The organism is Nonomuraea sp. KM90 (genome assembly GCF_052246675.1).
Lineage (GTDB): Bacteria > Actinomycetota > Actinomycetes > Streptosporangiales > Streptosporangiaceae > Nonomuraea.
Window position 1 is genome coordinate 376,336 of the sequence record NZ_JBQQCB010000001.1, and the last position, 55,383, is coordinate 431,718.

Below are 55,383 nucleotides of genomic sequence, written 5' to 3' on the forward strand. Positions count from 1 at the left end.
GCCCGCTTGCGGGCGCTGATCGACGACGGGGTGCTGCCCCCGGGCCAGCCGCTGCCGCCCGACCGGGTGCTGGCCCGGCGGCTGGCGGTGGGCCGGGGCACGGTGGTGGCCGCGTACGACCTGCTCCAGCAGGAGAGCCGCGTGGTGCGCCGGCAGGGCAGCGGCACCAGGGTGGCCGAGCTCCACCTGCCCGCCACGAGGACGGCCGACGGCGTGCCGGCCAACCCGCTGCTGCAGCACATCCTGCACCCGCCGGACGACGTGGCCCTGCTGACCTGCGCCGCCCCGCAGGACCCGCCGCCCGCGATGTTCGAGGCGTACGCCGAGGCCGGGGAACGCCTGGCCAGGGTGCGCGACCTGGGCTACCAGCCGGCGGGGAACCCGGCGCTGCGGGCGGCGCTGGCCGCGTACTACACGGGGCGGGGCGTGCCGACGGCGCCGGAGGAGATCGTCGTGACGACGGGCGCCCAGGGGGCGCTGACCCTGCTCGCCGGGCTGCTGGTGTCGCCGGGCGACACGGTGATGACGCAGACGCCGACGTACCCGGGCTCGCTGGAGGTGTTCCGGCACGCGGCGGCGGTCGTCCGATCCGCGGCGAGCATCGAGGACCTGCGCGAACGTCCCGCGCTGGCCTACTTCGTCCCGACGGCCCGCAACCCGGACGGCGCCGTCATGGACCACCCCTCCCGCAGGCGGCTGGCCGAGCTGGCGGTCAGGCACGACGTGCCGCTGATCGACGACGAGGTGTGCGCCGAGCTGTGCTTCTCGGGCGAGACGCCGCCGCCGCTGGCCGCGTTCGCGCGGGGCGAGCAGGTGATCACGGTCGGCTCGCTGAGCAAGCTGGTCTGGGGCGGGCTGCGGGTCGGCTGGATCCGCGCGGCGGCGCCGCTGGCCTCGCGCCTGGCCCGGCTGCGCGCGGTGCACGACCTCGGCGGCGAGATCTTCAGCCAGTACGCGGCCGTCGCGCTGCTGCGCCGCCTGGACGAGGTACGCGCCTGGCGCGTCGGCAAGCTGCGCGCCCGGCACGACCACCTCTGCGCCGAGCTGCGGGCCCGACTGCCGTCCTGGACGTTCGAGCCCGCGCTCGGGGGGCAGACCATCTGGGTGCGCATCCCGCGCGGCGACGTCGACTCCTTCTCCCAGGTGGCGCTCAGGCACGGGGTCGCGGTGCCGCCCGGCAGGTCGTTCGATCCGGTGGGCGGGCACGCCGACCACATGCGGCTGCACTTCCTGTTCCCGGAGGAGGAGCTTTCGCGAGCGGTGAACAACCTGGCCGTGGCCTGGGCTTCCTTCGACGGGGCGGGGCGCACGGTCTCCCGTCACACCTTGGTCGTCTGAAAGGGTGGGTCACATGCAGACGACGTTCGTACTCGTGCACAGCCCCTCCGTCGGGCCCTCGACGTGGGGTCCCGTGGCCGAGTCGCTTGAGCGCCGGGGACACGCGGCGGTGGTGCCCGACCTGACCGGGGTCGCGACGGGCGGGGCGCCCTACTGGCCGCGGATCGTGGAGACGGTGCGCGCCGCCACCCCCGACACCCCGGTCGTGCTGGCCGCGCACAGCAACGCCGGGTTCTTCCTGCCCGCGATCAAGGAGGGGCTGGGCGAGCGGGTGGTGGCCTGCGTGTTCGCCGACGCGCACATCCCGCCGCGCGAGGGCCTGGTCAGGACGGCCGAGGAGGGGTTCCTGCCGTTCCTGCACGACCTGGCCGGCCCCGACGGGGTGCTGCCCCGCTGGACCGACTGGTGGGACGAGGAGGACGTGGTGGCCATGCTGCCCGATCCCGCCGTGCGCATCCGGGTGGCGGCCGAGCAGCCGCGGCTGCCGCTCGACTACTACACGCAGGCGATCCCCGTGCCGGCCGGGTGGGACGACGTCAGGTGCTCGTGCCTGTGGTTCGGCCCGCCGTACGACGGGGTCGCCGAGGAGGCCGCCCGCCGGGGCTGGCCGGTCACCCGGGTGCCCGGCATGCACCTGCACCAGATCGTCGATCCCGAGGGCGTCACGGACGCGCTGCTCAAACTCTCCCGGAAGTCCTGAACACCGCACCGGCCCGGCCCGCGGAGACCCGGCCCGCGGAGACCCGGCCGCGGAGACCCGGCCACAGAGACCGCCCCGCCTTCACCCGGCCCCCGGCCCGGTACGCGACCACCCGACCGGGGCGATCGCGGATCAGATGTCGGTGATGCGCAGCCCGGCGTGCGCCTTGTAGCGGCGGTTCACCGAGATGATGTTGGCGGTCAGCGCCTCGATCTGGTGGGCGTTGCGCAGCCGCCCGCCGTAGACCCCGCGCACCCCCGGGATGACCTCGGCCAGCGCCTGCACCGTGTCGGTGGCCTCGCGGTCGTCGCCCAGCACCAGCACGTCCAGGTCGACCTTGTCCACCGCCGGGTCCATCAGCACCACGGCCGACACGTGGTGGAAGGCCGCCACCACCCGGCTGTCCGGCAGCACGGCCGCGGCCTGCTGCGCGGCGCTGCCCTCCTCGACCGGCAGCGCGTACGCCCCCTGCTTGTCGAAGCCGAGCGGGTTGACGCAGTCGACCACGATCTTCCCGGCCAGCTCGCCCCGCAGGGACTCCAGCAACGCCTTGTGCCCTTCGTACGGCACCGCGACGATCACGATGTCGGCCCGCGCCGCCACGGCGGCGTTCTCGTCACCGGACGCGCCCGCCCCGATGGAGTCGGCCGCCTCCTGGGCACGCTGGGCGCTGCGCGACCCGATGAGCACCGGATGCCCGGCCAGCGCGAACCGCCGCGCCAGCCCCTTCCCCTGGTCGCCGGTGCCGCCGAGGATGCCGATGGAAAGCCCGTTCACCTCTGTCATAGCCAGATCATGTCAGGCCCGCCCGGTCCGGCGACCGGGCGGGCCCGGTGTTCCCCTCTAACAGTTACCGAAGGCGGGCAGCCCCAGGATCCGCAGCGCCAGCCACTCGATGGCCAGCGGGCCGCCCTCGATGGCGCCCGTGACGTGGTCCGGCGCGGGCAGCGCGGCCCAGCGCACGTTCACGCCGGCCCGGCAGTACTCCGAGCGCAGCGTGGACCCGACCGCGAGCGGGATGATCTGGTCGCCCCGCGCGTGGTACAGGAACATCGGCACCCGCGGCGCCGTGGCCCCCAGCCGGTTCTCGGCCAGGCGCACCAGCCACTTGGGCTGGTTGAGCAGGTCGATCGGGCTCAGGTCGGCGAAGCGGAGCCCGGCGAGCTTGCCGAGGTCGCCCACGCAGTCGTCGGCGGCGTCGGCGAGCAGCGCCCGGCCCCGGTCGTTGAGGTCGGCCTCGAGGTCGAGCTCGGGGTAGGCGGCGTCGAGCCCCACCCCGGCCGCCGCGCCCAGGCCGAAGTCGGGGCTGCCGTCCAGGTGGATCGCGACCGCGTGCAGGTCGGCCGGCACCCCGCCGGCCGCCACGCCGCGCAGCCGGAGCTCGGGTGCGTACGACGGCTGGAGCTGCGCGGCCCACCCGGCGGACGCGCCGCCCTGCGAGTACCCCATGACGCCGACGGGCGCCCGGCCGGACAGGCCGGCCCCGGACACGCGGGTGGCGGCCCTGATCGCGTCGAGCACGGCGTGCCCCTGCGAGATCCCGGCCATGTACGTGTGCTGACCGGGCGTGCCGAGCCCCTCGTAGTCGGTCATCGCGACCGCGAACCCCTTGAGCAGGAACAGGCTCACCAGCGCCAGCTCGGCCTCCCTGCCCTGGCTCATGCTGACCGAGGGGGCGCACTGGTCGCCGAGTCCGTGGGTGCCGAACGCGTACCCGATGATCGGGCGCGCGCCGAGCGGGTAGCCGGACTTCGGCACGAGCAGGGTGCCGGAGACCGTGTTGGGCGAGCCGGTGGCGGAGGTGGAGGTGTAGCGGAGGTGCCAGGCGTTGACCGGGACCTCGAGCAGCTTGCCCGGCAGCAGGTAGACGGTGGTGGGCTGGGCGGAGACGACGTCTCCGGGGGCCGCGGCGCGGGCCGGCGCCGCGGTGAGCGACATGATCGATAACAGGATCATGGACATGCTGACGCGCACACGTAAGGTCATGTGCCGCCCCTCTCCGTGAGGACCACTTTGGGACGGCGGCGCCGCGAGCCGATCGTTACCCGAGGGTAACTCAATGTCAAGGCCCGAAATGACCGGTGAACACACCTCGTGTCAATACATCACTCGCGAATCAACCACCCCCCGGATGCCCGTCGGGCACCATGGAGCCATGGACTCAGGATCGGTGGCCCTCCTGCGCGAACTCCTGGCCGAGACCGGCTGGCTCGAACGCGCCCGTGAGCTGGGCCTGGCCCTGCGCGCCACCCGCTCGCCCGGCGGCCTGCTGGTGGTGGGCAGCCCCGACGACGAGCCCTGGCACGTGACCGCACACCTGAGCGACGAGGCAAGGCTCTCCGGCCTGCCCCAGCTCACCCCCACCCTGGTGCGCTGGGCACCGCCCGCCGGCGCGCCCGCCCACCTGGCGGTCGGGCTCGACCGCCTGGAGCGGGCGGCCCGCGGGGAGACGCTGTTCGTGCTGACGGAGCAGCAGGCACCGGTCCCGCTGCTCGAACGCGTCGACGACGCGCGGCGCACGGGGGCGACCATCCTGGCGATCGAGGGCGGCGACCCGGAGCTGGCCGGGCTGGCGCACGACGCGATCGCGGTGCCGCGCGCCGGGCCGGTGACGTTCGACGGGGCACAACACCTGGTGAGCGCGGCGGCCGGCGAGGTGGAGCAGCGGCCGGGCCTGCGCGAGCGCCTGGCCCGCCTCCTGGAGAAGGTCAGCGGCCCCAGGATCACCGACTAGAGCCCCGCCCGGCGGCGGTTCAGGGAACCGGCTCTCCGAGCCGTCCGCGCAGCGACGCCTCCAGCGCCGCGGTCGCCTCCTCGATCGCCCCGATCACGACGGCCTGCACGGGGTCCGGCTCCCCCGACCGCGTACGGCTGACCCTGGTGACGGCGTCCAGCCGGCGCGCCCCCACGTCGCGTACGTCGCTCACCCGCACCTCCCCCTCCGGCACGTCCAGCAGCGCCAGCGCCGGCACGATCGCCACCCCGTGCCCGGCCGCCACCAGCGCCAGCGTCGGCCCGAACTCGGTGATGACGTGCACCTTGCGCGCCTCGAACCCGTGCAGCCCCGCCAGCCGCTCCAGCGCCTGCCCGCACGCCTGGCTCGGCTCGCTCGCCACCCAGGGCCGCCGCATGAGGTCGGCGACCGTGGACGGCGGGTCGGGCCAGCCCGGGGGCACCACGATGCGGTATTCGTCCACGTAGAGCAGCCGGGTGTTCAGCGACGGCTGCGACAGGACGGGCAGGCTCATGTCCTGCTCGGTGATGAGCACGTCCACCGCCCCCAGCCGTAACTCCTGCAGCGCCGGCTGCCCGTAGATCTCGTGGATGACCGGCGTGATCTTGGGATGGCGTACGGCCAGCTCGCGCATCGCGGGCACCAGCACGTGCTTGATCACGGTGGGGAAGGCGGCGATGCGCACGGGCCCGGCCAGCCGCTCGGTGAACCGGGTGAGCTCCCGCTTGGCCTCGATCAGCTCCTCCTCCACCCGCTCGGCGTACCCCGCCAGCACCCGCCCCGCCGGGGTGAGCGAGACGCTGCGCTGGGAGCGGTCGATGAGCGCGAGCCCGACCTCGCGTTCGAGCTGGGCGAGCTGCTGGGAGACGGCGGAGGGCGTCAGGAAGAGCGCCTCGGCGGCCCGCATCACACCACCGCGCCGGGCGACCTCGTGCAGGACGCGCAGCCGCCGAGGGTCGATGTCCATGCAGGTCAGCTTACGCTGGACTTCAGATTTCGTTATTTGTGCTAATCGCCGCGGCTCCCGACAATATCGGCCATGGATCTCCTGCTCGCCGCCGTCGGCTGGATCGGCGCCGCCCTGCTGCTGGCCGGCTACGCCCTCGTCTCGTCATCCCGCCTGTCGGGGGACGGGGTGGCGTACCAGCTCGTCAACCTCGCCGGCTCGCTCGGTCTCATGGTCAACAGCGCCTACAGCGCCGCCTGGCCGTCGGCCGGGCTCAACCTGGTGTGGGCCGCCATCGGCGTCGTCGCCCTGGTCAAGCTCGCGCGGATGGGGGTGGCGGCCAAGTGATCGTCGAGCTCAGCCACCGCATCACCGACGGCATGATCACCTACCCCGGCATTCCGGGACCCCGGCTGGGGGTGCACCTGAGCAGGGAGGACTCCCGCGAGGTGTACGCGCCGGGCACGGAGTTCCACATCGGAACGATCTTCCTGGCCGCCAACACCGGCACCTACCTGGACACGCCCCACCACCGCTACGCCGACGGCCCGGACCTGTCGCAGGTGCCGCTGTCGAAGCTCGCCGACCTGCCCGGCCTGGTCGTGCGCGCCCAAGGGCAGGGCCGCGCGGTGCACGTGGACCGGGGGCTGGACGTACGGGGACGGGCCGTGCTGATCCACACCGGCTGGGACCGCCACTTCGGCACGGACGCGTACTTCCACGACCACCCCTACCTCGCCCCCGAATCGGCCGCCTGGCTGGCGGAGCAGGGCGCGGCGCTGGTCGGGATCGACTCCCTGAACATCGACGACACCCCGCCGCACGGCGAACGCCCCGCGCACACCATCCTGCTCGCGGCGGGGATCCCCCTGGTGGAGCACATGACCGGCCTGGCGGCGCTGCCCGGCGAGGGCTTCCGTTTCCACGCCGCGCCACCGATGGTCGCCGGCATGGGCACGTTCCCCGTCAGGGCGTACGCCGTCGTGCCCTGACCGTCGGGCCCTACCGCGTCGCACCCCAGCCGTCATCCAGCCGTCACTCGGCCGTCACTCGTCGTCCTGGTCGGCCTCGTCCCATGCCTTGTTGCGGTCGGCGGCGCGCTGCAGCGCCCCGGCAGCCTCCTGCTCCGACGCGTAGGGACCCATCCGGTCCTTGTTGGGGCAGCCCTGGTCGGGCTCGACCCGCATGTGCTTGAGACAGAACCACCATTGGCCTTCGCTCACGAGGTCAATTCTGCCCCGTAGACTCGTGTTTCATGACGACACTGCTCCAGCCAGGGCGAGTCTCGCCCATGCGAAAGGTCCCCGCGCACATCGAGCGGCCGGAGTACGTCGGCAAGAAGCGCCCCAAGACCGGCGAGTCCGACGTGAAGAACCCCGAGACGATCGAGCGCATGCGGGTCGCGGGCCGGATCGCCGCCCAGGCCCTCGAGGAGGTCGGCAAGCACGTCCGGCCGGGCGTCACGACCGACGAGCTCGACCGGATCGGCCACGAGTTCCTCATCGACCACAACGCCTACCCGAGCACGCTGGGCTACAAGAGCTATCCGAAGTCGCTGTGCACCTCGATCAACGAGGTCATCTGCCACGGCATCCCCGACGACACCGTGCTGCGCGACGGCGACATCGTCAACGTCGACATCACCGCCTTCATCGGCGGCGTCCACGGCGACACCGACGCCACCTACCTGGTGGGCGAGGTGGACGAGGAGTCGCGGCTGCTGGTGGAGCGCACGCGCGAGGCGATGATGCGCGCCATCAGGGCGGTCGCGCCCGGCCGCCAGCTCAACGTGGTGGGCCGCGTCATCGAGGCGTACGCCAAGCGCTTCGGCTACGGCGTGGTGCGCGACTTCACCGGCCACGGGATCGGCACGAGCTTCCACTCCGGCCTCATGGTGCCTCACTACGACGACCCGTCGTTGCGGGTGGAGCTGGTGCCCGGGATGACGTTCACGATCGAGCCGATGCTGACGCTGGGCACGATCGAGTACGAGATCTGGCCGGACAAGTGGACGGCGGTGACCAAGGACCGCAAGCGCACGGCCCAGTTCGAGCACACGATCGTGGTCACGGACAGCGGCAGCGAAATCCTCACCCTCCCCTGACGGCCCGAGGTGCGGCACCACGCGCCGGCCGCCCCTCGCCACACCCGTCCGGCCAGGCCAGGCATGCGAGGCCGGCAGGACGGTGAGGCGGTCACTTGTGCCGGGGCACCACCCCGGTCACCGTGGTGCCCTCGCCATGCACGCTGTTCACCGAAAGGCTCCCGCCGATCTCCGCGAAAGCCGCCCGCATCCGGGCGATCCCCCGCCCGGCCCCCGTCGCGGGAAACCCCTGACCGTTGTCGCTGACGGTCATGCGCAGCCCGCTCCTGCCCGCCGTCACGGCGATGGACACGGTCCGGGCCCTGCTGTGCAGCTCCACGTTGGACAGCGCCTCACGCATGACCGCCATGACGCCTTCCGAGACGCGCGAGGGCACGTCGGTCGTGGGCAGCGCCCACGTCTCGACCGCGATTCCGGTGCGCTCCGACCACTCGGCGAGATAGCTCTCGAGCGCCTCGGCCAGACTCTGCCCCCCGCGCATCCGCGTCTCTTCCGACAATTGGTTCTCGCCTTCCTTGGCACCCCGGGCCCACGCCGGTCCCCACTCCGGCGCTCCCAACCTCGCGGTGCGCATCCCCCCTCAAGGCCTGCGCACGCTAGCTGATGAGGTTATGCCCGTCTCCCCTGAAAGAAAGGCTACCTGGCGGTCCTGAGACTTGTTGTCGGAAGGTAGCAGGCCATGGCCGAACGGCTACTCGCCCTTGTCAGCACGGTTGAGACGGGCGAGATAGGCGTTGTAGGAGTCGAGTTCGGGGTCCCCTGCGCCGGCCCGGTCGACCCGGCGGTCAGTGCGCCGGGCCTGCCTGTCATCGTCCTTGTACCACTGCACGGCGATGGCCAGCAGCACGATGAGCGTCGGGATCTCGCCGAACCCCCACGCGATGGCCCCGCCGTCCTGCTGCGTCTGCAGCAGGCTGTCGCCCCACGTCCGCCCGAGCTGCTCGTACCAGCCCGAGGCGATCACCGAGCCCATCATCATCAGCGCGATGCCGAAGAAGGCGTGGAACGGCATCGTGACGAAGAGCATCAGCAGCCGCCACACGTACGGGAGCTTGTTGGGCCCGGGATCGACCCCGATGATCATCCAGAAGAACAGGCTCCCGCTGATCAGGAAATGCAGGGTCATCCAGATGTGCCCGAGGTGCTCGTTCATGGCCGACTCGAACAGCGGCGTGAAGTAGAGCGCGTACGTCGAGGCGATGAAGATCGACGTGGCCACCACCGGATGCGTGATGACCTTGGTGAACCGGCTGTGCAGGATCGTGGTGACCCACTCCCGCGGCCCCCGGTCGCCCCTCCTGGCCGCCGGCTTGAGCGCGCGCAGGGCCAGCGTGACGGGCCCGCCGAGGACGAGGAAGATCGGCACGATCATGGACAGCGTCATGTGCTCGATCATGTGCACGTCGAACATGACCTTGGCGTAGCGCGCCAGGCCGCTCTGCGTGGCGATCACGAGCAGGGCCACGCCCACGTACCAGGAGGCGGTGCGGCCCCATGACCAGCTGTCACCGCGCCGGAGCAGCCGCAGCACGCCGGCCCCGTAGAGCCCGGCCAGCACGCCCGCCACCACGGCGAAGAACAGGTCGAACCACCACAGGGAGGCGAGGTTGCCCAGGGTGAGCTCGGGCGGGAGCGGGAAACCGAGCAGCTCGAAGGCCCGGTCGGCGGGGACGCTGTATTCGGGCGGCGGCGTGCGCGACAGCGCCACGGCCACGCCGACGGTGGCGAACATCAGCAGCATCTCGCCGCCGGCCAGCCGGGTGAACGCCCGCGGCTTCCCGGCCTGGAGGTCCACGAGCGTGCGCTGGCGGTGCCAGTAGCCCACGTAGCCGAGCAGCACGAACGCCACGATCTTGACCACGGCGAGCAGGCCGTACTCGGAGGTCCACAGGTCGGAGACCGCGCCCAGCCGGGCCACCAGGCTGAACACGCCGGACAACCCCACCCCGGCGTAGCACCACAGCGCCATCCGGGAGAACCGCGCCGCGGCCACGTCGAGCTGCGGCTGCTTGCGCAGCGCGTGCAGCGCCAGGACGCCGAGCCCGCCCACCCACAGGGCGAGCGCGAGCAGGTGGAGCGACACCGACGAGGTGGCCAGGTCGTGGTTGGGCGAGGAGGAGGTGTGCCCGGTGAGCGGCGCGGGCAGCAGCGTCACCAGCGCGAACACCAGCAGCCCGGCGGCGGCCCCGGCGGTGATGGCGCCCCGCGAGAACAGCGCGATCGCCACCCCGAACAGCACCACGAGCGTCAGCGCGACGCCCTGCGTGGTCTGGGTGGCGTAGCTGGTCAGGATGGTGCGCTCGAGGATCTGGGGCACGGTCCTGCCGATGGACTCGGCGGCGCCGAACACGATGGCGAGGAACGCCGACCCGGCCCACACTAGCGCCGCCCACGACGCGGCCTTGACGTAGTCGAGCGCGCTCTTGCCGAGCACGCCCTTGTCGTTGGGCAGCAGCGCGGCGGCCATGAGCAGCAGGCCGACGGTGACCACGCCGGCCGCGTCCATGAGCAGCTTGGACAGCGGCAGGCCCCACCTGACGACCGCGCCGGAGTCGGGCAGCCCGGGAATGATCCTGGGGAACGCCCTGCCTCCGGCGATCATGCCGATGACCAGGGCGACGATCGCGGCCGCCGTGGCCGCGAGCGCGAGGCGCGCCGCCCGGCTCATGGCTTCTTTCTCCGGCCGCTGAGCAGGAAGCCGATGCCGATGCCGACGAGGGCGCCGATCACGATGATCAGCCAGACCGGGAAGGAGACGTCCTGGGCGGCGGAGGCCTGCTCGGCCGCCGCGGCGGAACTCCCGGCCGGGCTCCCGGCGGGGGACGGCGGGCTCGCGCTCGGGGCCGTCTCGGCGGCCGGAGCGCTGCTCTGCGCCTCAGGAGCGGTGGCAGCGGCGCTGGGGCTGGGGGACGGTGGCTCCGCCCCCTCCACCCGGAACGGGATCTCCCCCTCGATCGGGTGCCCGTCGGAGGACACGACCCGGTAGGCGATCGTGTATTTCCCGTCGGGCAGCGGCCCGTCGACGGCCTGTGTCACCACCGCGCCGTCCAGCTCGGGCTTGCCGCGCTGGTGCTCGGCGTCACCGTCGCCGCGCACGATGACGAACGGCATGCGCACCTTGGCGGTGAACTCGAGCCTGACCTCCTCCAGCGACTTGACCTTGGCGCCCTTGGCCGGGGAGCTGCTCTTGAGCGCGTCGTGGGCCAGCGCGGGCGCGGCGGAGCCGAACACGAGCAGGGCGGCGGCGAGAATCGCGGTGAGGGCCGCGAGTGGGGTTCTCTTCATGGCATCCCCAAGGCTACCGACGCCGCCGCCCGGTCCGGACTTCGCTCCGCGAACCGGTGCCCTACAGCCCGGCGCAGGCCAGTGCCCGCTGGTATGCCTCCACGGCCCCGTCGGAGTCGCCGAGCTGCTCCATGGTCTCGGCCGTGGCGTACCACATGGCGGCGGGACGGCGGGAGTGCGGCAGCGGGGTGAGCCAGTCGCGCACCGACGCCACGTGCCCGGACGCCTCGCCCTCGCGGCCGACGGCGCCGTAGATCCGGCCCAGCAGGAGGTTGGCCTCGGCGCCGAGCACGTGACCGAACTCGGGCACCAGGCTCCTGCCGGTCACGGCGTGCTCGACGGCCTTGTCGTAGTTGCCGGCCATGTATTCGGCGAAGGCCAGCTCGACGTGGCAGCGGGCCCGGTCGGTCCGGCTGGTCGAGGTCTGCTCGTGCTCGACGACCGCCGCGCGCAGCCCGTCGCGTACGGACTCCACCTCGGCCGGGCGGGCCCTGAGCCGGCGCTGCAGGAGCGTGATCCGCAGCCTCGCGATGCTGCGCGGCTGGCCGGTCTCCACCTGGACCGCCATGGCGCGCTCGGCGAAGGAGAGCGCCTCCTCGTTGTGGCCGGTGGCGTAGGCGACGGTCGAGGCGTTCCAGTTGGCCGCCACGATCGAGCGCGGGGTGCCGAGCGCGTCGGCCGCGTTGAGCAGCTCGGCCGCGAACTGGCGGGCCCGCAGCAGGTCGCCGCGCAGCACGTAGGCCGCCAGGAGGGTGGCGGCCAGCTCGACGAGCTGGTCGGTCCAGGGCTGGCGGGTGTTGCCGGCCAGCATCTGCTCGCCCACCTCGACGGCCTCGGTCATCCGCTCGCTCTCCTTGTAGCAGCGGCAGAGCACCATGGCGATCTCGATGCGACGCTCGGGCGACTGGTCCTCCTCGCGCAGCCTGAGCAGGATGGAGATCGCCTCGTCGAGCTCGCCGCAGGCCTCGGTGGCCAGGGCCAGCCCGAACTCCGTTTCTTGACGAAGGCCGGTGAGCCCTGTCAGGTTATTGTTCGCCAGCAGCTCGGCGAAGCGGGTGCGGGCCTCCTGGACCTCGCCGTTCTCGAGCGCCAGCCGCGCATAGCCGAGGGCCAGCTCTATGTCCTCCATCTGCTCCGCGGTCACGCCGTTGATCAGATAGGACAGCGAGCAGTCCAGTTTCTGGGCCAGCAGCTCCAGAACCGCAGGGGTCGGGGTACGCTTGCCACTCTCGATCAACGAGACGTAACTGTCCGACAACTCGGGGTGCGCCAGCTGCGCCTGTGACAGGCCGCGTTGTCGCCGAACCGTCTTAATACGGAGTCCGACCAGGTCAGATGTGGTCACAGTCGTCGCTCCCTGAGAAAATAATGTCCGAGCAACCCCACACAGGCGAGGGAGAAGAACCCCATGCGAATGCGTCTTGCCCTGTCCGCTCTAGTCGCCGCGCTAGCGGTCGCGGTGACCGTTGGAGGTAATGCTACGGCCGCGAGCGCCGCTACGTCTTCCCTCTACGGGAGCATGGACGACAGCACCTGCTGCTGACGTGAGGTCCGGGTGAGGGGGGATGCGTCCGCCTGCCGTCGGCCGACACCGCACCGTGCCCCGGCAGGCCGGGCCTCCCCATACGGAAGACCGGCACCGCACCGCGATGCATCCCCTCTTCCCCGCGAGATCTTCTCCCCGTCCCCAAACGCTGCCGCCAGTCTAACGCGGGGGCTCTACATTCGATCTACATCACATCGTTGCCTGGACGACCGCGGGAGAGCGATTACGCTGCCTGCTTGACAACGGGTTCGGACCGGCAGCGGAGGGCGGCGTGAGCGAGGAGATCTTCATCCGCGTCCTGGGCGCGGTGACGGCCACCCGCGGCTCCCTGTCCCTCGACATCGGCCCGCCCCGTCAGCAGACCGTCCTGGCCGTCCTCGCCACATCGGCGGCCCGGCCCGTCCCGATGGACCGCCTGGTCGCCGGGATCTGGGGCGACGGTGCCCCGCGCAACGCCGAGCAGAGCGTCTACACCTACATCGCGGGCCTGCGCCGCGCCTTCGAGCCCGACCGCGGCCACCGCGAGCCGTCACGGGTGCTGGCCGGGACCACGGCCGGTTACGTCTTACGCCTGGAGCCCGCGCAGGTGGACGCGCTGCTCTTCGCCGACCTGGTCAGGCGGTCCCGGCTGGCGCAGGGCGAGGGCGACGACCGTCAGGCGGTGCGGCAGCTCGACGAGGCCCTGGCGATGTGGCGCGGCACCGCGCTGAGCGGCCTGTCGGGTCCCTTCTCCGAGACCGAGCGGGCCCGCCTGGACGACCTGCGGCTGGCCGCCCTCGAGCGCCGCGCCGAGAGCCTGTTACGGCTGGGCCGCCACCAGGAGGTCACCGACGACCTGCGGGACCTGACCCGGCGCCATCCCCTGCGCGAGCGGGTGCGCGAGCTGCTCATGACGGCCCTGTTCCACTCGGGCCTGCGGGCGGAGGCGCTGGAGGTCTACGAGCGGGGCCGGGTGCTGCTCGCCGAGGAGCTGGGCCTGTCACCGGGTGAGGGGCTGCGCCGCTGCCACGAGATGGTGCTGCGCGCCGACACCGTCTCCCCCGCGACGCCGGAGGCGACTTACGAGACGGCGACCGGAGCGACGACCGCGGGGACCCGAGCGACAACGTCCGGTGAGACGTCCGCCGGCTCCGCCACGGAAACGCCGGCCGGAACCTCTGGAGTGCCGCACCAGCTCCCCCGCCCGCTCACCGAGTTCGTGGGCAGGACACGGGAGTGCGTACGGCTCAAGGTGCGCCTGGCCCCCTGGGACGCCGCCCCGCCGGGACCCCTGGTGATCGTCTCCGGGCCCCCGGGCGTCGGCAAGTCGGCGCTGGCCGCGCAGGCCGCCCATCAGGTCAAGGACTACTTCCCCGACGGCCAGCTGTACGTCAACTGCCACGGCGCCACCCCGGAGCTGTCCGCCCTGACCGCGCTCGACGTGCTCGGCCGCTTCCTGCGGGGCCTCGGTGTGCCGGCCGAGGCGGTGCCCGCCGACCTCGACGAGGCCGCGGCCATGTGGCGCACCCGGCTGCACGGCCGGCGGGTGCTGGCGCTCCTGGACGACGCCGCTGACCTGGCGCAGATCCGGCCGCTGCTGTCGGTGCCGTCCGGCAGCACCCTGCTGGTGACCAGCCGCGAGAGCATGATCTGGGGCGAGGACGCCGTCGAGGTGGAGCTGCGCAGGATGTCCGACGCCGAGTCGGCGACGATGCTGGCCAAGCTCGCCGGCGCGGGCCGGGTCGCGGCCGACCAGGCGGAGACGGCCAGGCTCGTACGCCTGTGCGACGGCCTCCCGCTGGCCCTGCGCATCGCCGGGGCCCGCCTGGCCAGCCGCCCGGACTGGAGCGTGTCGGCGCTGGCGAGGCGGCTGAGCGACGAGCGGCGGCGCCTGCACGAGCTCTCGGTGGGCGACCTGGCCGTCCGCTCCAGCCTGGCGGCCAGCCTCAACGCGTTGGAGCGCGGCTCGCGCCCGGTGGACCGGCTGGCCGCGCGCACCCTGGCGCTGCTGGGCGTCCTGCACGTGCCCGAGGTGACCGCCGAGCCGGCGGCGGCGCTGCTCGGGGCCCCGGTGCCGGAGGCCGAGGCGGCCCTGGAGCGGCTGGTGGACGCCCATCTGCTCGAACGCGGCGCCCCGGGCCGCTACCGGCTGCACGACCTCGTCCGGCTCTTCGCCGTCGAGCTGCGCCCGGACGACGCCCGGGAGCCGCTGATCCGCGCGCTGTCCTACTACGCCGCCTCGACCCGCCTGGCCAGTCACGTCAGCGAGCCGCACCGCACGAAGATGTCGGCCCCGGTCGACGCGGTGCCGCACGCGGTGGCCGACCGCGAGGAGGCGGTCGCGTGGCTGTTCGAGGAGGAGACCGTCCTGTTCGCCGCGGCCTCACAGGCGCTGAGGTCCCCCGACGACGCGGTCGCCGCGCTCGGCGCCAACATCGCTCTCGGCCTGCACTGGCACCTGGAGCGGGCCTACCACATGACCGAGGCGCTGGAGCTGGACACCCAGCTGCTGCGGGTCGCCCTGCGGCTCGAGGACCACGCGAGCGTGCTGCTCGCGCACGACAACCTCGCCAACTCCCTGCGCATGCTGAGACGCATCGACGAGGCCGTCGAGCACCTCCACGCCGAGCTGGAGCTGGCCAGGCGGCTCGGCGACGCCTTCAGCGAGATGCGCACGCTCGGCAACCTGGCCACCACCTACAACACGGCCGAGCGCCACGCGGAGGCGCTGCCCTGGGCCGAGCTCCAGCTCCCGCTGGCCAGGAGCATCGGGGCCCGCGTGGGCGTGCGGTACGCGATGATGGCCATGGGCAACGCCCTGCGGGGGGCGGGCCGCGCCGGGGAGGCGCTCAAGCCGCTGTACGAAGGGCTGGCCGACGCCGACGACGTGGGCGACGCCGGGCACAAGGGGCAGATCCAGCTGGCGATCGGCGAGTGCCACCTCGACCTGGACGACCCCGAGCAAGCCCTGCCCCATCTGCTGGACGCCCATGAGCTGCTCAAGCTCACGGGCTACCGGATCGCGCTCGTCCGCTGCCTGATCAGGCTGTCGCGGGCCTACCGGACCCTGGGTGACCTGGCCCAGGCGCAGTCGTGGCTGTCCGAGGCCGCCTTCGGCGGCGGGGGGCACGGTCACGTCCGCTGGGAGCAGGAGCTCAGGGAGGAGCAGGCGGCCGTGCGGGCGGCCCGCGAGCGCGCGGCCAGGGCGTGACGGCTAGCGGGGCGTCCCGGTGTCCCTCAGGGCCAGGAAGAAGTCGACCCGGTCGGCCATCGTGGCCAGGTTCCTGCCGGTCAGCTCCTCGATCCGGCGGATGCGGTAGCGCACGGTGTTGACGTGCACGTGGAGCTGCTCGGCGCAGGCGTTCCACGAGCCGGCGCAGTCGAGGAAGATGCCGAGCGTGCGCACCAGGTCGGACTGGTGCCGGCGGTCGTAGTCGAGCAGCGGCGACAGCAGCCGGGCGGCGAACGAGCGGCGCACGTCGCCCGGCACCGTGGCCAGCAGCAGCGCGTGGGTGTAGATCTCGTCGCTGGTCACCACCCCGCCGCCGCGGGCCTCGGCCAGCCGGCGGGCGTGCCCGGCCTCCTCCACGCCGCCCTTGACGGCGGCGGCGCCGGTCAGCGCGCCGCTCAGGCCGACGCAGAGGCGGGTGTCGGGCAGCGCGGCGAGCACCCCGGCGCCGGCGCGCAGGAGGCCGGCCAGCTCGGCGGTGGTGCGCTCGCGCAGCGGCACCACGCCCACCGCGCCGTCGGCGCCGGCCGCCGCCACGACCTCGCGGCCGAGCAGCTCCTCCACGATCTGGCCGCCCAGCGTGGCGGGGTCGGGCCCGCGGGTGGCGCCCGGCCTGGGGGCGGTGACGTTCACGATCGCGTACGGCTCCGCCGCGTCGATCCCGCACGTGCGCAGCCGGGCGTTGAGCTCGGCGGCGCCGGCCTCGGCCAGCGCGCCCATGATGAGCTGCTCGGTCAGGCGGCGCTCGACCCGGCGTCCCTCCTCCATGCGGCTGCGTTCGAGACCCACGCAGGCGGCCAGCTCGTAGCCGAGGTCGGCGCGGCCCATCAGGTCGCCGTCGCAGGCCAGCGCCCAGCCGGCGGCGCGGTGCCCGCGCCCGACCGCGAAGATCGTGTGCTCGCCGACCAGGACCGGCAGCCGCGGGGCCGTCAGGTACGCCTTCGCCAGGCGTACCGGATCCTCGGCCGCGCCGACCACCACCTCGCCCGACGCGGACAGGACGGCGCCGGTGACGCCCAGCTCGGCGGCGGTCAGCTCGAACAGCTCGTGCAGATCGACGCCCTCGGCGATGGCCGCGACCAGCCTGCGGTGGCGGCCGAGCGCGTCGCGCACGTCGCCGGCCAGCCGGGGCAGGACCAGCTCCGCCACCGTGCGGAACGACACCTCGACCGGCACCTCCACCAGCGGCAGGTCGGCGGCCCGGCACGCGTCCACCAGGTCGGGGGGCACGTGGCCGAGCCACGCCTGCCCGGCGCCCAGCGCGGCGACCCCGGCCTCGGCCAGCGCGGCCACGAAGCGCGCGGAGTCCTCCGGCCCGTGCCACCACATCAGCCCGGTCAGCACCAGCTCGCCACCGCCCAGGTAGCGGCCCGGCTCGGGCAGGTCGGTGATGTGCACCGTGCCGAACTCGCGCGTGGGATCGCCGGTGAGCAGCGTCAGGCGCAGATCGTCGATGGCCAGCAGGTCAGATATGCGCACTTGGAGGAATATACAAGCCCGATATGACAACCGCTGACCTGGATTTCACGTCGGGCGCATAGGAGCGGCCGGGGTCGCGGTGCTCTACTCGGAAGATGACGGAGACGGCTGACGCGACCCGGTACGGGGTCGGAGAGAGCGCCCGGCGGCCCGACGCCACGCTGAAGGTCACCGGCGAGTTCGCCTATTCCTCCGACCTGTGGCTGGACGGCATGGTGTGGGGCGTGACGCTGCGCAGCCCGCACCCGTCGGCGTGGATCCGCTCGATCGACGTGGGCCCGGCGCTGCGGATGCCGGGCGTGCTGACCGTGCTGACGCACGAGGACGTGCCGGGCGCGAAGTTCTACGGCCTGGAGCACAAGGACCAGCCGGTGCTGGCCATCGACCAGGTCCGCCACCAGGGCGAGCCGGTGGCGCTGGTGGCGGCCGACCATCCGGAGACGGCCCGCAGGGCGGCCGCGGCCATCGTGGTCGAGTACGAGCCCCGCGAGGCCATCACCGACCCCCGCCTGTCGCAACACTTCGTCCGCCACCAGCCGGTGCGGCGCGGGGACACGTTCGAGGCCGAGGTCGTCGTCACCGGCGAGTACGAGGTCGGCATGCAGGACCAGGCCTTCCTCGGCCCGGAGTCCGGCCTGGCGGTGCCCGCCGAGGACGGCGGCGTCGACCTGTACATCGCCACCCAGTGGCTGCACGTGGACCGCGACCAGCTCGCGCCCTGCCTGGGCCTGCCGGAGGACAAGGTACGCCTGACGCTGTCGGGCGTCGGCGGCGCGTTCGGCGCCCGCGAGGACCTGTCGATGCAGATCCACGCCTGCATGCTGGCCCTGCGGCTGGACCGCCCGGTCAAGATCGTGTACGGCCGGGAGGAGTCGTTCTTCGGGCACGTGCACCGCCACCCGGCCCGGATGCGCTACGAGCACGGCGCCACCCGCGACGGCAAGCTGGTCTACGTCAAGGCCGACATCCTGCTGGACGGCGGCGCGTACTGCTCCTCCTCCCCCGCCGTCGTGGGCAACGCGGCGTCGCTGGGCGTGGGCCCGTACGAGGTGCCGAACGTGCGGGTGGACGCCATCGGCGTCTACACCAACAACCCGCCGTGCGGGGCGATGCGCGGCTTCGGCGCGGTGCAGGCGTGTTACGCCTACGAGTCGCAGATGGACCGCCTGGCCGAGGCGTGCGGGCTGTCGCCGGTCGAGATCCGCGTGCGCAACGCCGTCTCCCAGGGCTCCCACCTGATCACCGGCCAGGTGATCGACTCGCCGGCCCCGCTCGCCGGCATGCTGCGCGAGCTGGAGGCGATGCCGATGCCTCCGGGGCGGGCGGGGCGGGACCTGCGGGCGCTGCCCGGCGGCGTCTCGCAGACCACGCACGGCGAGTCCGTGCGCCGGGGCGTCGGCTACGGCGTGGGGATCAAGAACATCTGCTTCTCCGAGGGCTTCGACGACTATTCGACGGCCCGGGTGCGGGCCGAGCTGGTCGGCGGGGAGCCGCACGTCACCGTGCACACGGCGGCGGCCGAGGTGGGCCAGGGCCTGGTGACGATCCAGGCCCAGATCGCCCGCACCGAGCTGGGCGTCGAGCACGTCACCGTGGCCACCGCCGACACCTCGGTCGGCTCGGCGGGCTCCTCGTCGGCCTCCCGCCAGTCGTACGTCACCGGCGGCGCGGTCAAGGCCGCCTGCGAGGCCGTGCGGGAGCGGTTCAAGGGGCTGCCCGCCAGGGACGCGCTGGCACGGTTCGGGCCGATCGAGGAGACGCGCGAGTTCCGGCACCGGCCCACGTACCCGCTGGACCCGCACACCGGCCAGGGCGACTCGCACACGCAGCTCGCCCTGTGCGTGCACCGGGCCGTCGTGGACGTGGACGTGGAGCTGGGCCTGGTGAAGGTGGTCGAGCTGGCGGCGGTGCAGGACGTCGGGCGGATCCTGAACCCGCAGGCGCTGGAGGGCCAGATCCACGGCGGGTCCGCCCAGGGCCTCGGCCTGGCGCTGATGGAGGAGGTCCAGGTCCGCGACGGCCAGGTGCTGAACCCGTCGTTCACGGACTACCTCATCCCCACCATCCTCGACATGCCGCCCATGACGCTGAAGATCCTGGAAAATCCGGACCCGGCGGCCCCGTACGGGCTGCGCGGCGCCGGCGAGCCGCCGACGCTCTCCTCCACCCCCGCCATCGCCGCCGCCGTCAGAGCGGCTACCGGACTTCGGTTGACTCGCGTTCCGATTAGGCCGGAAGATATCGCCTTGTTCGACAGGCTCGACTAGGGGGCATTCATGGCAACCGCGCGTGAGGCGGCTGAGGCGGAGTTCAGGCGCTTCGACACGGACGGCGACGGCCTGCTGACGGCCGACGAGATCAGGCAGGCCAACGACGCGCTGGGCGGGCAGGGCGCGTCGGAGAGCGAGATCGAGGCGTTCATCAAGGCCGCCGACAGCGACGGCGACGGCACCGTCAAGCTGGAGGAGTTCGTCGCCCTGGTGGGCCACGGCCGCCACGAGAAGGCTTGATCCCCTCGGCGACGGGGTAGGCACCCGGCACTCCCCCTGATCAAGAGGGGGGATTGCCGGTGCTCGACAGATTCTTCGAGCTGACCGGGCGGGGGAGCACCGTCGGCCGCGAGGTGCGTGGCGGGCTGACCACGTTCGTGGCGATGGCCTACATCATCCTGCTCAACCCGATCATCCTGGCCGGCGCCAAGGACGTCACCGGCGCCCGGCTCTCGATCGCCGAGCTGACCACCTCCACCGCGCTGGCCGCCGCGATCTCGACGCTGCTCATGGCCGTCGTCGGCAACGCCCCCTTCGGGCTGGCCGCCGGGCTCGGCCTGAACGCGGTGGTCGCCTACCAGGCCGCCCCGCACATGACGTGGGCCCAGGCGATGGGCCTGGTGGTGCTCGAAGGTCTGGTCATCATCGTGCTGGCCGTGACCGGCCTGCGCACGCTGATCATGAACGCGATCCCGCTGGCGCTCAAACACGCGATCAGCGTGGGGATCGGCCTGTTCATCGCGCTGATCGGGCTGGTGGACGCCGGCTTCGTCGCGGCCGGCTCGGGGACGCCGGTGCAGCTCGGCGCCACCGGGCACCTCACGGGCTGGCCGGTCGCGGTGTTCTGCTTCGGCCTGCTCCTGATGATCCTCCTGTACGTGCGCAGGATCCCGGCCGCCATCCTCATCAGCATCGCCGCGACCGCGGTCCTGGCCATCCTGGTGAACTCGCTGGCCACGGTCGCTCCCGGTAGCTGGGGAGTGGTCACGCCGCGCGTGCCCGAGTCGCTGGTCTCCGCGCCGCACTTCGGGCTGGTGGGCGAGTTCGACCTGTTCGGCGGGTTCGCCAGGGCGGGGGCGCTGACGGCGACCGTGGTGCTGTTCACGCTGGTGCTGTCGGGGTTCTTCGACGCGATGGGCACGATCATCGGCGTGAGCGACGAGGCCGGGCTGGTGGACCAGCAGGGCCGGGTGCCCCGGCTGGGCCGGGTCCTGACCGTGGACGGCGTGGCCGGGGTGGTGGGCGGCTCGGTGAGCTCCTCGGCCAACACCGTGTTCGTGGAGTCGGCCGCGGGTGTCGGTGAGGGCGCGCGTACCGGGCTGGCCAGCGTGGTGACCGGGGCGCTGCTGGGGCTGACGCTGCTGTTCACGCCGCTGGCCGCCGTGGTGCCGGCCGCCGCGGCGGCGCCCGCGCTGGTGCTGGTCGGGGCGCTGATGATGATGCAGTGCAAGAACGTGCCGTGGGACGACCTGGAGCTGGCCGTCCCGGCGTTCCTGACGATCGCGCTGATGCCGTTCACGTACTCGATCACGAACGGGGTGGGCGCCGGCGTGATCGTCTACACGCTGATCAAGGCGGTCAGGGGGCGGTTCTCGGAGATCCCCTGGCTGCTCTGGATCGTCTCGCTGATCTTCCTGGCGTACTTCGCCATCGACTGGCTGGAGGAACTGTTCGGCTAGGGCGTGTATTTGGTTGTGATCAATCTGCGGGATCCGCCCTCGTTTCGGGGTCCGATCCGGTAGATCGTTTTGCGTGACGCGAGTGCAATTGACGGATGTGGAGTGGGAGTTCATCGAGCCCTACCTGCCGATCGGTGGGTTCGGCCTGTACCCCGAGCGGCTGCGGCAGCAGTTCGAGGGCGTGATCTGGCGGTTCCGGACGGGCGGGCAGTGGCGGGAGATGCCGGTGGAGTTCGGTGCCTGGTCGACAGTCCACAACCGCTTCCGGCAGTGGAGGGACGCCGGTGTCTTCGAAGCTCTGCTGGAGGGCATGATCGCGGAAGCCGCAAAGCGGGGCGAGGTGGACTTGTCCCTGGTCAGCGTGGACTCCACGACCGCGCGGGCTCACCACGACGCTGCCGGGATGCACCTCGGCCCAGATGTCGTCACCGCCCTGGAGAAGGCCGCCGAGGAGGAGAAGGCCCGGCAAAAGGGGGCGGCTCGGAAGGAGACGGGCAGAGCCGCGCAGAGGACCCCGAGAGGGAAGAACGACGGCGCATCCGGTGCCGGCGCAAGCTCCGGTTGAAGGCCGCCCTGCTCGGACGATCGAGGGGCGGGCAGACCAGCAAGGTCCACCTCGCCGCTGATCGCAGGTGCCGTCCGTTGGCGTTCGTGCTGACCGCGGGACAGGCTGCCGATAGCCCGCAGTTCATCCCCGTGCTCAACAAGGTACGCATCCGCGGGCCCATCGGCCGTCCGCGTACCAGGCCTGACCGGGTCGCCGCGGACAAGGCCTACTCCTCCCGCGGCAACCGCGCCTACCTCCGCAAACGCCACATCAAAGCCGTCATCCCGGAGAAGAAGGACCAGGTCGCCAACCGGAAGAACAAGGGTGGCAGGGGCGGCCGGCCGGTCAGCCATGACGCAGAGGTCTACAAGGATCGCAACACCGTCGAGCGTCTGATCAACAAGCTGAAGGCCTGGCGAGGCATCGCCACCCGCTACGACAAGACCCCTGAGAGCTACATCGCCGGCCTCCACCTTCGTGGCGCGATGATTTGGATCAAAGACCTCACACGACCCACCTCTTGATCACAACCCAATACGCGCCCTAGCGCAGGTCGCCGCTGTTGCAGGCCACGCCGTTGCCGTCGACGTCGACGTACCAGGTGTATTCCTCGTGGGTGCCCTTGGAGTAGGGCCCGTCGCCGGCGGCCACGGCCTCCTTGCAGCTCGCGTAGCGCTTGTCGACGGGGCGCTGGGCGCCGCCCGTGCTGCCCGTGGTGCCGCCCGTCGTGGTGCCGGGGTTGACCGGCTGCGGGTTGGTCTGGCCCGTGGTCTGCTGGCCGGCGGGGGGCGTGGCCGGGCCCGTTTGGGTGCCGGTCGGTGCTCCCGTCTGTGCTCCCGTCGGGGCTCCGGTCGGGGGTGTCGTGCCTCCCGTGGTGCTGCCCACCAGGCGGGCCACCAGCGCGTCGGCGTCCTCCTTGGTGAAGCCGGCGATGCTCATGCTGTCGCCGTCCATCGGCTGGGTGACGATGGGCGCGGCCAGCACGACCTTGGGCTGGTCGGGCTGCTCGGGGGCCAGCACGATGGCGACCGCACGCTGGTCGGGCACCAGCTCGTCGATGAGGTCGACCAGCCGCTGCTTGAACGCCGGCGCGATCGCGATGCGCACGGAGTATTGCCCGTCGTTCTCGCGCAGCGGCTCGACCTCCTGCACGGAGGCGACCGTGACGCCGTCCTCCAGCAGGTAGCAGGTGGTCTGCTGCTCGTCGAGCACGGCCTGGTCACCGGGGCAGGGCGCCTGCTTGGTCTCCCTGACCGGGGCGAAGTGGATCGGCACGGCCAGGCGCTGCGGGGGTGTGCCGCCTAACAGCGGCGTGTCCGGGCTCCTGGTCATGAGGACGGCGACCGTGCCGAGCACGCCTGCGACGAGCACGACGAGGACGAGCGAGACGAGCAACACGATGGTGGTGAGTCTGCTGGCCTTCGGCTCCCCGGGGTCCGCGGGTGGCGGCTCTTCCGGCTTGTCCATCGATGACGATCCCATCCTGACGTTCGGACTGCCGGTGAGCCTATCGAGGAGAAGCCGCACCGGGGTAATCAGCGCGGCAATCCACACTCAACCGTGAGACGAGAGGAAGAATGGAGGCAGGATCGCAGATAGCCGAGAAGAGTTGACCATGAAGGTCGGTGTACCCCGAGAGGTCAAGAACAGCGAATATCGAGTGGCGCTGACCCCGGCGGGGGTGCACGAGCTGGTGCGCCACGGCCATCGGGTCTTCGTCGAGCGCGATGCCGGCGCGGGCTCCTCGATTCCCGACGACGACTTCGCGGCCGCCGGCGCCGTGCTGGTGCCCGAGGCCGACGAGGTCTGGGGCGTGGCGGACCTGGTGATGAAGGTCAAGGAGCCGGTGGCGGAGGAATATCACCGCCCGCGCAAGGGGCAGGTGCTGTTCACCTACCTGCACCTGGCCGCCTCGCCCGCCTGCACGCGGGCCCTGCTGGCGTCGGGCTGCACCGCGGTCGCCTACGAGACCGTCCAGACCCCGGGCGGCGCGCTGCCGCTGCTCGCGCCCATGTCGGAGGTGGCGGGCCGGCTGGCGCCGCAGGTGGGCGCCTACCATCTGATGCGCTCGGCGGGCGGCAGGGGCGTGCTGATGGGCGGCGTGTCCGGCGTACGGGCGGCGCACGTCGTGGTGATCGGGGCCGGGGTGTCGGGCATGAACGCCGCCGCGATCGCCCTGGGCATGCAGGCCGAGGTGGTCCTGCTCGACAAGAACATCGACAAGCTGCGCCAGGCCGACATGATCTACCAGGGCCACTGCCAGACGGTCGCCTCGAACACGCTGGAGATCGAGCGCGCGGTGGTCGAGGCGGACCTGGTCATCGGCGCCGTCCTGGTGCCCGGCGCCAAGGCTCCCGAGCTGGTGAGCAACGACCTGGTCAGCCGGATGAAACCGGGCTCGGTGCTGGTGGACATCTCCATCGACCAGGGCGGCTGCTTCGAGGACTCCCACCCGACCACGCACGAGGAGCCCACCTACCGGGTGCACGACTCGATCTTCTACTGCGTGGCCAACATGCCCGGCGCCGTGCCGCACACCTCGACGTTCGCCCTGACGAACGTCACGCTGCCGTACGCGCTGGCCATCGCCGACCTGGGCTGGCGGCGCGCCATGCGCGAGGACCCGGCCCTGGCGCTCGGCCTGAACACCCACGAGGGCCACCTGACCAGCCGGCCGGTGGCCCAGGCGCACGGGCTGGAGTGGACCGCTCCGGAGGGCCTGCTCGGCTGAACCGGGTTTCGTGAGCCTGCTGTCCATCACCGCCCCGAACAGTTACGCTAAGTCGCGATCAACTACTTACCGTGACGATCGGAGTGGTGATGTCCCAGCCGAGCTTCCGCGAGAGCGCCGAGCGCAACTTCAACGACCTGGACGCCGACGGCGACGGCTTCCTGACCAGGTACGACTACCTGGCCCTGGCCCAGCGGCGGCTGGAGCAGACCGGCGTGCGCGCCGACACCCCCGAGGGCGGGGCCGTCGTCGACGCCTTCCTGAACGCCTGGGACACCCACGCCCGCGCCCTCGACACCGACCGCGACGGGCGGATCAGCAGGCAGGAGTACGTGCGCTCCTTCGAGACGCTGGTGCGCACCGGCGCGCTCGAAGCGGTGCTGGCGCCGATCTCGCGGGCCACGTTCACCGTGGCCGACCGCGACGGCGACGGCTGGATCGACGCCGAGGAGTTCGGCTCCCTGTGGAACCGACCGGGCACCGACCTCAAGGCGGTCTTCGCCAGGGCGGACACCGACGGCGACGGGCGCATCTCCTTCGAGGAGTACGCCCGGGCCCGGCACGGCCTGCTCACCGGCGAGGCCTGACAAGGACACGGTCGCAGAGCCCTGCGACAAAGGGCACGGTCGCAGAGCCCTGCGACAAAGGGCACGGTCGCAGAGCCCTGCGACAAAGGGCACGGTCGCAGAGCCCTGCGACAAAGGGCACGGTCGCAGGGCCCTGCGGGGGCGGGGCCCTGCGCGGACGCCCCTACTGCTGGGACTGCGTGGGCGACGGCGCGATCGACTCCGTCGGCGTCTGCTGCTGGTTCGTCGGCTCCGGCGGGAGCGGCGCCTGGTCGGCCGTGGTGGTGATCGCGTCGGCACCGCCGCAGGTGGCGCCCGGCTCGGGCGTGTCGGCGCCGTTCTGGTAGCGCTTGATGAACGCCCCGAGCTTCGGGTCGGCCGCGTCGGTCAGCTGCAGCTGGTGGCCCCAGGAGGAGACCACGATCGGCGACGGCAGGTTGAGGAAGGGACTCATCAGCATGTAGTCCTGCTGCCCCGTCGAGCCCGCGACCTCCTTCAGCTTGTCGACCTGCGCCTTGGCCAGGTCGGGCCGATAGGTGATCCAGACCGCGCCGTGCTCCAGCGAGTGCACGGCGTGCTCGCTGTGGATCGGCTTGTCGTAGATCGCGCACTGCTGCCAGTAGTTGTTGTGCTCGCCGCCGACCGGGGGCGTCTCCTTGTACGTCACCGTGTTCCAGACGTGCTGGCCGGCTTCGTACTTGACGCTCTTCACGGCGTCGAGCGAGGTCTGCTGCGCCTGATTGATCAGGTAGAAGCCGACCACGCCGACGAGCACCACGATGATGAGCCCGCCCGTGCCCCACATGAGCAGTGCGGCGCGGCGTTGTTTGCGCTGCTGCTCGGCCCGCATCTTCTGCAGATGCTCGCGCCGCGCCTGCGCCTTCTCCTTCGGCATCGTTCCTCCATCGGCGTACCAACTCCGGGTCACCCTATGCCCTCCGGCCGTATGTGGAGAATAAGCGCCCCATAAGCGTCCGATCACGAGCCCGCCCGCAGGTGGGTACGCTGGACTGGCCATGGAAAAGCCCGTGAGAAAACCCGTTCTGGTCATCTGCGGCGTGCTGGTGCTCGCCGTGGCCGCGTTCGTGTTGTTCGGCCGTGACGGCACGCCGTCCGACACCTCGGCCGAGGCCGGGTTCGCCCGCGACATGGCCACCCATCACGCGCAGGCCGTGGACATGGCCTTCACGATCAGGGACAAGGGCCCCGCCAGGGAGATCAGGAGCCTGGCCTTCGACATCATCAACACCCAGGCCAACCAGCGCGGCATGTTCCAGGGCTGGCTGCAGCAGTGGGGGCTCAGCCAGGCGACCGACCAGCGGCCGATGGCCTGGATGGCCGGCCACGGGCACGGCGCCGCCACGGCCGCGCCGGCCGCCACGACCGCGTCGGGCGCGATGCCGGGCATGGCCACGCCGCAGGAGCTGACCAGGCTCAAGGAGGCTCGGGGCACGCAGGCCGAGGTGCTGTTCCTGCAGCTCATGATCCGCCACCACGAGGGCGGCGTGCAGATGGCCGAGGGGCTGCTCCGGCTGTCCACCCGCGGCGAGGTCGTCAGCATGGCCCAGAAGATCGTCGACGGGCAGAGCGGGGAGATCAAGCTCATGACGCAGTTGCTCGCCCAGCGGGGGGCGCAGCCTCTTCCCTCGATCCTCAAGACCTCATAGGCCGATGAGCGCCGACGCGGTCGTCGTGGGGTCGGGGCCCAACGGGCTGGTCGCCGCCGTCACGCTGGCCCGTGCGGGACGCCGGGTGCTGCTGCTGGAGGCGGCCGAGACGTTCGGGGGCGGGCTGCGGTCCGGCGAGCTGACGCTGCCGGGCCGGATCCACGACCTGGGCGCGACCGTGATGGCGATGACGCTGGCCTCCCCGGCCTTCCGCGAGCTGCGCGAGCAGGGGCTCAAGGGGGTCGAGTTCGCCCACCCGCCCGTGGCGGCGGCCCATCCGCTCGACGGCCGTCCCGCCGTGCTGGTGCACCGCGACGCGCGGCGCACCGCCGAGGGGCTCGGGCGTGACGGGCGCGCGTGGCTGGCGAGCGCGGGGGCGGCGGCCCGGGCCGGGTTCCCGCTGATGGAGCTGCTGCTCAAGCCGCTGGGGCCGTGGCCGGTGGCGCCCCTGACGTTCGCGCGGGCGGCCAGGTTCGGGCTGGCGGCGGCGCTGCCGGCCACGACGTTCGCCCGGCGGGCGTTCCGGACCGCCGAGGGGCGGGCGCTGATCGCGGGCATGGCCGCGCACTCGATGCTCGACCTGCGCTCCCCCATCACCGCCGGCTACGGGCTGACGCTGGCGGCACTGGCCCACCTCGTGGGCTGGCCGGTGGTGCGGGGCGGGTCGCAGGTGCTGGCCGACGCGCTGGTGGCCGAGCTGCGGTCGCTGGGCGGGGAGGCGGTGGCCGGGCACCGGGTGCGCCGGCTGGCGGAGCTCGCGGCGCCGATCGTGGTGCTCGACGTGACGCCCCGGCAGTTGCTCGCGATGGCCGACCTGCCGGTCGGCTACCGGCGCCGGCTGGAGCGCTACCGCTACGGGCCCGGGGTGTTCAAGATGGATTGGGCGCTGGACGGGCCGGTGCCGTGGCGGGATCCGGCGGTGGCCGGGGCGGGCACGGTGCACCTGGGCGGGACGCTGGAGGAGATCGCGCTCAGCGAGGCGGAGACGGCCGCCGGGCGGCACTCGCCCCGCCCGTACGTGCTGCTCGTCCAGCCGTACGCGGCCGACCCGTCGCGCGGCGGGCACACGCTGTGGGCCTACTGCCACGTCCCCAACGGCTCGCCGGTGGACATGACGGACGCCATCGAGGCCCAGATCGAACGGTACGCGCCGGGCTTCCGCGACCGCGTGCTGGCCCGGCACGCGGTGGGTCCGGCCGGGCTGGAGGCGGCCAACCCCAACCTGGTGGGCGGCGACATCGGGGGCGGGCTGACGAGCCTGGGGCAGTTCCTGCGCCGCCCGGTCTGGTCGCCGGCCCCGTGGCGCACGCCGCTGCCGGGGGTGTTCCTCTGCTCGTCCTCGACGCCGCCCGGGCCGGGGGCGCACGGGATGGGCGGCTGGCAGGCCGCCCGCCTCGCCCTGCGCACCCCCTGACGGCCCGGTGAGGCGTCAGCGGCCCGCGGCGGCCATCTCCTCGGCCAGGGCGGCGGCGAAGGCGTCCACGTCCTCCTCGGTCGTGTCGAACGCGCACATCCACCGCACCTCCCCGGTGGCCTCGTTCCAGGTGTAGAACCTGAACCGCTTGCGCAGCCGCTCGGCGACGTCCTTCGGCAGGACGGCGAACACGGCGTTGGCCTCGACCGTCCGGGCCAGCTCGACCCCGGGGATGCCGCCGACCGCCTCGGCCAGCCGCTGTCCCATGGTGTTGGCCCGCCGGGCGTTGCGCAGCCACAGGTCGCCCGACAGCAGCGCCTCGAACTGCACCGACACGAACCGCATCTTCGACGACAGCTGCATGAACGTCTTGCGCAGGTAGTCGACGCCGGTGGCCGCCTCGGGGTTGAGCACGACGACGGCCTCGCCGTACAGCAGGCCGATCTTCGTGCCGCCGAAGGAGAGCACGTCCACGCCCGCGTCGGTGGTCAGCGCGCGCATCGGCACGTCCAGCGCGGCGGCGGCGTTGGTCAGGCGGGAGCCGTCGAGGTGGACGAGCAGGCCCAGGTCGTGGGCGTGCGCGCAGATCTCGGCGATCTCGGCGGGCGTGTAGAGGGTGCCCCACTCGGTGGTGTTCGAGATCGACACCACCTTCGGCTGGGCCCGGTGCACGTCGCCGAAGCCCCACGCCTGCCGGTCGATCAGCTCGGGTGTGAGCTTGCCGTCCGGGGTGGGCACGGTCAGCAGCTTGATGCCGCCGGCCACCTCGGGCGCGCCGCCCTCGTCGGTGTTGATGTGGGCGCTCTCCGCGCAGATGACCGCCTCCCACTGCGCGGTCATGGCGCGCAGGGAGACGACGTTGGCGGCGGTGCCGTTGAACACCGGCCACGCCTGGGCGCGCTCGCCGAAGTGCCGCTTGAAGACGTCCTGAAGGGCGTCGGTGTAGACGTCGTCGCCGTAGGAGATCTGGTGTCCGCCGTTGGCCGAGGCGATGGCCTCGAGGATCTCGGGGTGTACCCCGGCGTAGTTGTCGCTGGCGAAGGACTTGAGCCGGGGGTCGTGCCGGGGGATCAAGAAGTGAGGTCCAATCTGGTGCCGTTGATCTCTGCGGCCGGGCGGTCGTAGAGGCCGCCGATGGCCGCCGCCAGGTCGTTGACGTCGGTGAAGCCGGAGAACTTCGCGCCGGGGCTGGCGGCCCGCATGGCGTCGTTCACCAGGGCCTTGACGACGAGGATGGTCGCCGCGCTGTGGGTGCCCCTCAGCGCGTCGGCCAGCGCGAGCGTCCACGCCTCCGCCGCCGCCTTGGCCGCCGCGTAGACGGCGCCACCGGCGCTCGGGCGCTCGGCCGCCTTGGCCGAGACGATCACGAAGCGGCCGTCGTCGCTGCGGCGCAGCAGCGGCTCGAAGGCCAGCGACACGTTCTGCAGGGTGCGGATCAGCAGGTCGTGCAGGAGGTCCCAGTCGTCGAGGCTGGTCTCGGCGAACGAGGAGGACCCGCGCCAGCCGCCGACCAGGTGCACCACGCCGTCCACGCGGCCGTGCTCGCCCTCGACGCCGTCGGCGAGAGCTTGTACGGCGGCGCGGTCGAGCAGGTCCACGTGCTGCTTGCCGACCTCGATCACAGTATGACCATTTTTCCGGAAATATCCGGAAACAGCCTCACCCGTGGGCCCTCCGGCCCCGGTAACCACAATGATCATGCTCGGAGTCCCTTAGTCGATTCGACCACATCGGCCAGCTTACGGCGCAGCGCCTCGTAGAACATGCTCAGGGGGAACTCGTCCGGCAGCACCGCGTCCACCTTGGCCTTCTGCTCCTCCGGCAGCGCCTGGATCCCCTTGGCCCAGGTCGAGGCCGGATGCGGCGCCACGTACGCGCTCACCAGCTCGTACGCCGCCAGCCAGTGCGCCAGCTTGGACCGGTCGATGCTGTCGCGATACAGCTTCTCGACCTCCCCCCGCAGGTCCGCCACCCCGTCGGCCACCCGCTCCCAGTCGATCGCGAGCCGGTTGTCCGTCCACCGCACGATGTCGTTGCGGTGCAGGTAGGCGAACAGCAGCTGCCCGCCGAGCCCGTCGTAGTTCCGCACCCGCTCCCCGGTGATCGGGAACCTGAACAGCCGGTCGAACAGGATCGCGTGCTGGACGTAGCGGGCGTGCGGCACTCCCCGCTCCGCCAGCTTCACGGCCTCACCGAACGCGGTCAGGTCGCAGCGCAGCTCCTCCAGCGAGTACAGCCAGTACGGCATCCGCTGCTTGATCATGAACGGGTCGAACGGCAGGTCGCCGTGGCTGTGCGTGCGGTCGTGCACCAGGTCCCACAGCACGAACGTGTCCTGCGCGAGCTGCTGCGACTCCAGCAGCCGGTCGGCGTCGGGCGGCAGGTCCAGCTTGAGCGTCTCGGTGGCGGCCCTGGAGACCCGCCTGAACCGGGCAGCCTCTCGGTCGGCGAAGATCCCGCCCCAGGTGAACCGCGCGGGCGCCTGCCGCACGGCGACCGTCTCGGGGAACAGCACGGCCGAGTGCGTGTCGTAGCCGGAGGTGAAGTCCTCGAACGCGATCGGCACGAACATCGGGTTGTCGTAGCCGCCCGCCTCCAGCTCCGCCAGCCAGTCCGGCCAGATCGTCCGGATCCAGACCGCTTCGAGGTTGCGGTTCGGGTTGCCGTTCTGCGTGTACATGGGGAACACCACGACGTGCTCCAGGCCGTCCTGGCGCTGGGTGTCGGGGTGGAAGCGGTCGAGCGAGCCGAGGAAGTCGGGCACGCCGAGGTCCTGCTCGGCCCACGTGGCGAGGTCCTCGCGGACGGCCTGGAGGTAGGCGGCGTCATGCGGGAAGTACGGCGCGATCTCGGCCACGCGGGCCCCGATCTCCGCCACCAGCTCCTTGCCCCGCTCCTTGCCCTCCGGCACCGAGCCGTCCTTGACCTGGAGCGGCCTGAGCTCCTCCACGGCCGCCTTGAGCCGGGCGAACAACCTCGCCTTCGCCTCGTCGCGGGCCGCGCCGGCCCGCTCGTCGCCGGGGACGCGGGCGGCCCAGGTGATCACGTTCTCCCAGAGCCGGCGGTGGTCGTGGTCCTCGATGGAGTCGTCGCCGAACAGGTCGGAGTCGGCGAACACCACCACGCGCCCGCGGCCGTACCGGACCGCCAGGGCCAGCGGCGCGCCCGCCGGGTCGGCCGCCGCCGAGGTGCTGAACAGCACGCTCGCCCCTTCGGCGGCCCCCTCAGCAGCCCCCTCGGCAGCCAGGGTGCCGGCTCGGTAGAAGCAGGCCGTCCGGACCCCGGCCAGCAGCCCGGAGTTCGTGGCACGTTCCCCCAGCACCCAGGTGGCCACGCCCCGGTGGGCGTGCTTCGGGTCGCGTACGGTGCCGTGCACGACGCGCACCCCGAACCGGGCGAGCAGCTCGTCGAGGTTGTTGCCGTACTTGTCCTGCTCCTCCTCGGCCAGCACCACCAGCCCGCCGCCGGAGGCCACGAAGGACTCGATGGCGTCCAGCTCGGCGGCGGTGAAGACGGGGCTGCCCTGCCCGGTGGTCCGCTCCCAGCGCTCCCCCGACGGGTGCGCGATCACCAGCACGTCCCGCTCCGCCAGGGCGGCGGCGTCGAGCGCGCCGGCCGTGTGGGCGGTGACCGTGTGCCCCAGGTGTCGCAGCAGCCCGGCCGCTCGGGCGTAGCTGTTGTCGTCGGGGTGGGCGGGGTTGATGGCCTCGGCCACCTCACGCCGGACGGTCCACGACTCGCTGTGGGCCTCGTCGAACAGCACTCGGGGAAACGCTCGCATGAAATATCTCCTGTATCTACCGCCTTATGCCGAAAAATATACACACAGGTCAGGCATGCATCGCCAATCCCTCCCGAATGGCGAGACGGTCAGGCGCCGGGCCGCACGACCCCGCTCTCGTACGCGAACACCACGGCCTGCGCCCGGTCGCGCAGCGACAGCTTCATCAGCACCCGGGCCACGTGCGTCTTGACCGTGGCCTCGCCCACGTACAGATCCCTGGCGATCTCCGCGTTGGTGAGGCCGCGCGCCAGCAGCCGCAGCACCTCCAGCTCGCGCGGCGTCAGCTCGGCCAGCGCGGGCGCCGGCCGCGGCTCGGCCCGCCCGGCGAACGTGGCTATCACGCGGCTCGTCACGGCCGGGTCGAGCAGCGCGTCGCCGGCGTGCACGACCCTGATCGCCTCGATGAGCTGCTCCGGCGGCGACACCTTCAGCAGGAACCCGCTGGTGCCGGCGCGCAGGGCGGCGTAGAGGTTCTCGTCGGTGTCGAACGTGGTCAGCGTGATGACCTTGGGCGGCGACGGGCTGTCGAGCAGCTCCCTGGCCGCCGCCAGCCCGTCGAGCCGGGGCATCGAGATGTCCATGAGGACGATGTCCGGCCGGGTGCGCCGGGCCACGGCGACGGCCTCGCGCCCGTCGGCCGCCTCGCCGACGACCTCCATGCCCGGGTCGCTCTCGACGACCATGCGCAACCCGGCCCTGACCATCGCCTGATCGTCCGCGATGACTATACGAATGCCCACACGCCGGAGGGTAGACGCCGGGTGCCCGCCTTGAACACCGCCCGTCCCCCGTGGCCAAGCCGGACACAAGTGAGTTCCAAGTCAGGACAGGCGGACGCTCTGCCTGATCCTCGCCTGGGTGGCGTCGTCGCAGGTGGCCTTGGCGCAGAAGTACATGATCAGCATGGTCTTGGGCTCGCGGTCGATGACGTAGCTCACGAAGGCGAGCCGGGTGCCGCTGGCGGGGTCGTGCAGGGTGCCGTCGAAGCGGGTGGCGGGGCTGTTGCCCGCCTGGTCCTGCACGGGTTTGCCGAGATCCACCTGGCCTGGCAGCAGGGCCTCCATCTTGGGCTTCATCAGCTCGGAGGTGCCGCTGGCGTCGAGGGTGTCGGAGACCTGGACGTACACGCCGGCGACGCTGTCGGGGTCGCCGTCGGTGACCTCCTTGATCTTCGACCAGTCGGCACCCGGGCCGGCCACGAACAGCTCCTCGAACTCGGCGGCGTGCGGCGAGGCCACCGCGAAGAGGTCCTGGTGGGTGCGTACCGTCCAGTCGCCCGGATACTCGAACGTGAGCGGCGCGGCGGCGCTGGTCTTGTAGTCGGCCCAGGTCTCGCCGCGGTTGTTCATGATGACGAACGCGACCAGCGCGAGCGCCGCGACGGCGGCCACCAGCGTGACGGCCACGATCGGGACCCGGCCCGGCCGCCCCTTGCCCACGGACGCCCGCGTCGGCTGCCCGGACACCCCGGCGGCGGCCGGAGGCCGCCCGAACGGGGAGGCGACCTGCGGGGGCGGCTGGGGCAGGGAGTGGGGGCCGGAGCCCGGCCCCGGCAGGGAGTGCGGCCCTGAACCCGGGCCGGAGGAGGGCACGGCACGGGGGCCCGAACGCTGGACGGGGTAGGGCCCGGAGTGCGGGCTCTGGCTCGGACGGGGCACCAGGTGCGGACCCGAGCCGGGCCCGGCGTACGGGTCGTGCTGCGGGGCGCTGATCGCGTCGCGCAGCGCGGTCACGAACTCGGTGCACGTCGCGTAGCGCTGGTCGGGCGACTTGGCCAGCGCCCGCATCATCACGGCGTCGATCTCGGCCGGCAGCTCGGGCCGCAGCTGCGACAGCGGCGTGGGCTGCTCGGCCAGGTGGGCCCAGAGCAGCGCGATGTCGTTCTCGCGCTGGAACGGCAGCCGCGCCGACAGCGCCTCGTAGACGACGCAGGCCAGCGCGTACTGGTCGCAGCGGCCGTCGATGTGCTCCTTGTTGATCTGCTCGGGCGACATGTACCGGGGCGTGCCGATGAACTGGTCGGTCTGCGTCAGCCCCGAGATGGACGAGCGGTGCTTGGTGATGCCGAAGTCGGTCAGGTAGACGTGGTCCCCGGCCAGCAGGATGTTGGCCGGCTTGACGTCGCGGTGGATCAGGTCGTGCGCGTGGGCGGCGTCGAGCGCGGCGGCCACCTGGGCGAAGATCTGGTTCGCCTGGCCGAGCGGCAGCGGGCCGCGGTCGTAGATGAGCCGGCGCAGGTCGAGGCCGTCGACGTAGCGCATGGCGATGTACAGGACGCCGTCGGCGTCGGCGTTCGCCTCGTAGATCGGGATGATGTTGGGGTGCTCGATGCTGGCGACCGTCCTGGACTCCAGGATGAACCGCTGCCTGAACCGGTCGTCGACGCTGAGCACCGGGTTGAGGATCTTCAGCGCCACCCGGCGGCTCAACCTCGGGTCGAGTGCCAGGTAGACGACGGCCATGCCGCCCTTGCCGACGATGTCCTCGATGTAGTACCCGGCCACCTCCTGGCCGATGAGCGATCTTTCGTTCAATGGCATCACGTCTCGATGGGGTGGCCGCAGTAGCCGCAGAAGCGGTGCGCCGGTCCGAGCCTCATCCCGCACGAGGTGCAGTATTTGACTCCCGGGTCCGGCGCGGTCATCACCTGCTGCTGCTGCGGGACCACTTGGAACGGCTGGGACCGGCGTACGGCGACGGTCTGGTTGGCCCCGTCGTCGAACGATGGACCCGCCGCCAGCGGTTGCGGCAGTTCTGTCGGTTTCTCAGGAGTGCGGCGACGCCACAACAAATACGCTCCACCCGCGGCGGCTATGAAAAGTATCCCGGCCGCCAGGATGAACGGCCACAGCGGCGTGGACCCCGATGGCCGGCTCGCCGCCTTCCTGGTGCCCTGGTCCTCCGGGCCGCCCCGCTTGGCCAGCGAGGTCTTCAGCAGCGCGGCGGCCACCACGTTGCCCGGGTAGAGCTCCAGCACGCGCTGGAAGCCGGGTGCGGCCTCGGTGTAGTACTTGGTGTGATAGCGGGTCAGCGCGGCCTCGAAAGCCGTGTCGATCGCGCCCCTGCGCGGCACCACCTTGGCGGCGGCCAGGATGCCGGTGATCTCCCTGACCCCGATCATCTTGCCGTCCTTGCCGCCTCCGACCAGCAGGCCGATCACGTGGCCGTCCTTGTCGCCGATCACCGGCGCGCCGACCAGGCCCTTGTCCGCCAGGCCGCCCAGCTTGACCGGCTCGTCCACCTTCTTCTCGGGGTCGGCGAACGGCCTGCCGCTCTCGCCCGCGGCGCCGCCCTTGGACAGGTGGGCGATCGCGACCGTGTGCGCGACGGTCGGGCCCGGCCGGCCCAGGAAGCCCGCCACGTTGGTGGGCGCGCCCTCCTGGTCGGGCACCTTGTCGGCGAGCGGTGCGGTCGGCATGCCGACGCCGCCCGCGACGGGGGTCACCGGCACCAGCACCGCCGGGCTGTCGGGGTCGGGACCGGCCTTGATGCACTTGACCTTGAAGCCCTCCGCGCTGGCCGGTGACACGTTGGGGAAGGCCGTGATCTCGGTGGTGACCTCGATGATGCAGGTGGCGGTGGCCGACTTGGGCGGGTAGCACGCCTGCAGGTGGCGGTTGAGCACGTCGTCGGAGAGCTTGTGCTTCTCGTAGTCGGCCGGGATCTTGACGTCGTGGTGCTCGGCGAAGATCTTGTTGGCCGCGTAGACGGCCACGTCGTCGGGGTTCACCGCCAGGCGCCTGAGCGCGACGATCGTGCCGTCGGGGCTGACGACGGTCCCGGTGCCCTGGCCGAACGGGATGTCGTCGGACCGCTCCACATGCTGGAGCTCGCCGACGTGGTCGAGCAGGGTGATCTCCACGTGGGACACGGCTTCCACGCGCACCAGGGCCGGGCTCACCAGGTCGGTGATCCCGCTCGGGTGCTCGTGCGCCGCGACCGGCATCGCGGCGAGCGCCAGTGCCACCGCGACGCCACCGGCAAGAGCTATGAGGCGCGCCATCTCCGCTCCAAACGCAGGACTAGGACCAGCGTCCCAATCACCTGCCGTAAGTCAATAGACCACTTCGTAGACAAGCGCTTGCTCGGGGACATAACGTACCTGAATGGGTTACACGATCGGCGTCGATGTCGGCGGTACCTTCACCGACGTGGTCGTTCGGGGCACGTCGGGCGCGCTGTCCGTAGCCAAATGTCTGAGCACCCACTACGACCCCATCGCGGGGATCGTCACCGGCGTTACGCGCGCGCTCGGCGACCGCGACCCGTCGCAGGTCACGCGGGTGGTGCACGCCACGACGCTGGCCACCAACGCGGTGCTCGAACGCAAAGGCGTACGTGTCGCCTATGTCACGACACAGGGCTTTCGCGCCGCCCTCCCGCTGGGCCGCTACGCCCGCGTCGAAGAGGACCGCTACGACCTCCGCTTCACCCCGCCCCCTCCCCCGGTCGCCCCGGGTGACTGCTTCGAGGTGGTGGAGCGGATCTCGGCCCGCGGCGACGTGCTGACCCCGCTGGACCCCGGTTCGGTACGCCGCGCCGCCGCCGAGATCGCCGCCCGCGGCATCGAGTCGGCGGCGGTCTGCCTCCTGCACTCCTACGCCAACCCCGCCCACGAACGGCAGGCGGCGGCGATCCTGCGCGCGTCGATCCCCAACGTGGTGGTCTCGTCGGAGATCTGGCCGGAGATCCGCGAGTACGAGCGCGCCACCACCACGATCATCTCCGCCTACGTCGGCCCCTTGATGGCCTCCTACCTCACGCGGCTGCGGGAGCGGCTGGCCGAGCTCGGGATCCGCGCGCCCATCCACGTCATGGAGTCCAGCGGCGGGGTGATCTCCGCCGAGCTGGCCGCCCGGCGGGCGGTGGCCACGATCGAGTCGGGCCCGGCCGCGGGGGTGCTGGCGGCGGCCGGGGCCGGGTTCGCGGAGGCGATCTCGTTCGACATGGGCGGGACCACGGCCAAGACGTGCGTGGTGCGCGGCGGCCGGCCCGAGATCACGCACGAGTTCCACGTCGGCGGCAAGGGCAGCTTCGGCGGGCGGCGGGCGGGCACCGGCGTGCCGATCAAGACCCCGGCCATCGACCTGGCGGAGGTGGGCGCGGGCGGGGGCAGCGTGGCCTGGCTCGACCCGGCGGGCGCGCTGCGCGTCGGCCCGCACTCGGCCGGCTCCTCCCCCGGGCCCGCGTGCTACGGCCTGGGCGGCTCCGAGCCGACCGTCACGGACGCGAACCTCGTGCTCGGCTACCTGTCCTCGGCGTCGATCCCGCTGTCGCCCGCGCTGGCGGACAAGGCGCTGGACCGGCTGGCGGGGCCGCTCGGGGTGTCCAGGGAGGAGGCCGCGTACGCCGTGCACGAGATCGTCAGCGCCTCCATGGCCTCGGCGGTGCACGTGGTGACGGTGCAGCGCGGGATCGACCCGCGCGGCTTCGCCCTGGTGGCCTTCGGCGGCGCCGGGCCGATGCACGCGGCGCGGGTGGCGGAGCGGTTCGGGATCGGGACGGTGGTGGTCCCGGCGTACTGCGGGGTGGCCTCGGCGGCCGGGCTGCTGGCGGGGGCGCTGTCGACGGACCGCGTCCTGTCGCGCCTGGACGAGCCGGACCCCCCGGCCGTCTTCGGCTCCCTGGCCGCGGAGGCGGCCGCCGACCTGGGCGTCTCGCTCACGTCGCCGGGCGTGCGGGTGCTGCGCTCCGTGGACGTGCGGTTCAAGGGGCAGTCCCACGATCTGACCGTGGACTGGGCCGGCGACCGGGACACGCTGGAGTCCCGCTTCTTCCGCAGGTACGCGGAGGTCTACGGGATCACCCAGCGAGGGGAGGTCGAGCTCGTGAGCTACCGCGTCCGCGTGACCACCCCCGCTGAGGAGGGCCCAGCCGAGGAGGGCCCGGCCGAGGAGAACGCGCCACCCGCTACCGGACCGCCTCCGCACCGGCGGGGGGAGCCCGGGGCGCGGACGGCGTACTTCCCGGAGTGCGGGGGCCACACCGAGGTGCCCGTCCACACCAGGGACACCCTGCGCGGGGAGCTCCGGGGGCCGGCCGTCGTCGAGGACGACGAGTCCACGATCGTGGTGCCGCCCGGCTGGAGCGCCGCCCTGGCCGCCACCCGCGCCGTGCACCTCACCAGGAGCGGGGCATGACCGATCCGCTGACCGCCGAGGTGCTCAGGAACGCGCTGGTCGTGGCGGCGGAGGAGGCCAGCATCGTGGTGGTGCGCTCGGCGTACTCGACGTTCATCGTCGAGGGCTCCGACGCCTCGGCCGCCGTGCTCGACGCGCGGGGGCGCCTGATCGCCCACTCCATGGCCACCACGCTCATGAACAGCATGGCGCTCAAGATCGCCCTTCCCGAGCTGCTCGAGGACCATCCCCCGGACACGATGCGCCCCGGCGACGTGTACGCGCTCAACGACGCCTACCGCGGCGGCGTGCACACCAACGACCTGCTCGTCTACCGCCCCGTCTTCGTCGGCGGGAGCCCGGCGTACTTCACCGCCACCATGATCCACGTCTCCGACCTGGGCGGCCTCTCGGCCGGCGGCATGGCGCCGCTGGCCACGGACATCTTCCTGGAGGGCCTCCAGCTCCCCCCGGTGCGCCTGGCCACGAGCCAGGGCCTCGACCCGGCCGTCGAGGCGATCCTGAAGGCCAACAGCCGCACCCCGGACAAGGTCATGGGCGACGTGCGGGCGCTCGTGGCCGGGACGGCGGTGGCCGCCGCCCGGCTGGAGTCGCTGATCGCCGAGTACGGCGAGCGCGGCCTGGCCGAGGGCGTCGACGACTACCTTGACTACACGGAAGCCAGGACCCGCGCGGCCCTGGAGGAGCTGCCGCGGGGCCGGTTCGAGGCGGCGTACCCGATCGACGACGACGGCATCAACCCCGAAAAATCCCACTACATCCGGGTGGCCGTCACGCTCGGCGACCGGGCCGAGCTCGACTTCGCGGGCACCGACCCGCAGGTCCCGGCGGCCGTCAACGCCTCGGCCTCGCAGTCCCTGGCCGCCGCCGTCTTCGCGATCCGCTGCTTCCTCGACCCCACCATCCCCATGAACGACGGCTGCCTGCGGGCCATCGACGTGCACCTGCCCGAGGGCTCCCTGCTGAACGCCCGCTCCCCCTACCCGTGCGGCGGCCGGTACGTCCCCATCTACGCCGCCATGGAGGCCGTCTTCCAGGCCATGTCGGACGCGGTGCCCGAACGGGCCATCGCGGCCAGCGGGATCCTGCAGCCGTTCTCGATCGCGGCGGTCGGGGCGCCGTACTGGATCCACCTGTCGTACGACTTCGGCGGCGTGGGCGCCCGCCGGGGCCTGGACGGGCCGGACGCGACGGGCGTGCACTTCGGGATCGGCCGCAACTCGGTGCCGCAGGTAGAGCCGGTGGAGAGCCGCTGCCCGATGATCGTGGAGTCCATCGAGACGATCCCGGACTCGGGCGGGCCGGGACGGCACCGGGGCGGGCTGGGCTCGCGGACGGTGTACCGGTTCCTGGCGGACTGCCACGTCACCACCCGGGGCGACCGGCTCCGGCTGGCCCCTCCGGGACGGGAGGGCGGGCTGCCGGGACGGCTGGGCGGGTTCTACCGGCGGCGGCTGGACGGGACGGTGGAGCGGCTGGCGTCCAAGGTGAACAACGTGCGGTTCGCGGCCGGGGAGGCGTTCATCGTCGAGACGACGGGAGGGGGCGGGCTGGGTCCGCCGGAGGAACGGGACCGGGAGGCGGTCGCCGCCGACCTGGACGCCGGGCGCGTGACGGCGCGAGGCGCGGCGGACGACTACGGTGTGGTTCAGTCGAGGTCGATCAGCTCGGCGGGATCGAAGCTGACGGGGTAGGGCTCCGACAGGGTGGCCGTGGTTCCGGACCTGTAGGCGGTGGGTTCCGTATAGGCATCGCCGTCGAGCTCGTAGACGTAGAGCGTCGGACCCTGGTCGGGCTCGACGCGCCAGTAGGCGGGGATGCCCGCCGCCGCGTAGGCCTCGCTCTTCAGCTTTCTGTCGGTGGCCTTGGTGCTCGGACTGACGACCTCCACGGCCAGCAGCACGTCATCCGGCCGGAACATGAGTTTCGCGGACCTCGCCGCAACTTTCGGGACGACCACGAGGTCGGGGATGTAGAAGTCGTTGTCGCTCGCACGCACGTTGACTGTGGACAGCACCTTCAGGTGCGGGGGCTTCGCTTCGTGCAGGATCATCTGCAGAGCGAAGATCACGTCCTGGTGCAGGGGGGTGGGGGCAGGGCTCACTACTAGGCTCCCGTTGAAGAGCTCGTAACGGAACCCGTCATCCGGGATCTCGAGCAGGTCATCGACGTTGAACGGCGCACTGCGCTCTCTGGCGTAGGCGGCGTGCCCTGTCGGTTCGATCGTCGCCATTGCGGTCACCTGCTCAGTATCGGGAGTCTCGCCCTCGCCCACATGCTACTTCCCCGAATTCCCTCACTTTGAGTGACGAGGCCGCCACGCCTCGGCCCCGCGGCGTACCGCGGCGTGGACGGCCCGTGCCATCCGGGCGCCCCACTCCGACCGGGGCCCGCCGAACACCTCCTGCGGCCCGTTGGCCGGGACCGCCACGCACACCGCGTCCGACGCCGTGCCCGTGCCCGCGAACCCCGTCTCCATCAGCGCCTGCGACTTCGCCTCCGTGACCGTCATCACCGTGTTCACCAGCGCCGCGTCCGTCATCGCGACGGGGGCCACCACCACGATGTTGATCGTCCCCACCCGTATCGGGGCCAGCTCCGGGTCCTGGTGCCCCTCGGGGGCGGCCGCCCAGGTGGGCACCCGCAGCCCCACGGTCGCGTACGCCTCCACGCCCCCGTCCGCGGCCCGGACGTACCGGTCGACGGACGCGGCGGTCATCATCCCGACCCCGTCCCCCGTGGCGGGCCCGAGTGAGGCGAGGTGATCGATCGGGTCCATCCGCGAGTAGCCCGCCACCACCTGGGCGTTCAGCACCCACTCCCGGGGGCCGATCCCTCCGCCCAGCATCGCCGAGGAGATCATCCGCCACCCCGGCCCGAACTCCCACAGCAGCGCCCGGAGCCGGGCCCCCTCCTCCACCCGATACGTGAGCTTCACGACCCTCCCCTGACCAGGTGCACGACGGGCCGCCCGTCGGGCCCGGGCTCGATCTTCACATGCGCGTCGAAGTGCCGTCCCACGAGTTCCTCGGTCAGCACCTGCGCGGGCTCGCCCGCGGCGGCGGCGCGGCCCTCGGCCAGGAGCAGGAGGGCGTCGGCGTACAGGCCCGCGACGGTCAGGTCGTGCAGGGTGGTGACGACGGTCAGGCCGTCGGCCCGGCGGAGCCGGTCCACCAGCTCCAGCACCTGCTGCTGGTGCCCGAGGTCCAGCGCGGTCGTGGGCTCGTCGAGCAGCAGCACGGGGGCCTCCTGGGCGAGCGCCCTGGCGAGCACGACGCGCTGCCGCTCCCCGCCGGACAGCTCCCCGACGCGGCGCGCGGCCAGCGCCGTCAGGTCCAGCCGGTCCAGCACGCTCTCCGACACCGCCCGGTCGTGCCTGCTCTCCCGCCCCAGATACGGGATGTACGGCGTCCGCCCCAGCAGCGCGTAGTCGAAGACCGTCATGTCGGGCGGCAGGGCGGGCGTCTGCGGCGCGTACGCCACCAGCCGGGCCCGCTCGCGCGGCTTCAGCGCGCCGGCCGGCCGGGAGCCGAGCACGACCTCCCCCCGGTGCGCGACCAGCCCCATGACGGCCTTGAGCAGGGTGGACTTGCCGGCCCCGTTGGGCCCGATGACGGCCACCCACTCGCCGCGCCGCGCCTCCAGGTCCACGCCGGTCAGGACCTCGCGCTCCCCGAGCCGTACGGACAGGCCGCGTGCGCTGATCATGTGGCCGTCCGCCTGGTCATACGCAGTACGCCGACGAAGAACGGCGCCCCCACGAACATCGTCACCACGCCGATCGGCAGCTCGGCCGGCGCCAGCACGGTACGGGCGACGAGGTCGGCCAGCACCAGGAACGCCGCCCCGCCGATCAGCGAGAGCGGCAGCACGATCCGGTACGACCCGCCCGCCAGCCGCCGCACGACATGCGGGATGACGATGCCCACGAACCCGATCAGCCCGCTCACCGCCACGGCCGCCGCGGTGGCCAGCGAGGCCGCCAGCAGCACGGTGAAGCGTACCCGGCCCGCCCGCACGCCCAGGCTCGTGGCCTCCTCGTCGCCCACGGACAGCACGTCCAACATCCGCCCGTGCAGCAGGAGCACGACGGTGGAGACGACGGCGTACGGCAGGACCAGCCAGAGCTGGTCCCACCCGCCGCCGACGTCGCCGAGGATCCACGAGTAGATGCGCTGCAGCTCCTCGACGTTGAACTGCTGGATGAACGTCTGGATCGCGGTCAGGAACGACGTGACCGCCACCCCCGCCAGCACCAGCGTGGCCGTGCCGCCGGCCCGCCCGGCCGTGTTGCCCAGCGTGTACGCCAGGAACACCCCGCCCACGGCCCCCACGAAGGCCGCCACCGGGATGCTCCCGGCCACGGAGGGCAGCAGCACGATCGCCGCGGTCGTCGCCAGGCCGGCGCCCGCCGCCGCGCCGAGCAGGTACGGATCGGCGAGCGGGTTGCGGAACACGCCCTGGTAGCCGGCCCCCGCCATGGCCAGCAGCCCGCCCACCACGGCGGCGAGGAGCACCCTCGGCAGCCGCAGCTCGAACAGCAGCCCCTGCTCGACCGGCGCCAGCCCGGAGTCCACCCGCGCGACCGGCAGCCAGTCCACCACCTGCAGCACGACCTGCCACGGCGAGATGTCGGCCGCCCCGTCGAGCAGCCCGGCGATCATGGAGACGGCCAGCACGCCCAGGGCGCCCGCCACCCACAGGGGTCTCGCCCTGGCCGGGCCGGCCTGCGTCACCATCTCAGCTCGCGCCGGCCTTGGCCACGGCGGCGCCGATCGTCTCGGCGAGCTCCACGACGCGCGGGCCCCAGCGGGAGGCGATGTCGTCGTCGAGCTGGATCACCCGGTCGTTCTTGATGGCGGACAGGTTCTTCCAGCCCGGCCGCTCGGCCAGGGTCTCCTTGCTCTGCCGGCAGCACTTGACGTCCGCCAGGAAGATCAGGTCGGGGTCGGCCTGGGCCACGAACTCGGCCGACAGCTTCGGGTAGCCGCCCGCCGCCTCGGGCGCCTTGTCGGCGACGTTGGTCAGGCCGAACATCGCGTAGATCTGGCCGATGAACGTCTGGGACGTGGCGGCGTACGGCGTCTGGTCGAGCTCGTGGTAGTACGTGAGCTTGCCGGCCTTGGGCGCCTCGGCGGCCAGCTTGTCCATGGCCGCCTTCATGCCGGCGACGACCTCGTCCGCCTTGGCCTTGTTGCCGGTGGCGGCGCCCAGCTCGGCGATCTCCTCGTACGCCTCGTCGAGCTTGGTGGCGGACGGCTGGTGCAGGACGGGCACGTTCACCTTGCCCAGCTCCTTGACCACCTGGTCGAGGTCGTCGGAGACGATGACCAGGTCGGGCTTCTGGGCGACGATGGCCTCGACGTTCGGCTTGAAGCCGGACAGGTCCGTCTTGGGGGCCTCGGGCGGGTGGTTCGACGCGGCGTCCACCGCGATGACCTGGGGGCCCGCGCCGATGGCGAACAGCGTCTCGGTGTGGGTGGCCGACAGCGAGACGATCCGCTCCGGCCTCTTGGCGATGGTGACCTGGCCGTTGCCCGCCTCGATGGTGACGGGGAAGTCGCCGGTGGCGGCGGGGGCGGCGGAGGTAGGGGCTGTTGCCGACGGGGATGCTGTGGTGCCGGTCTGACCGCAACCGGCCAGGACGAGCGTTCCCAGCAGCGCGCCCGCGAAGGCCGTGCGTACGGGCCTCACGAGTAGTCCTTTCACACTGTTCGGAACCGAGAGACCCGCGTTGAGCGACGGATCACCCTTTTCCACGAGGGTTGATGACGTCAGCGCGGAGGCAGGCGACCTGGCTATGACAGTTGCGGGACAGCGCCGGAATCGCACCGGACTTCGCTGCGCTCTGCGCGTGAGTAAAGGGAAGGCTATCAATCGCCCAAGTGCCGGCGACGTCAAGGGGCCTGCTGGGCCGGTCGGGCCTAGCGGGTCAGCTGGTGCTCCGCCTCGGCGATGATCTCCTGCAGCCTGAGCCCGTGGGCGGCGTCGAGGGGGTGCCCGCCGCCGGCGCGCACGGTCCTGGCGAACTCCTCGGCGACCGCCTCCAGAGGGTCGTCGTCGAAGTGCGGCAGCACGGCGCTGCCGGTGCGGCCGTACACGGCGAACATGGGCGGGGGCGGGTCACCGGCGGTGGCCATGCACAGGGACGCCTCGCTGACGGCGCCGCCCTCGTGGTCGAGCAGCAGGCCGGTCCAGCCGAGCGGGTCACCGTGCGCGCGCACGCCGGTGACCGGGCCCAGGGCGGCGGCCAGCAGGTCGATCACGTGCGGGCCGACGTCGAGCAGCGCGCCGCGCTCGAGCCGCCAGGGGGTGGCGAAGGGGTGGTCGCCGAGGAGGGCGCCGGAGACGTTCGCGGCGTGGCCGCCGAACGGCTCGATCTCGGCGCAGCGGGCCAGGAACGCGCGGGTCTGAGGGGCGTACCGCAGGGTGAGCACGATCTGGGAGGCCACGCCCGCCTCGGCCACGGCATCGGCCAGCCGCCGTGCGCCGTCGAGGGAGTCGGCCAGGGGCTTCTCCAGCAGCAGTGCCTTGCCGGCGCGGGCGGCCAGGACGGCGTACTGGGCCTGCACGGCGGGCGGGACGCAGAACGCGACGGCCTCGCAGTGGTCGAACAGCTCCTCCACCCTGGTGAAGACGGGGGCGCCCAGCCGGGCGGCCTGCTCGGGGCGCCGGGCCCACACGCCGGCCAGCCGCGTGTGCGGCCCCCGGGCCAGCATCGGCCCGTGCGCCATCCGCGCCCACGGCCCCGCCCCGACCAGCCCGACCGCCACCGGCTCCATACGCCCCCCTCACCTCAAAACCACACCATAGGGGACATTCGCTCAAAGATCACCTCCCACCGCCCGCCCCGCTACGCGGCTGGGACCCGAACAGGGGGATGGCACATGGGACGGCGCACGCTGGAGAGACGGAACGGCGCACGCCGGAGAGGCCGGACGGCGCCACGACCGGACGGCGCCACGGCCGGACGGCGCCAGGGGCGGGCGGCGGGAACCGTGGGGCGGCGGCGACGCGAACCGGTGGTGATCCAGGCGGGGCCGGGGTCAGAGGGGGTGGCGGGACTGGTGGACGGCGTGCTGGGGGCGGTGGGCGAGGGTGCCGGAGTCGAGGACGAGGGTCTGACCGGTGAGGCAGCGGGACTCGTCGGAGCACAGGAAGGACACCAGGGCGGCCACGTCCTCCACCGTGCACGCCCACGGCAGCAGCCGCTCCGCCGCCTTGTCGGCCAGCTGGGCAGGCGTCAGGGCGCGTTGCGCGTTCGGGGTGAGGACGAGGGCGGGGGCCACCGCGTTGCAGCGGACGCCGCGCGAGCCGTACATGGTGGCCACGTAGCGGGTGAAGCCGATCAGGGCGGCCTTCGAGGCGCCGTACGCCGCGTGCACCGTGTCACCCACCAGGGCGGACACCGAGGACGTGATGACGATGGCGCCCCCGTCGGGCATCGCGGGCACCGTGTGCTTGACCGCGAGCATGGCCCCGCGCAGGTTGACCTCCATGGTGCGGTCCCATACGGCCACGTCGAGGGAGTCCAGCTCGCGGTCCCGGCCGTACACGTCGGCGTCGAGAACGGCGGCGTTGGAGTGCAGGACGTCCACCCGCCCGAACGCCGCCACCAGCGTCGCCACCGCCTCCTCCACCTGCTTCTCGTCGGACACGTCGCAGGTCAGCGCCATCGCGGTGCCGCCGCGGGAGCGGATGCCGGCGGCGGTGGCGCGCGCGGCGGCCGTACGGAGGTCGAGCACCCCGACGCAGGCGCCCTCGGCGGCCAGGCGGGCGGCGCAGCCGGCGCCGATGCCGGACCCGGCGCCGGTCACGAGCGCGACGCGCCCGTCGAAGCGCCCGTCCGAGCGCCCGTCCGAGCGCCCGTCCGAGCGCCCGTTCACCACTCGACCGGCAGGGACGGCAGGCCGCGGCCCACGATCGACCTGCGGTAGGAGATCTCCTGGCCGGGTACGAGCCGCAGCCGCGGCAACCGGTGCCCGAGCACCTCCAGCGCGGTGCGCAGTTGCAGCCGGCCGAGCGCGGCCCCGACGCAGAAGTGGATGCCGTACCCGAAGACCATGTGGTCGGCGGCGTTCGGCCGGTCGACGCGGAACCGGTCGGGGTCGGGGAAGACGCTCTCGTCGTGGGCGGCGGAGTCGGTGGACAGCAGGACGAGGGCCCCGGCCGGGATCGTCACGCCGTGCAGGGAGATGTCGGTCACCGCGTACCGGAAGGAGCCCAGCGAGGCCCCGTCGATCCGCATGCACTCCTCGGAGGCGTTGGCGACCAGCGGCGGCGGCACCGGCCAGGCGTCCTCCCGCAGCAGCCGCAGGACGGTGTTGCCGAGCTGGTTCGGGACGGTGTCGTTGCCCCCGAGCAGGATCGTGGAGATCAGCTCCACCACCTCGCGATGCGTCAGCTCGTCGCCGATGAGCGAGGTCATCAGGGAGGTGAAGTCGTCCTTCGGGTCCTTGGCGCGGGCGGCCACCAGCCGGTCCACGTAGTCGAGGTAGGTCAGGAAGCTGCCGGCCAGCTCCAGCTGGCGGGCGGGCGGCTGGGGCGACAGGAAGAGCTGGAACCAGTCCTTGACGTGCGACTGCACGAACGCCTCGTCCGCCTCGGGGACCCCGATGAAGCGGGCGGTCAGCTTGATCGACGGCTCGTGGCCGATCTCGGTGACGAAGTCGGCCCGGCCGCGCGGGACGAGCCGGTCCAGGAGGTCCTCGTTGAGCCGCCGGAACTGCTGCTCCATGGCGGCGACCGCGCGCGGCGTGAACGCCCGGGACACCGACCGGCGCAGCCGCGTGTGGTCGGGCGGGTCGACGTTGGCCACGAAGCTGGACAGGAACGAGCCGTGCTCGCCCAGCTTCTCCCTCGTCTCGCGGGTCAGGCTGCGCGAGATCGTCAGCGAGCCCTTGGAGGAGAAGCGCCGGGGATCGCCGTACGCGGCGCGCACGTCGGCGTAGCGGGTCAGCACGTACGCCCCGAGGTGCTCGCTCCTGAACACCGGCGACTCCCGGCGGAGCCTGGCCAGGAACTCGTAGGGGGCGGCGACGTGCCAGTCCGAGGTGACGTCGAAGTCCTCGATCATGCGAAGATCCTCCGCGGGTTGCCGACGAGCATCTGGTCGATCTGGTCGTCCGTGACGCCCCGCTTGCGCAGCTCGGGCAGCACGTCGCGGGAGATGTGCAGCAGGTGGTAGTTGGGGTGCCGGCGGCGCACGACGTCGGCGTCGAACCGGTCGTTGAAGCAGTACGAGTCGTGCCCCAGCACCATCCGCCCGGCGTGCCCGCGCCCGCACATCTCGGCCACGATCGCCACCCGGTCCTCGAACGAGCTGATCGTCTCGATGCCGAAGCGGTCCATGCCCAGGTAGGACCCGTTCGCGATCAGTTCCTCCAGGTAGGCCACATTGGTCGAGTCACCGGCGTGCCCGATGACCACCCGGCCCAGGTCCACGCCGAGCGAGGCGAGCAGCTCCTGCTGCGCCAGCCCGCCCCTGGAGGCGCTGTGGGAGTGGGTGGTGATCGGCGCGCCGGTCTCCAGGTGGGCCTCGGCGACCGCCCGGAACACCCGCTCGCACCCCTTGGTCATCCCCAGGTGGTCGGAGGCGCACTTCAGCATGGCCGCCTTGACGCCGGTGCGCCCGATGCCCTCGGTGATGTCCCGTACGAAGAACTCGGCCAGCCGGTCCGGTCCCCCGAACAACGATCCGGGCCCCCGGTTGGCGAAGTACGGCGGGAGGGCGTCGTAGGTGTAGAGGCCGGTGGCGGCCACGATGTTCACGCTGGTCAGCTCGGCCACCCGGCGCACGGCGGGGACGTACCTGCCGAGCCCGACCACGGTGAGGTCCACGATCGTGTCGACGCCCTCCGCCTTGAGCGCGTCCAGCTTGCCCGCCGCCTCCCGGGCCCGCGCCTCCAGGTCCCACTCCTCGGGGATGTCCGGCCAGTTCCAGAGGATCTCCGGGCTGAGCCCGAAGACGTGCTCGTGCATGAGCGTCGCCCCGAGGTCGGCGACCGGGCCCTTCACGGTCTCAGGCACGGGAACCTCTCGTGCTCGAAGGGCCGGTTCACCTCGAGGCCGAGCCCGTCGGTCTGCCTGTACGGCAGGCCGGTGTAGAGGGCGTCGGCGTCGAAGTAGGTGGCGGTGAAGGACAGGCGCGGGCTGTCGCGGCGGTTGGCGGGGGCGCCGTGCACGGTCAGGGCGTGGTGCACGGTCGCGTCGCCGGCCTCGAGGTCCAGGGGCGGTGACAGCTCCAGCTCCTTCAGCCACGGGTGCTGGCTGAGCTGGTCGTCGCCCGGGCGGGTGAAGCTGCGCCCGAGCAGGCCGTACCGGTGGGAGCCGTCGTAGAAGCGCAGCGACCCCATTTCGGCGGGCACGTCGGCCAGGGCCAGCCAGACGGTCAGCATGGCCGAGCGATCCATGGGCATCCAGGGGAAGTCCTGGTGGAACTCGGTGGCGCCGTGCTCCCCGGCCTCCTTGACGAGCAGGTTGGTGACCTGCACGCGCACGGCCCGCACGCCGCGCAGCAGCCGTACGGCGTTGCGGCCCATCGCGGGGCTCATGGTCAGGGCGCCGAACAGCTCGTCGCTCGCCGCGATGTCCCTGGACTGGCCGAACGCCTGGTCGACCAGCGTCTCGTGGCTCCTGGAGCGCGCGCGGAGGAAACCCGTGGCGCGCTCGCGCAGCTCTGCGGTGGTGTCCGGGTCGATCAACCGGCCGAGCCGCACCCAGCCGTGCTCGGTGAAGAACGCCGCCTCGTCGTCTGTCGCCTGGCGTACGGGGATCTCCATGTCCCCCAGTCTCGCACCTAAAGCAAGCGCTTGGTAAGCCCCGCGGATTGAGTAGCCCCTACTCATGCGCCCCCGCCCGCCGGGTCCGAAGCTCGGGGACATGACCGCAGTTCACCCACGCACCGCCACGGCCGGGTTCACCCGCACCGCGATGATCGCCTGCGCGGTGGCCTCGCCTCTCCTCATCGCCCTGTCGCTGCTGCTCGCCCCGTATCCGGCCACGCTGGAAGGCGAGCCGTACATCCGGGCCTTCACCGCCCACCTCGACGGCTACGCCCTGCTGAGCTGGCTCGGCGTGCTGAGCTTCGCCACCCTCGTCCCCGGCCTCCTCGCGGTGAGCAGGGTGGCCAGGGACGGGCGGCCCGTGCTCGGCCTGGTGGGCATGATTCTCGCCTTCATCCTGACCCTCCCGGCGACCGACACCGACGAGGTCATCTACGCCGCCGCCCGTGCCGGGCTCGACGTGCCCACGACCCACCGGCTGGTCACCGAGGTGAGCGAGGGGCTGCCGACCTCGGCGCTCGGGTTCACGTTCTTCCTGGCGCTGCTGGGGCTGGTGCTGCTGGGCGTCGCGGCGCTGAGCAGCGCGGCACCGAAGTGGGCGGCGATCGCCCTGATCGTGGCGCCGCTGCTCATCCCGGTGGCCTGGCTGGCGCAGCTGTCGAACGTGGCGGCGGGCGCGGCCTGGCTCATCCTCACCGCCGCCATGGGCGGCGTCGCCCTCGCGCTGCCCCAGCCGCGCGAGAAGGCGTGAGGCGGCTACAATCCCAACCAAGCACTTGGTAGGAGGCGGCCGTGCGGCGGTTCAGGTTCGGAGCGGTGGTACGGGAGGCCGGGTCCGGGAAGGCGTGGGCCGAGAAGGCCAGGCGCCTGGAGGGGGCCGGGTTCGACGTGCTGCTGGTGCCCGATCACCTCGTCGGGCCCAGGTTCGCGCCCGTCGCCGCCCTCACCGCGGCCGCCTGCGCCACCACCAGGCTGCGCGTCGGCACCCTCGTGTTCGCCAACGACTTCCGGCACCCGGCCGTGCTGGCCAAGGAGGCGGCCACGCTCGACCTGCTGTCCGGCGGGCGGTTGGAGGTCGGCATCGGCACGGGGTGGCTGGCGGGCGACTACGCCGGCGCCGGGCTCGCGCTGGAGCCCCCGGGGGTGCGCGTCGAGCGGTTGCGCGAGGCGCTCGCCGTGCTCAAGGGGCTCTGGGGCGACGGGCCCTTCGACTTCGAGGGACGGCACTACCGGATCTCCGGCCTCGACCAGCAGCCCAAACCCGTGCAGCGGCCCCGTCCCCCGCTGGTGATCGGCGCGGGCGGGGCCCGGATGTTGCGGCTGGCGGCCGAGGAGGCCGACGTCGTGAACATCGGGATGCGGGTGAAGGCCGACGGGAGCGGGCCCGACGTGCGGGACGGGGGGCTGCCCGCGCTCCTGGGCAAGCTCGCCACCCTGCGCGCGGCGGCCGGCGACCGTTACCCGGAGCTGGAGCTCGGCACCAGCGTGGTGCAGGTGGGCGAGCGGAAGGCGGAGGAGGCGTGGAGCGCGGCCGACAGCTCCGCGCTGGACGAGACACCCCAGGTCCTGCTGGGTACGCGGCACGACATCGCCGACAGGCTCCGCTACTGGCGGGATGAGCACGATATCTCGTACTTCGTGCTGCATCACGAGCGTGACCTGCCCGCTTTCGAGCCCGTCGTCGAGGACCTGGCCACCTGACCGCGGCCGGGAGAAGGCCGTGCCGGATGATGGGACCCATGAACGAGATGCTGCTGCTCCGGCACGGAGAGACCGAATGGAGCAAGGCGGGCAAGCACACCGGACGTACCGACCTGCCTTTGACGGAGCACGGCGAGGAGCAGGCCAGGGCGCTGGCGCCGCTGGTGAAGGAGCCGTTCGACCTGGTGCTGGTCTCCCCCGCCCAGCGCGCCGGGCGGACGGCGGAGCTGGCCGGGCTGTCCGGTTACGAGGTGGACGCCGATCTGTGGGAGTGGGACTACGGCGGCTACGAGGGGATCACCACGCCGGAGATCCGCAGGACTCACCCCGGCTGGTACCTGTGGCGCGACGGCGTGATCCCCGGCGACGCCGAGCACCCGGGCGAGAGCGCCTCCGAGGTGGCGGTGCGCGCCGACCGGGTGATCGAGCGGGCCCGCCGGGTCGAGGGCCGGGTGGCGCTGGTGGCGCACGGGCACTTCCTGCGCGTGCTGGCCGCCCGCTGGCTGGGCCTGGCGCCCGAGGAGGGCCGGCTGCTGAAGCTCGACACGGGCACCTACTCGCGGCTCGGCTACGAGCACGCCGAACCGGTGCTCCTGACCTGGAACGCCCCGGTGTAGAACGCGTCTATAACGGCCCCTGGCCGACCTTCGTGCGCAGGGCCGCCTCGTGCATGGCCCTGCTCACCAGCCAGCCGCGTAACGACCCGAGACTGGGGTCGTAGGCCAGAGGCTGCTCCCAGAGCGCGACGAACACGTTCTGGGTGACCTCCTCCGCGAACGCCTGGCTCTTGGTGACCTTGACCGCGACCCCGTAGACGTACGAGCCGTGCTGGTCATAGGCGTCGGCCAGCGCGTCGAGGTCACCGGCCGTCAGCCGTGCGCACAGGTCCATGTCGCTCATCAGTCGCATCCCAGCGTGGCGGCGGCGCGGATCAGGTCGCGGGCGAGCGCGGGGTCGCCCTCGGCGGCGTACGGGAAGGAGTCGGCCGGCCACCGGTTGCCCAGCAGCCGGCAGAAGTCCACCGCCTCGGCCGAGATGAGCACGGCGACGTGGCCGGAGGTGGGCGAGAGCGGGATCGTCCACGTGCCGCCGCCAGGGCCGGTCAGCACCACGGTGGCCGAGATGTCGCGGCGCGGCCCCTTGAGCGCGCGGGGCAGCAGGGCCAGGCCGAACTCGGCGATCATGTGCACGTGCTCGGGGCGCGGCGCGGCCTTGGACCGGTCGGTGGCGACCCTGATGTCGTCGGCGTGCGTCCACGTCTCGAACGTGCGCTGGATCATGGCCTGGCGCAGCGGCGCGCGGGCCGGGCGGGCCCCCGCGAGCGCCACCTCGACGCCCAGCAGCACCTCGCTGCTGCACGAGACCCGCTCCAGCACGGAGCCGGCCTGCTCGCGCCAGCGCCGGTGCAACGGCGCGGCGGCCGCGCCGGCGCCCGGGACCCCCATGAACGTGGCCACGGTCGAGTCGTTGGCCATGAGGTGCTCGACCAGCCCCCTGACCGTGCCGTGCTTGGCGATCGGGAGCTCCCACTGCGGCTCGCTCAGCTCGGCCAGCAGCTCGTCCATGATCGCGACCTGCTCGGCGTACGGCGCCGCCACGGTGGTCACGGCCATCACGGCCGGGGTGCGGCGGCGGCGCGCCATGGACAGCACGGCCTCACGCAGCGTGGGCGGCGGCGCGACCGCCGTCTCGGGTTGGTCGAGCAGCGCGATCGCCGCGGTGCAGTCAGGGCACGATGCGACGTGTTCGTCTGGGCTCTGCCCGTTGTAGAGGTATGAGTCCGTCATGGCCACCTCCGCAGCCGACGCTAACCCGTCGGACCCCCTTGCGCCAGGCGGCAACCGGGGAACGGTGCGAGAAGCGTCTCACGCCAGGGGCCTTCCAGGTAGTCGCGCGCCCGTTTTCCCCAGTCCAGCAGCCGGGAGTCGGGGGTCGCCTCGTCGTCGAGACCCAGGGCCGCGTCGCGGGCGCGCTGGGTGGCCAGGTGGTCGTCGAGGGAGACGGCCCAGAGGGTGACCGCCTCGGTGTCGCAGAACAGCACCTCGTACAGGCCGACGAGGGTGTGGCCGTGCTCGGCGAGCAGGGGGGCGCGCTCGGTGCGTACGGCGTGCAGGTAGTCGAGTGCGGCGCCGGGGCGTACGCGGGCGCTCTCGAAGAGGTAGAGCTCGGCGGCGGGGGCCTCGGCGAGCGGCGGGCAGCCCGGCGCGGCGCCGAGCGGCCGGGAGAACGCCGAGAAGCGCAGGTCGTCGATGTCGGACAGGAACAGGCGCTCGTCCACGCCCTGGTAGATCTCCATCATCTGCCGCCAGCCGCCGTCCCAGCCGCCGTGGCAGTCCCACAGCGTGACGGCCTTGAACTGGGGATGGCCGGTGATGCCGACCGCGTAGAAGGCGCCCACGAGGTCGATCTCGCGGGACCTGATGGACATGCCGGAGGTGAGCGAGGGCGCCGTGCGGGTCTCGTCCTCGCGCTTGTAGCGGGTCAGCCAGGTGAGGTACTCCAGGGGACGCCTGGAGTTCATCGGCCGGAAGTCGACCTCCTCGATCAGGTGGATCGCGCGCCGCACCACGCCTCCTCTACCAAGCGGTTGCTTGGCCCGAGGATAGCGATCAGGACAGCGCTTGGGAAGGCTGGGGCCCCCGTCCCGTGAGCCACTCCAGGACCCTGCGGTGCCCGGAGGTGGCGTCCTCGAAGTGGCCCCAGTGCCAGTACCGCGGCTGGTCGCGGATGCCGGTCACCCAGGTCCGGTAGGAGACGGAGGCTCCCGTGGTGGCGGGTGCCACGCCGTAAGTGCGGATCACGACCTTGCCGCCCGGTGCGAACAGCACGTCGTCGGCGATCGGATACAGGGTCATCTGGTCGAGCATGGACTGATCCTGACCGTGGCACGAGGCCGGACGGTTACGCCTCCGGCGCGCCCCCGTTAAGCGGGCGCGCCGGAGGTAAACACGCTGTTAAACGAGCAGGCCGTCGAACTCTCCGTCCTTCACCCCGAGCACCAGGGCCCGGATCTCGTCGCGGGTATAGATGAGGGCAGGGCCGTCGGGGAAACGCGAGTTGCGCACCGCGATGCCCCCGTCGGGAAGCTCCGCGAGCTCGACGCAGTTGCCCTGCGAGTTGCTGTAGCGGCTCTTGCGCCAGGCGACCTGCGTCAGGTCCGCCGCGGGCATGCCGTTGTAGGTCTGGTTCATCTACATCTTTCTGAGAAGACCGCCGATGAGCTCGACGGTGCCCCCTGGCGTGGTGCTCTCCACGCACAACTGCTCCATCGCCGTGAGGTACGGATCGATGTCCTCACGTTTGTCCAGGTACAGGGCACCCCAGAGCTGCTCGACGTAGACAACGTCCGACAAATCGGACTCGGGAAACCGCAAGATGCTGAAAGCGCCCCCTTCGGCGGCGTGCTTGCCGAACCTGAAGGGCATCACCTGGATGGTGATGTTGGGAAGAGCGGCGACTTCCAGCAGATGCTGGAGCTGCTCGGACATGACCTCCCGCCCGCCGATGGTCCGCTTGAGCGCCGCCTCGTCGATGACGGCCCACAGCCGGGGTCCATCCTTCTGGGTGAAGCGCTCCTGACGCTGCATGCGCATATGCACGCGGCGCTCGATTCTCTCCGGACTCGCATCGGGGTTGCCAAGCTGAAAGACCGAACGCGCATACGAGGCCGTCTGCAGCAGGCCGGGCACGAACTGCACCTCGTAGGTCCTGATCACGCTGGCGGCCTCCTCCAGGCCGATGTACGTGGTGAACCAAGACGGCAGTTCGGCCGAGTATTTGTGCCACCACCCGGGGGTGTTGGCCTCGCGAACCATCTCCAGCAGGGCACGGCGCTCGGCATCGTCGACGACGCCGTACAGGGTGAGCAGGTCTTCCACGTCACGTGTCTTGAAGCCGACGCGGCCGAGCTCCATGCGGCTGATCTTGGACTCGGACGCCCGGATGTGAAATCCGGCCTGTGCCCGGTCGAGGCCGCTGGCCTCGCGGAGGCGCCTGAGGCTCGCCCCCAGCATGATGCGCCGAACGGTCGAACCGGAACCGGGCGGATCAATGGACACGTGCTTGCTCCTTGGTCGTTTCCTTGCCACACAGTCTGTCACTTCACGGCCGAAAGATCATGGGCCGCGGACAAGATCCCCTTTCCCCCATATTGACCATTTGAGGGCAACCGTAGCGCTTGCACGAGTTGTCTGCACGTGCATTCGCTCTTGCAACTGCACGAGAGTTTCCCGCAGAATGATCTACGTGCAATCCACCACGGCACACGGCCAGTGGACCACGTTCGATTGGTGGCCCCCAGTCGGCTGGTGGCCGGAGGCGGCCGGTGATCTGCTGGTCCCCGGCCCGTCCGCGAGCGCCACGTTCGTGCTCCCACCCGCCGCGTCCTCCGTCCATTCGGCCCGCAGCTTCACCGCCGGCGCCCTGTCGGGCTGGGGCCTCGGCGAGCTGACCGAGAACATGGAGCTGGTGGTCTCCGAGCTGGCCACCAACGCCCTGCGCCACGGCCTGTGCCTGGACGACCCGCGCCGCGAGCGCGCGGTCCACATGTCCCTCGTCCGGCGGGGACCACTGGTCACCAGCGCCTTCACCGATCCCGGCTCCTCGGTGCCGGTGCTGCGATACCCTGGCCCCCTCGACACCGGCGGCCTCGGACTCCACATCGTCGAATCGCTCAGCCTCCGCTGGGGATGGTCCGCACTCGCACCCCACGGAAAGATCGTCTGGGCAGTCCTCTCCTGACCGGGGGTGATCTGCATTAC

53 protein-coding genes and 1 pseudogene (1 of these 54 only partly in view) are annotated in these 55,383 nt (G+C 72.1%); 21 read left to right on the forward strand and 33 right to left on the reverse strand.

Features of this window, described 5'->3' with window-relative positions:
- Together yczR and ACTWPW_RS02130 are read left to right on the forward strand one after the other, a co-directional pair.
- A protein-coding gene (yczR, locus tag ACTWPW_RS02125; RefSeq protein WP_443167795.1) for an aminotransferase class I/II-fold pyridoxal phosphate-dependent enzyme crosses the window boundary here: on the forward strand, positions 1 to 1,338 show its 3' portion. Its footprint begins 84 nt before the window's first position; the window shows 1,338 of its 1,422 coding nt (coding positions 85-1,422); its start codon lies beyond the left edge, outside the window; the stop codon is at positions 1,336 to 1,338.
- Positions 1,339 to 1,351: 13 nt separating this feature from the next.
- On the forward strand, positions 1,352 to 2,038 hold the full coding sequence (locus tag ACTWPW_RS02130) for an alpha/beta hydrolase (protein ID WP_443167796.1): 687 nt from the start codon (positions 1,352 to 1,354) through the stop codon (positions 2,036 to 2,038).
- Between the two features lie 132 nt (positions 2,039 to 2,170).
- Here ACTWPW_RS02130 and npdG read toward each other — a convergent pair whose 3' ends face one another.
- A complete protein-coding gene (npdG, locus tag ACTWPW_RS02135) occupies positions 2,171 to 2,824 on the reverse strand; it encodes an NADPH-dependent F420 reductase (protein WP_375109043.1) in 654 nt (217 codons plus the stop codon).
- Between the two features lie 57 nt (positions 2,825 to 2,881).
- Entirely contained in the window at positions 2,882 to 4,024 is a 1,143-nt protein-coding gene (locus tag ACTWPW_RS02140) for a lipase family protein (protein ID WP_375109042.1), read from the reverse strand.
- 169 nt (positions 4,025 to 4,193) lie between these two features.
- Here ACTWPW_RS02140 and ACTWPW_RS02145 point away from each other — a divergent pair, with 169 nt between their 5' ends.
- Positions 4,194 to 4,772 carry a hypothetical protein gene (locus ACTWPW_RS02145; protein ID WP_375109041.1) on the forward strand — a complete coding sequence of 193 codons (579 nt, stop codon included), beginning with the start codon at positions 4,194 to 4,196 and terminating at the stop codon, positions 4,770 to 4,772.
- A 19-nt stretch (positions 4,773 to 4,791) separates the two neighbouring features.
- Here the strand turns inward: ACTWPW_RS02145 and ACTWPW_RS02150 are convergent, their stop codons facing one another.
- Positions 4,792 to 5,739 (reverse strand): LysR family transcriptional regulator, encoded by a 948-nt coding sequence (locus tag ACTWPW_RS02150; RefSeq protein ID WP_443167797.1) that lies wholly within the window; start codon positions 5,737 to 5,739, stop codon positions 4,792 to 4,794.
- Between the two features lie 72 nt (positions 5,740 to 5,811).
- Between ACTWPW_RS02150 and ACTWPW_RS02155 the strand changes: the two genes are divergently transcribed.
- Entirely contained in the window at positions 5,812 to 6,066 is a 255-nt protein-coding gene (locus ACTWPW_RS02155) for a CBU_0592 family membrane protein (RefSeq protein WP_443167798.1), read from the forward strand.
- On the forward strand, positions 6,063 to 6,710 hold the full coding sequence (locus ACTWPW_RS02160; RefSeq protein ID WP_375109038.1) for a cyclase family protein: 648 nt from the start codon (positions 6,063 to 6,065) through the stop codon (positions 6,708 to 6,710). The genes ACTWPW_RS02155 and ACTWPW_RS02160 overlap by 4 nt, the downstream gene beginning before the upstream one ends.
- Positions 6,711 to 6,764: 54 nt before the next feature.
- On the opposite strand, the gene ACTWPW_RS02165 is transcribed toward ACTWPW_RS02160, so the two are convergent.
- On the reverse strand, positions 6,765 to 6,941 hold the full coding sequence (locus tag ACTWPW_RS02165) for a hypothetical protein (protein ID WP_364113667.1): 177 nt from the start codon (positions 6,939 to 6,941) through the stop codon (positions 6,765 to 6,767).
- A gap of 32 nt (positions 6,942 to 6,973) precedes the next feature.
- On the opposite strand from ACTWPW_RS02165, the gene map reads away from it, so the two are divergent.
- Positions 6,974 to 7,822 (forward strand): type I methionyl aminopeptidase, encoded by an 849-nt coding sequence (gene map, locus ACTWPW_RS02170; protein ID WP_375109037.1) that lies wholly within the window; start codon positions 6,974 to 6,976, stop codon positions 7,820 to 7,822.
- A 91-nt stretch (positions 7,823 to 7,913) separates the two neighbouring features.
- On the opposite strand, the gene ACTWPW_RS02175 is transcribed toward map, so the two are convergent.
- From ACTWPW_RS02175 to ACTWPW_RS02190, 4 genes are all read right to left on the reverse strand, one after another.
- Positions 7,914 to 8,303, reverse strand: a complete 390-nt coding sequence (locus ACTWPW_RS02175; RefSeq protein ID WP_375109036.1) for a sensor histidine kinase — start codon at positions 8,301 to 8,303, stop codon at positions 7,914 to 7,916.
- A 210-nt stretch (positions 8,304 to 8,513) separates the two neighbouring features.
- On the reverse strand, positions 8,514 to 10,490 hold the full coding sequence (locus ACTWPW_RS02180; RefSeq protein ID WP_443167799.1) for a cytochrome c oxidase assembly protein: 1,977 nt from the start codon (positions 10,488 to 10,490) through the stop codon (positions 8,514 to 8,516).
- On the reverse strand, positions 10,487 to 11,107 hold the full coding sequence (locus tag ACTWPW_RS02185; protein WP_443167800.1) for a copper resistance CopC family protein: 621 nt from the start codon (positions 11,105 to 11,107) through the stop codon (positions 10,487 to 10,489). Before ACTWPW_RS02185 ends, ACTWPW_RS02180 begins: the two co-directional genes overlap by 4 nt.
- Before the next feature lie 61 nt (positions 11,108 to 11,168).
- A complete protein-coding gene (locus ACTWPW_RS02190) occupies positions 11,169 to 12,452 on the reverse strand; it encodes a helix-turn-helix domain-containing protein (RefSeq protein WP_375109033.1) in 1,284 nt (427 codons plus the stop codon).
- Between the two features lie 472 nt (positions 12,453 to 12,924).
- Here ACTWPW_RS02190 and ACTWPW_RS02195 point away from each other — a divergent pair, with 472 nt between their 5' ends.
- Complete coding sequence (locus ACTWPW_RS02195; protein ID WP_443167801.1) at positions 12,925 to 15,843, forward strand: BTAD domain-containing putative transcriptional regulator; 2,919 nt, start codon at positions 12,925 to 12,927, stop codon at positions 15,841 to 15,843.
- 3 nt (positions 15,844 to 15,846) lie between these two features.
- Here ACTWPW_RS02195 and ACTWPW_RS02200 read toward each other — a convergent pair whose 3' ends face one another.
- Positions 15,847 to 17,340, reverse strand: a complete 1,494-nt coding sequence (locus ACTWPW_RS02200) for a helix-turn-helix domain-containing protein (RefSeq protein WP_443167802.1) — start codon at positions 17,338 to 17,340, stop codon at positions 15,847 to 15,849.
- A gap of 95 nt (positions 17,341 to 17,435) precedes the next feature.
- Between ACTWPW_RS02200 and ACTWPW_RS02205 the strand changes: the two genes are divergently transcribed.
- From ACTWPW_RS02205 to ACTWPW_RS02220, 4 genes and pseudogenes are all read left to right on the forward strand, one after another.
- Positions 17,436 to 19,607, forward strand: a complete 2,172-nt coding sequence (locus ACTWPW_RS02205; protein WP_364113683.1) for a molybdopterin cofactor-binding domain-containing protein — start codon at positions 17,436 to 17,438, stop codon at positions 19,605 to 19,607.
- Between the two features lie 9 nt (positions 19,608 to 19,616).
- Positions 19,617 to 19,850: an EF-hand domain-containing protein gene (locus tag ACTWPW_RS02210; protein WP_443167803.1), complete on the forward strand. Its 234-nt coding sequence runs from the start codon at positions 19,617 to 19,619 to the stop codon at positions 19,848 to 19,850.
- Between the two features lie 59 nt (positions 19,851 to 19,909).
- Positions 19,910 to 21,289 (forward strand): NCS2 family permease, encoded by a 1,380-nt coding sequence (locus ACTWPW_RS02215; protein ID WP_375109028.1) that lies wholly within the window; start codon positions 19,910 to 19,912, stop codon positions 21,287 to 21,289.
- Between the two features lie 73 nt (positions 21,290 to 21,362).
- Positions 21,363 to 22,360: pseudogene (locus ACTWPW_RS02220) on the forward strand (IS5 family transposase).
- Between the two features lie 19 nt (positions 22,361 to 22,379).
- Here the strand turns inward: ACTWPW_RS02220 and ACTWPW_RS02225 are convergent.
- Complete coding sequence (locus ACTWPW_RS02225; protein WP_443167804.1) at positions 22,380 to 23,303, reverse strand: excalibur calcium-binding domain-containing protein; 924 nt, start codon at positions 23,301 to 23,303, stop codon at positions 22,380 to 22,382.
- Positions 23,304 to 23,451: 148 nt separating this feature from the next.
- Between ACTWPW_RS02225 and ald the strand changes: the two genes are divergently transcribed.
- Entirely contained in the window at positions 23,452 to 24,567 is a 1,116-nt protein-coding gene (gene ald, locus ACTWPW_RS02230) for an alanine dehydrogenase (protein ID WP_364113691.1), read from the forward strand.
- A gap of 71 nt (positions 24,568 to 24,638) precedes the next feature.
- Positions 24,639 to 25,154, forward strand: a complete 516-nt coding sequence (locus ACTWPW_RS02235; RefSeq protein WP_443167805.1) for an EF-hand domain-containing protein — start codon at positions 24,639 to 24,641, stop codon at positions 25,152 to 25,154.
- Positions 25,155 to 25,317: 163 nt separating this feature from the next.
- On the opposite strand, the gene ACTWPW_RS02240 is transcribed toward ACTWPW_RS02235, so the two are convergent.
- Positions 25,318 to 26,028 (reverse strand): DUF3105 domain-containing protein, encoded by a 711-nt coding sequence (locus ACTWPW_RS02240; RefSeq protein ID WP_443167806.1) that lies wholly within the window; start codon positions 26,026 to 26,028, stop codon positions 25,318 to 25,320.
- Between the two features lie 133 nt (positions 26,029 to 26,161).
- Here ACTWPW_RS02240 and ACTWPW_RS02245 point away from each other — a divergent pair, with 133 nt between their 5' ends.
- Both ACTWPW_RS02245 and ACTWPW_RS02250 read left to right on the forward strand, forming a co-directional pair.
- Positions 26,162 to 26,800, forward strand: coding sequence for a DUF305 domain-containing protein (locus tag ACTWPW_RS02245; protein WP_375109024.1), 639 nt, complete (start codon positions 26,162 to 26,164; stop codon positions 26,798 to 26,800).
- 4 nt (positions 26,801 to 26,804) lie between these two features.
- On the forward strand, positions 26,805 to 28,214 hold the full coding sequence (locus tag ACTWPW_RS02250) for a phytoene desaturase family protein (RefSeq protein ID WP_443167807.1): 1,410 nt from the start codon (positions 26,805 to 26,807) through the stop codon (positions 28,212 to 28,214).
- A gap of 15 nt (positions 28,215 to 28,229) precedes the next feature.
- Here the strand turns inward: ACTWPW_RS02250 and ACTWPW_RS02255 are convergent, their stop codons facing one another.
- From ACTWPW_RS02255 to ACTWPW_RS02280, 6 genes are all read right to left on the reverse strand, one after another.
- Positions 28,230 to 29,288, reverse strand: coding sequence for a threonine aldolase family protein (locus ACTWPW_RS02255; RefSeq protein WP_443167808.1), 1,059 nt, complete (start codon positions 29,286 to 29,288; stop codon positions 28,230 to 28,232).
- A complete protein-coding gene (locus ACTWPW_RS02260; protein ID WP_443167809.1) occupies positions 29,285 to 29,914 on the reverse strand; it encodes an SDR family NAD(P)-dependent oxidoreductase in 630 nt (209 codons plus the stop codon). Before ACTWPW_RS02260 ends, ACTWPW_RS02255 begins: the two co-directional genes overlap by 4 nt.
- Entirely contained in the window at positions 29,911 to 31,995 is a 2,085-nt protein-coding gene (locus ACTWPW_RS02265; protein WP_443167810.1) for a DUF6421 family protein, read from the reverse strand. Before ACTWPW_RS02265 ends, ACTWPW_RS02260 begins: the two co-directional genes overlap by 4 nt.
- An 89-nt stretch (positions 31,996 to 32,084) precedes the next feature.
- The gene (locus ACTWPW_RS02270; RefSeq protein WP_375109019.1) at positions 32,085 to 32,738 is read right to left on the reverse strand and encodes a response regulator; all 654 of its coding nucleotides are present in this window, start codon (positions 32,736 to 32,738) and stop codon (positions 32,085 to 32,087) included.
- A gap of 81 nt (positions 32,739 to 32,819) precedes the next feature.
- On the reverse strand, positions 32,820 to 34,538 hold the full coding sequence (locus tag ACTWPW_RS02275) for a serine/threonine protein kinase (protein ID WP_443167811.1): 1,719 nt from the start codon (positions 34,536 to 34,538) through the stop codon (positions 32,820 to 32,822).
- Positions 34,538 to 36,001 (reverse strand): zinc ribbon domain-containing protein, encoded by a 1,464-nt coding sequence (locus ACTWPW_RS02280; RefSeq protein WP_443167812.1) that lies wholly within the window; start codon positions 35,999 to 36,001, stop codon positions 34,538 to 34,540. The genes ACTWPW_RS02275 and ACTWPW_RS02280 overlap by 1 nt, the downstream gene beginning before the upstream one ends.
- A gap of 103 nt (positions 36,002 to 36,104) precedes the next feature.
- Between ACTWPW_RS02280 and ACTWPW_RS02285 the strand changes: the two genes are divergently transcribed.
- Positions 36,105 to 38,138 carry a hydantoinase/oxoprolinase family protein gene (locus ACTWPW_RS02285; protein WP_443167813.1) on the forward strand — a complete coding sequence of 678 codons (2,034 nt, stop codon included), beginning with the start codon at positions 36,105 to 36,107 and terminating at the stop codon, positions 38,136 to 38,138.
- The gene (locus ACTWPW_RS02290) at positions 38,135 to 39,832 is read left to right on the forward strand and encodes a hydantoinase B/oxoprolinase family protein (RefSeq protein WP_443167814.1); all 1,698 of its coding nucleotides are present in this window, start codon (positions 38,135 to 38,137) and stop codon (positions 39,830 to 39,832) included. The genes ACTWPW_RS02285 and ACTWPW_RS02290 overlap by 4 nt, the downstream gene beginning before the upstream one ends.
- Here ACTWPW_RS02290 and ACTWPW_RS02295 read toward each other — a convergent pair.
- The 10 genes from ACTWPW_RS02295 to ACTWPW_RS02340 all read right to left on the reverse strand — a co-directional run bounded on the left by ACTWPW_RS02295 (position 39,787) and on the right by ACTWPW_RS02340 (position 48,919).
- Positions 39,787 to 40,371, reverse strand: a complete 585-nt coding sequence (locus ACTWPW_RS02295; RefSeq protein WP_375109014.1) for a Uma2 family endonuclease — start codon at positions 40,369 to 40,371, stop codon at positions 39,787 to 39,789. The genes ACTWPW_RS02290 and ACTWPW_RS02295 overlap by 46 nt on opposite strands.
- Positions 40,372 to 40,434: 63 nt before the next feature.
- Complete coding sequence (locus ACTWPW_RS02300) at positions 40,435 to 41,076, reverse strand: adenosylcobinamide amidohydrolase (protein WP_443167815.1); 642 nt, start codon at positions 41,074 to 41,076, stop codon at positions 40,435 to 40,437.
- On the reverse strand, positions 41,073 to 41,846 hold the full coding sequence (locus ACTWPW_RS02305) for an ABC transporter ATP-binding protein (RefSeq protein WP_443167816.1): 774 nt from the start codon (positions 41,844 to 41,846) through the stop codon (positions 41,073 to 41,075). The genes ACTWPW_RS02300 and ACTWPW_RS02305 overlap by 4 nt, the downstream gene beginning before the upstream one ends.
- Positions 41,843 to 42,877, reverse strand: coding sequence for a FecCD family ABC transporter permease (locus tag ACTWPW_RS02310; protein ID WP_443167817.1), 1,035 nt, complete (start codon positions 42,875 to 42,877; stop codon positions 41,843 to 41,845). The genes ACTWPW_RS02305 and ACTWPW_RS02310 overlap by 4 nt, the downstream gene beginning before the upstream one ends.
- A gap of 1 nt (position 42,878) precedes the next feature.
- Positions 42,879 to 43,832, reverse strand: a complete 954-nt coding sequence (locus tag ACTWPW_RS02315; RefSeq protein ID WP_443167818.1) for an ABC transporter substrate-binding protein — start codon at positions 43,830 to 43,832, stop codon at positions 42,879 to 42,881.
- 230 nt (positions 43,833 to 44,062) lie between these two features.
- Positions 44,063 to 44,920: a Gfo/Idh/MocA family protein gene (locus ACTWPW_RS02320; RefSeq protein WP_443167819.1), complete on the reverse strand. Its 858-nt coding sequence runs from the start codon at positions 44,918 to 44,920 to the stop codon at positions 44,063 to 44,065.
- Between the two features lie 264 nt (positions 44,921 to 45,184).
- A complete protein-coding gene (locus tag ACTWPW_RS02325; protein WP_443167820.1) occupies positions 45,185 to 46,024 on the reverse strand; it encodes an SDR family NAD(P)-dependent oxidoreductase in 840 nt (279 codons plus the stop codon).
- Complete coding sequence (locus ACTWPW_RS02330; protein ID WP_443167821.1) at positions 46,021 to 47,214, reverse strand: cytochrome P450; 1,194 nt, start codon at positions 47,212 to 47,214, stop codon at positions 46,021 to 46,023. The genes ACTWPW_RS02325 and ACTWPW_RS02330 overlap by 4 nt, the downstream gene beginning before the upstream one ends.
- Positions 47,211 to 48,167 (reverse strand): phosphotriesterase family protein, encoded by a 957-nt coding sequence (locus tag ACTWPW_RS02335; RefSeq protein WP_443167822.1) that lies wholly within the window; start codon positions 48,165 to 48,167, stop codon positions 47,211 to 47,213. Before ACTWPW_RS02335 ends, ACTWPW_RS02330 begins: the two co-directional genes overlap by 4 nt.
- Complete coding sequence (locus ACTWPW_RS02340; RefSeq protein ID WP_375109005.1) at positions 48,152 to 48,919, reverse strand: phytanoyl-CoA dioxygenase family protein; 768 nt, start codon at positions 48,917 to 48,919, stop codon at positions 48,152 to 48,154. The genes ACTWPW_RS02335 and ACTWPW_RS02340 overlap by 16 nt, the downstream gene beginning before the upstream one ends.
- Positions 48,920 to 49,019: 100 nt before the next feature.
- On the opposite strand from ACTWPW_RS02340, the gene ACTWPW_RS02345 reads away from it, so the two are divergent.
- The 3 genes from ACTWPW_RS02345 to ACTWPW_RS02355 are packed head-to-tail and all read left to right on the forward strand — an operon-like array spanning position 49,020 to position 51,240.
- Positions 49,020 to 49,673: a hypothetical protein gene (locus ACTWPW_RS02345; protein ID WP_375109004.1), complete on the forward strand. Its 654-nt coding sequence runs from the start codon at positions 49,020 to 49,022 to the stop codon at positions 49,671 to 49,673.
- Between the two features lie 41 nt (positions 49,674 to 49,714).
- Positions 49,715 to 50,623: a TIGR03621 family F420-dependent LLM class oxidoreductase gene (locus ACTWPW_RS02350; RefSeq protein ID WP_375109003.1), complete on the forward strand. Its 909-nt coding sequence runs from the start codon at positions 49,715 to 49,717 to the stop codon at positions 50,621 to 50,623.
- A 38-nt stretch (positions 50,624 to 50,661) separates the two neighbouring features.
- Entirely contained in the window at positions 50,662 to 51,240 is a 579-nt protein-coding gene (locus tag ACTWPW_RS02355) for a histidine phosphatase family protein (protein ID WP_375109002.1), read from the forward strand.
- A 7-nt stretch (positions 51,241 to 51,247) separates the two neighbouring features.
- Here the strand turns inward: ACTWPW_RS02355 and ACTWPW_RS02360 are convergent, their stop codons facing one another.
- The 6 genes from ACTWPW_RS02360 to ACTWPW_RS02385 all read right to left on the reverse strand — a co-directional run bounded on the left by ACTWPW_RS02360 (position 51,248) and on the right by ACTWPW_RS02385 (position 54,636).
- Positions 51,248 to 51,523, reverse strand: a complete 276-nt coding sequence (locus ACTWPW_RS02360) for a sigma factor (protein WP_375109001.1) — start codon at positions 51,521 to 51,523, stop codon at positions 51,248 to 51,250.
- Entirely contained in the window at positions 51,523 to 52,410 is an 888-nt protein-coding gene (locus tag ACTWPW_RS02365) for a hypothetical protein (protein WP_443167823.1), read from the reverse strand. The genes ACTWPW_RS02360 and ACTWPW_RS02365 overlap by 1 nt, the downstream gene beginning before the upstream one ends.
- A 20-nt stretch (positions 52,411 to 52,430) precedes the next feature.
- A complete protein-coding gene (locus ACTWPW_RS02370) occupies positions 52,431 to 53,189 on the reverse strand; it encodes a hypothetical protein (protein WP_375108999.1) in 759 nt (252 codons plus the stop codon).
- Positions 53,190 to 53,232: 43 nt separating this feature from the next.
- Positions 53,233 to 53,490 carry a hypothetical protein gene (locus tag ACTWPW_RS02375; protein WP_443167824.1) on the reverse strand — a complete coding sequence of 86 codons (258 nt, stop codon included), beginning with the start codon at positions 53,488 to 53,490 and terminating at the stop codon, positions 53,233 to 53,235.
- Between the two features lie 87 nt (positions 53,491 to 53,577).
- Positions 53,578 to 53,814 carry a DUF397 domain-containing protein gene (locus ACTWPW_RS02380; protein ID WP_043632079.1) on the reverse strand — a complete coding sequence of 79 codons (237 nt, stop codon included), beginning with the start codon at positions 53,812 to 53,814 and terminating at the stop codon, positions 53,578 to 53,580.
- Positions 53,815 to 54,636 (reverse strand): helix-turn-helix domain-containing protein, encoded by an 822-nt coding sequence (locus ACTWPW_RS02385; protein ID WP_168010388.1) that lies wholly within the window; start codon positions 54,634 to 54,636, stop codon positions 53,815 to 53,817.
- Between the two features lie 223 nt (positions 54,637 to 54,859).
- On the opposite strand from ACTWPW_RS02385, the gene ACTWPW_RS02390 reads away from it, so the two are divergent.
- On the forward strand, positions 54,860 to 55,363 hold the full coding sequence (locus tag ACTWPW_RS02390; RefSeq protein WP_375108998.1) for an ATP-binding protein: 504 nt from the start codon (positions 54,860 to 54,862) through the stop codon (positions 55,361 to 55,363).
- The last annotated feature ends 20 nt before the right edge of the window (positions 55,364 to 55,383 follow it).

Excerpts from the sequence above, each read along its gene's own strand:
- ACTWPW_RS02130 (WP_443167796.1), top strand. The coding sequence starts at position 1,352 with ATGCAGACGACGTTCGTACTCGTGCACAGCCCCTCCGTCGGGCCCTCG.
- npdG (WP_375109043.1), bottom strand. The coding sequence starts at position 2,824 with ATGACAGAGGTGAACGGGCTTTCCATCGGCATCCTCGGCGGCACCGGC.
- ACTWPW_RS02140 (WP_375109042.1), bottom strand. The coding sequence starts at position 4,024 with ATGACCTTACGTGTGCGCGTCAGCATGTCCATGATCCTGTTATCGATC.
- ACTWPW_RS02145 (WP_375109041.1), top strand. The coding sequence starts at position 4,194 with ATGGACTCAGGATCGGTGGCCCTCCTGCGCGAACTCCTGGCCGAGACC.
- ACTWPW_RS02150 (WP_443167797.1), bottom strand. The coding sequence starts at position 5,739 with ATGGACATCGACCCTCGGCGGCTGCGCGTCCTGCACGAGGTCGCCCGG.
- ACTWPW_RS02155 (WP_443167798.1), top strand. The coding sequence starts at position 5,812 with ATGGATCTCCTGCTCGCCGCCGTCGGCTGGATCGGCGCCGCCCTGCTG.
- map (WP_375109037.1), top strand. The coding sequence starts at position 6,974 with ATGACGACACTGCTCCAGCCAGGGCGAGTCTCGCCCATGCGAAAGGTC.
- ACTWPW_RS02175 (WP_375109036.1), bottom strand. The coding sequence starts at position 8,303 with ATGCGCGGGGGGCAGAGTCTGGCCGAGGCGCTCGAGAGCTATCTCGCC.
- ACTWPW_RS02180 (WP_443167799.1), bottom strand. The coding sequence starts at position 10,490 with ATGAGCCGGGCGGCGCGCCTCGCGCTCGCGGCCACGGCGGCCGCGATC.
- ACTWPW_RS02185 (WP_443167800.1), bottom strand. The coding sequence starts at position 11,107 with ATGAAGAGAACCCCACTCGCGGCCCTCACCGCGATTCTCGCCGCCGCC.
- ACTWPW_RS02205 (WP_364113683.1), top strand. The coding sequence starts at position 17,436 with ATGACGGAGACGGCTGACGCGACCCGGTACGGGGTCGGAGAGAGCGCC.
- ACTWPW_RS02210 (WP_443167803.1), top strand. The coding sequence starts at position 19,617 with ATGGCAACCGCGCGTGAGGCGGCTGAGGCGGAGTTCAGGCGCTTCGAC.
- ACTWPW_RS02225 (WP_443167804.1), bottom strand. The coding sequence starts at position 23,303 with ATGGACAAGCCGGAAGAGCCGCCACCCGCGGACCCCGGGGAGCCGAAG.
- ald (WP_364113691.1), top strand. The coding sequence starts at position 23,452 with ATGAAGGTCGGTGTACCCCGAGAGGTCAAGAACAGCGAATATCGAGTG.
- ACTWPW_RS02240 (WP_443167806.1), bottom strand. The coding sequence starts at position 26,028 with ATGCCGAAGGAGAAGGCGCAGGCGCGGCGCGAGCATCTGCAGAAGATG.
- ACTWPW_RS02250 (WP_443167807.1), top strand. The coding sequence starts at position 26,805 with ATGAGCGCCGACGCGGTCGTCGTGGGGTCGGGGCCCAACGGGCTGGTC.
- ACTWPW_RS02260 (WP_443167809.1), bottom strand. The coding sequence starts at position 29,914 with ATGATCATTGTGGTTACCGGGGCCGGAGGGCCCACGGGTGAGGCTGTT.
- ACTWPW_RS02265 (WP_443167810.1), bottom strand. The coding sequence starts at position 31,995 with ATGCGAGCGTTTCCCCGAGTGCTGTTCGACGAGGCCCACAGCGAGTCG.
- ACTWPW_RS02275 (WP_443167811.1), bottom strand. The coding sequence starts at position 34,538 with ATGCCATTGAACGAAAGATCGCTCATCGGCCAGGAGGTGGCCGGGTAC.
- ACTWPW_RS02280 (WP_443167812.1), bottom strand. The coding sequence starts at position 36,001 with ATGGCGCGCCTCATAGCTCTTGCCGGTGGCGTCGCGGTGGCACTGGCG.
- ACTWPW_RS02285 (WP_443167813.1), top strand. The coding sequence starts at position 36,105 with ATGGGTTACACGATCGGCGTCGATGTCGGCGGTACCTTCACCGACGTG.
- ACTWPW_RS02290 (WP_443167814.1), top strand. The coding sequence starts at position 38,135 with ATGACCGATCCGCTGACCGCCGAGGTGCTCAGGAACGCGCTGGTCGTG.
- ACTWPW_RS02295 (WP_375109014.1), bottom strand. The coding sequence starts at position 40,371 with ATGGCGACGATCGAACCGACAGGGCACGCCGCCTACGCCAGAGAGCGC.
- ACTWPW_RS02305 (WP_443167816.1), bottom strand. The coding sequence starts at position 41,846 with ATGATCAGCGCACGCGGCCTGTCCGTACGGCTCGGGGAGCGCGAGGTC.
- ACTWPW_RS02310 (WP_443167817.1), bottom strand. The coding sequence starts at position 42,877 with ATGGTGACGCAGGCCGGCCCGGCCAGGGCGAGACCCCTGTGGGTGGCG.
- ACTWPW_RS02320 (WP_443167819.1), bottom strand. The coding sequence starts at position 44,920 with ATGGAGCCGGTGGCGGTCGGGCTGGTCGGGGCGGGGCCGTGGGCGCGG.
- ACTWPW_RS02330 (WP_443167821.1), bottom strand. The coding sequence starts at position 47,214 with ATGATCGAGGACTTCGACGTCACCTCGGACTGGCACGTCGCCGCCCCC.
- ACTWPW_RS02340 (WP_375109005.1), bottom strand. The coding sequence starts at position 48,919 with ATGGAGATCCCCGTACGCCAGGCGACAGACGACGAGGCGGCGTTCTTC.
- ACTWPW_RS02345 (WP_375109004.1), top strand. The coding sequence starts at position 49,020 with ATGACCGCAGTTCACCCACGCACCGCCACGGCCGGGTTCACCCGCACC.
- ACTWPW_RS02355 (WP_375109002.1), top strand. The coding sequence starts at position 50,662 with ATGAACGAGATGCTGCTGCTCCGGCACGGAGAGACCGAATGGAGCAAG.
- ACTWPW_RS02360 (WP_375109001.1), bottom strand. The coding sequence starts at position 51,523 with ATGAGCGACATGGACCTGTGCGCACGGCTGACGGCCGGTGACCTCGAC.
- ACTWPW_RS02365 (WP_443167823.1), bottom strand. The coding sequence starts at position 52,410 with ATGACGGACTCATACCTCTACAACGGGCAGAGCCCAGACGAACACGTC.
- ACTWPW_RS02375 (WP_443167824.1), bottom strand. The coding sequence starts at position 53,490 with ATGCTCGACCAGATGACCCTGTATCCGATCGCCGACGACGTGCTGTTC.
- ACTWPW_RS02380 (WP_043632079.1), bottom strand. The coding sequence starts at position 53,814 with ATGAACCAGACCTACAACGGCATGCCCGCGGCGGACCTGACGCAGGTC.
- ACTWPW_RS02385 (WP_168010388.1), bottom strand. The coding sequence starts at position 54,636 with ATGCTGGGGGCGAGCCTCAGGCGCCTCCGCGAGGCCAGCGGCCTCGAC.
- ACTWPW_RS02390 (WP_375108998.1), top strand. The coding sequence starts at position 54,860 with ATGATCTACGTGCAATCCACCACGGCACACGGCCAGTGGACCACGTTC.